General features: G+C 56.4%; 55 protein-coding genes, 4 tRNA genes and 1 riboswitch (1 of these 60 only partly in view). Of the genes, 8 read left to right on the top strand and 51 right to left on the bottom strand.

Annotated features, from left to right (window positions below; genetic code table 11):
• The 5 genes from TAMC210_RS09695 to TAMC210_RS09675 all read right to left on the bottom strand — a co-directional run.
• Positions 1–508, bottom strand: partial view of an ASKHA domain-containing protein gene (locus TAMC210_RS09695; protein ID WP_173298596.1) — the beginning only. It extends 1,427 nt beyond the left edge of the window; 508 of the gene's 1,935 nt are visible here — the first part of the coding sequence; the start codon lies at positions 506–508; its stop codon lies off the left edge, out of view.
• A 32-nt stretch (positions 509–540) separates the two neighbouring features.
• A complete protein-coding gene (gene acsC / locus TAMC210_RS09690; protein WP_173298595.1) occupies positions 541–1,878 on the bottom strand; it encodes an acetyl-CoA decarbonylase/synthase complex subunit gamma in 1,338 nt (445 codons plus the stop codon).
• Positions 1,879–1,968: 90 nt separating this feature from the next.
• Positions 1,969–4,161, bottom strand: coding sequence for an acetyl-CoA decarbonylase/synthase complex subunit alpha/beta (gene acsB, locus TAMC210_RS09685; RefSeq protein ID WP_173298594.1), 2,193 nt, complete (start codon positions 4,159–4,161; stop codon positions 1,969–1,971).
• Between the two features lie 16 nt (positions 4,162–4,177).
• Positions 4,178–6,205, bottom strand: coding sequence for an anaerobic carbon-monoxide dehydrogenase catalytic subunit (cooS, locus tag TAMC210_RS09680; protein ID WP_173298593.1), 2,028 nt, complete (start codon positions 6,203–6,205; stop codon positions 4,178–4,180).
• Positions 6,206–6,306: 101 nt separating this feature from the next.
• Positions 6,307–7,065: an AAA family ATPase gene (locus TAMC210_RS09675; protein WP_173298592.1), complete on the bottom strand. Its 759-nt coding sequence runs from the start codon at positions 7,063–7,065 to the stop codon at positions 6,307–6,309.
• A gap of 471 nt (positions 7,066–7,536) precedes the next feature.
• Between TAMC210_RS09675 and TAMC210_RS09670 the strand changes: the two genes are divergently transcribed.
• Together TAMC210_RS09670 and TAMC210_RS13945 are read left to right on the top strand one after the other, a co-directional pair.
• Complete coding sequence (locus TAMC210_RS09670; protein ID WP_373996448.1) at positions 7,537–7,887, top strand: hypothetical protein; 351 nt, start codon at positions 7,537–7,539, stop codon at positions 7,885–7,887.
• A gap of 106 nt (positions 7,888–7,993) precedes the next feature.
• Positions 7,994–8,293: a tyrosine-type recombinase/integrase gene (locus tag TAMC210_RS13945; RefSeq protein WP_173298728.1), complete on the top strand. Its 300-nt coding sequence runs from the start codon at positions 7,994–7,996 to the stop codon at positions 8,291–8,293.
• Between the two features lie 33 nt (positions 8,294–8,326).
• Here TAMC210_RS13945 and TAMC210_RS09660 read toward each other — a convergent pair.
• The 4 genes from TAMC210_RS09660 to TAMC210_RS09645 form a co-directional block, all read right to left on the bottom strand.
• Positions 8,327–8,402, bottom strand: a tRNA-Thr gene (locus TAMC210_RS09660).
• Positions 8,403–8,410: 8 nt separating this feature from the next.
• Positions 8,411–8,487 (bottom strand) — tRNA-Pro (locus tag TAMC210_RS09655).
• Positions 8,488–8,777: 290 nt separating this feature from the next.
• On the bottom strand, positions 8,778–9,695 hold the full coding sequence (locus TAMC210_RS09650; RefSeq protein ID WP_173298591.1) for a TIGR00269 family protein: 918 nt from the start codon (positions 9,693–9,695) through the stop codon (positions 8,778–8,780).
• A 3-nt stretch (positions 9,696–9,698) separates the two neighbouring features.
• A complete protein-coding gene (locus TAMC210_RS09645) occupies positions 9,699–9,896 on the bottom strand; it encodes a MoaD/ThiS family protein (protein ID WP_217267340.1) in 198 nt (65 codons plus the stop codon).
• A gap of 203 nt (positions 9,897–10,099) precedes the next feature.
• On the opposite strand from TAMC210_RS09645, the gene TAMC210_RS13940 reads away from it, so the two are divergent.
• Positions 10,100–10,210, top strand: coding sequence for an RCKP-type rubredoxin-like domain-containing protein (locus TAMC210_RS13940; protein ID WP_373996447.1), 111 nt, complete (start codon positions 10,100–10,102; stop codon positions 10,208–10,210).
• A gap of 39 nt (positions 10,211–10,249) precedes the next feature.
• Here the strand turns inward: TAMC210_RS13940 and TAMC210_RS09640 are convergent, their stop codons facing one another.
• The 8 genes from TAMC210_RS09640 to TAMC210_RS09605 all read right to left on the bottom strand — a co-directional run bounded on the left by TAMC210_RS09640 (position 10,250) and on the right by TAMC210_RS09605 (position 19,311).
• On the bottom strand, positions 10,250–11,389 hold the full coding sequence (locus tag TAMC210_RS09640) for a M20 metallopeptidase family protein (RefSeq protein WP_217267339.1): 1,140 nt from the start codon (positions 11,387–11,389) through the stop codon (positions 10,250–10,252).
• 44 nt (positions 11,390–11,433) lie between these two features.
• Positions 11,434–12,258: a HesA/MoeB/ThiF family protein gene (locus TAMC210_RS09635; RefSeq protein WP_173298589.1), complete on the bottom strand. Its 825-nt coding sequence runs from the start codon at positions 12,256–12,258 to the stop codon at positions 11,434–11,436.
• A gap of 24 nt (positions 12,259–12,282) precedes the next feature.
• Positions 12,283–13,152, bottom strand: a complete 870-nt coding sequence (locus tag TAMC210_RS09630) for a UbiA-like polyprenyltransferase (RefSeq protein ID WP_173298588.1) — start codon at positions 13,150–13,152, stop codon at positions 12,283–12,285.
• Positions 13,097–14,572: a menaquinone biosynthesis decarboxylase gene (locus TAMC210_RS09625; RefSeq protein WP_173298587.1), complete on the bottom strand. Its 1,476-nt coding sequence runs from the start codon at positions 14,570–14,572 to the stop codon at positions 13,097–13,099. Before TAMC210_RS09625 ends, TAMC210_RS09630 begins: the two co-directional genes overlap by 56 nt.
• Positions 14,573–14,578: 6 nt before the next feature.
• The gene (gene ubiE, locus TAMC210_RS09620; RefSeq protein WP_254388613.1) at positions 14,579–15,292 is read right to left on the bottom strand and encodes a bifunctional demethylmenaquinone methyltransferase/2-methoxy-6-polyprenyl-1,4-benzoquinol methylase UbiE; all 714 of its coding nucleotides are present in this window, start codon (positions 15,290–15,292) and stop codon (positions 14,579–14,581) included.
• Positions 15,293–15,301: 9 nt separating this feature from the next.
• Positions 15,302–15,727, bottom strand: coding sequence for a QueT transporter family protein (locus tag TAMC210_RS09615; RefSeq protein ID WP_256366491.1), 426 nt, complete (start codon positions 15,725–15,727; stop codon positions 15,302–15,304).
• Positions 15,728–15,873: 146 nt separating this feature from the next.
• The gene (locus TAMC210_RS09610) at positions 15,874–17,142 is read right to left on the bottom strand and encodes a sensor domain-containing diguanylate cyclase (protein WP_173298585.1); all 1,269 of its coding nucleotides are present in this window, start codon (positions 17,140–17,142) and stop codon (positions 15,874–15,876) included.
• Positions 17,143–17,262: 120 nt separating this feature from the next.
• A complete protein-coding gene (locus TAMC210_RS09605; RefSeq protein ID WP_173298584.1) occupies positions 17,263–19,311 on the bottom strand; it encodes a methyl-accepting chemotaxis protein in 2,049 nt (682 codons plus the stop codon).
• Positions 19,312–19,495: 184 nt separating this feature from the next.
• Positions 19,496–19,581, bottom strand: a riboswitch (cyclic di-GMP riboswitch).
• Between the two features lie 391 nt (positions 19,582–19,972).
• On the opposite strand from TAMC210_RS09605, the gene TAMC210_RS09600 reads away from it, so the two are divergent.
• Positions 19,973–21,301, top strand: coding sequence for a transposase (locus TAMC210_RS09600; protein ID WP_173297661.1), 1,329 nt, complete (start codon positions 19,973–19,975; stop codon positions 21,299–21,301).
• Between the two features lie 247 nt (positions 21,302–21,548).
• Positions 21,549–21,636: transfer RNA gene (locus TAMC210_RS09595), tRNA-Leu, on the top strand.
• Positions 21,637–21,716: 80 nt separating this feature from the next.
• Here the strand turns inward: TAMC210_RS09595 and TAMC210_RS09590 are convergent.
• The 13 genes from TAMC210_RS09590 to TAMC210_RS09530 form a co-directional block, all read right to left on the bottom strand.
• Positions 21,717–23,657 (bottom strand): cell division FtsA domain-containing protein, encoded by a 1,941-nt coding sequence (locus tag TAMC210_RS09590; RefSeq protein ID WP_173298583.1) that lies wholly within the window; start codon positions 23,655–23,657, stop codon positions 21,717–21,719.
• Between the two features lie 198 nt (positions 23,658–23,855).
• Positions 23,856–25,166 carry a glutamate-1-semialdehyde 2,1-aminomutase gene (hemL, locus tag TAMC210_RS09585; RefSeq protein ID WP_277997707.1) on the bottom strand — a complete coding sequence of 437 codons (1,311 nt, stop codon included), beginning with the start codon at positions 25,164–25,166 and terminating at the stop codon, positions 23,856–23,858.
• A gap of 84 nt (positions 25,167–25,250) precedes the next feature.
• A complete protein-coding gene (locus TAMC210_RS09580) occupies positions 25,251–25,730 on the bottom strand; it encodes an Lrp/AsnC family transcriptional regulator (protein ID WP_173298582.1) in 480 nt (159 codons plus the stop codon).
• Positions 25,711–26,190 carry an AsnC family transcriptional regulator gene (locus tag TAMC210_RS09575; protein ID WP_173298581.1) on the bottom strand — a complete coding sequence of 160 codons (480 nt, stop codon included), beginning with the start codon at positions 26,188–26,190 and terminating at the stop codon, positions 25,711–25,713. The genes TAMC210_RS09580 and TAMC210_RS09575 overlap by 20 nt, the downstream gene beginning before the upstream one ends.
• Positions 26,183–27,184: a putative heme d1 biosynthesis radical SAM protein NirJ2 gene (nirJ2, locus tag TAMC210_RS09570; protein ID WP_173298580.1), complete on the bottom strand. Its 1,002-nt coding sequence runs from the start codon at positions 27,182–27,184 to the stop codon at positions 26,183–26,185. Before nirJ2 ends, TAMC210_RS09575 begins: the two co-directional genes overlap by 8 nt.
• Entirely contained in the window at positions 27,178–28,164 is a 987-nt protein-coding gene (gene hemB / locus TAMC210_RS09565) for a porphobilinogen synthase (protein WP_173298579.1), read from the bottom strand. The genes nirJ2 and hemB overlap by 7 nt, the downstream gene beginning before the upstream one ends.
• 5 nt (positions 28,165–28,169) lie before the next feature.
• Positions 28,170–29,342, bottom strand: a complete 1,173-nt coding sequence (locus TAMC210_RS09560) for a radical SAM/SPASM domain-containing protein (protein ID WP_173298578.1) — start codon at positions 29,340–29,342, stop codon at positions 28,170–28,172.
• Positions 29,343–29,352: 10 nt separating this feature from the next.
• Entirely contained in the window at positions 29,353–30,900 is a 1,548-nt protein-coding gene (gene cobA / locus TAMC210_RS09555; RefSeq protein WP_173298577.1) for a uroporphyrinogen-III C-methyltransferase, read from the bottom strand.
• Positions 30,887–31,825 carry a hydroxymethylbilane synthase gene (gene hemC, locus TAMC210_RS09550; protein ID WP_173298576.1) on the bottom strand — a complete coding sequence of 313 codons (939 nt, stop codon included), beginning with the start codon at positions 31,823–31,825 and terminating at the stop codon, positions 30,887–30,889. The genes cobA and hemC overlap by 14 nt, the downstream gene beginning before the upstream one ends.
• Positions 31,810–33,162 carry a glutamyl-tRNA reductase gene (gene hemA / locus TAMC210_RS09545; RefSeq protein ID WP_173298575.1) on the bottom strand — a complete coding sequence of 451 codons (1,353 nt, stop codon included), beginning with the start codon at positions 33,160–33,162 and terminating at the stop codon, positions 31,810–31,812. Before hemA ends, hemC begins: the two co-directional genes overlap by 16 nt.
• A complete protein-coding gene (locus tag TAMC210_RS09540) occupies positions 33,138–33,782 on the bottom strand; it encodes a precorrin-2 dehydrogenase/sirohydrochlorin ferrochelatase family protein (RefSeq protein ID WP_256366486.1) in 645 nt (214 codons plus the stop codon). The genes hemA and TAMC210_RS09540 overlap by 25 nt, the downstream gene beginning before the upstream one ends.
• A 2-nt stretch (positions 33,783–33,784) precedes the next feature.
• Positions 33,785–34,753 carry a polyprenyl synthetase family protein gene (locus tag TAMC210_RS09535; protein ID WP_173298573.1) on the bottom strand — a complete coding sequence of 323 codons (969 nt, stop codon included), beginning with the start codon at positions 34,751–34,753 and terminating at the stop codon, positions 33,785–33,787.
• Between the two features lie 54 nt (positions 34,754–34,807).
• Positions 34,808–37,327: an O-antigen ligase family protein gene (locus tag TAMC210_RS09530; RefSeq protein ID WP_173298572.1), complete on the bottom strand. Its 2,520-nt coding sequence runs from the start codon at positions 37,325–37,327 to the stop codon at positions 34,808–34,810.
• Positions 37,328–37,432: 105 nt separating this feature from the next.
• Here TAMC210_RS09530 and TAMC210_RS09525 point away from each other — a divergent pair, with 105 nt between their 5' ends.
• The gene (locus TAMC210_RS09525; RefSeq protein ID WP_173298571.1) at positions 37,433–37,639 is read left to right on the top strand and encodes a DUF3006 domain-containing protein; all 207 of its coding nucleotides are present in this window, start codon (positions 37,433–37,435) and stop codon (positions 37,637–37,639) included.
• Here TAMC210_RS09525 and TAMC210_RS09520 read toward each other — a convergent pair.
• The 13 genes from TAMC210_RS09520 to TAMC210_RS09465 form a co-directional block, all read right to left on the bottom strand.
• Positions 37,623–38,441, bottom strand: a complete 819-nt coding sequence (locus TAMC210_RS09520; RefSeq protein WP_173298570.1) for a M55 family metallopeptidase — start codon at positions 38,439–38,441, stop codon at positions 37,623–37,625. The two genes, TAMC210_RS09525 and TAMC210_RS09520, sit on opposite strands and share 17 nt — an antisense overlap.
• Positions 38,442–38,530: 89 nt before the next feature.
• Entirely contained in the window at positions 38,531–39,247 is a 717-nt protein-coding gene (locus TAMC210_RS09515) for a LysM peptidoglycan-binding domain-containing protein (RefSeq protein WP_173298569.1), read from the bottom strand.
• A gap of 178 nt (positions 39,248–39,425) precedes the next feature.
• Positions 39,426–39,797, bottom strand: a complete 372-nt coding sequence (locus TAMC210_RS09510; protein ID WP_173298568.1) for a methylglyoxal synthase — start codon at positions 39,795–39,797, stop codon at positions 39,426–39,428.
• Positions 39,798–39,802: 5 nt separating this feature from the next.
• Positions 39,803–40,393, bottom strand: coding sequence for a YkgJ family cysteine cluster protein (locus TAMC210_RS09505; RefSeq protein WP_173298567.1), 591 nt, complete (start codon positions 40,391–40,393; stop codon positions 39,803–39,805).
• Positions 40,394–40,395: 2 nt separating this feature from the next.
• Positions 40,396–41,613, bottom strand: coding sequence for a [FeFe] hydrogenase H-cluster maturation GTPase HydF (gene hydF / locus TAMC210_RS09500; protein ID WP_173298566.1), 1,218 nt, complete (start codon positions 41,611–41,613; stop codon positions 40,396–40,398).
• Between the two features lie 102 nt (positions 41,614–41,715).
• Complete coding sequence (locus tag TAMC210_RS09495; RefSeq protein WP_173298565.1) at positions 41,716–41,934, bottom strand: Sec-independent protein translocase subunit TatA/TatB; 219 nt, start codon at positions 41,932–41,934, stop codon at positions 41,716–41,718.
• A 26-nt stretch (positions 41,935–41,960) separates the two neighbouring features.
• Positions 41,961–42,701 (bottom strand): twin-arginine translocase subunit TatC, encoded by a 741-nt coding sequence (tatC, locus tag TAMC210_RS09490; protein ID WP_173298564.1) that lies wholly within the window; start codon positions 42,699–42,701, stop codon positions 41,961–41,963.
• An 84-nt stretch (positions 42,702–42,785) separates the two neighbouring features.
• On the bottom strand, positions 42,786–43,475 hold the full coding sequence (locus TAMC210_RS09485; RefSeq protein WP_173298563.1) for a hypothetical protein: 690 nt from the start codon (positions 43,473–43,475) through the stop codon (positions 42,786–42,788).
• A gap of 174 nt (positions 43,476–43,649) precedes the next feature.
• On the bottom strand, positions 43,650–44,027 hold the full coding sequence (gene speD, locus TAMC210_RS09480) for an adenosylmethionine decarboxylase (protein ID WP_173298562.1): 378 nt from the start codon (positions 44,025–44,027) through the stop codon (positions 43,650–43,652).
• 237 nt (positions 44,028–44,264) lie between these two features.
• Positions 44,265–45,158, bottom strand: coding sequence for a polysaccharide deacetylase family protein (locus tag TAMC210_RS09475; protein ID WP_173298561.1), 894 nt, complete (start codon positions 45,156–45,158; stop codon positions 44,265–44,267).
• Between the two features lie 264 nt (positions 45,159–45,422).
• Positions 45,423–46,751 (bottom strand): transposase, encoded by a 1,329-nt coding sequence (locus TAMC210_RS09470; protein ID WP_173297661.1) that lies wholly within the window; start codon positions 46,749–46,751, stop codon positions 45,423–45,425.
• 166 nt (positions 46,752–46,917) lie between these two features.
• Positions 46,918–47,052: a hypothetical protein gene (locus tag TAMC210_RS13660; protein WP_256366485.1), complete on the bottom strand. Its 135-nt coding sequence runs from the start codon at positions 47,050–47,052 to the stop codon at positions 46,918–46,920.
• Positions 47,053–47,090: 38 nt separating this feature from the next.
• Positions 47,091–47,168, bottom strand: a tRNA-Pro gene (locus TAMC210_RS09465).
• Between the two features lie 135 nt (positions 47,169–47,303).
• Between TAMC210_RS09465 and TAMC210_RS09460 the strand changes: the two genes are divergently transcribed.
• Complete coding sequence (locus TAMC210_RS09460) at positions 47,304–47,645, top strand: hypothetical protein (RefSeq protein WP_173298560.1); 342 nt, start codon at positions 47,304–47,306, stop codon at positions 47,643–47,645.
• A 439-nt stretch (positions 47,646–48,084) separates the two neighbouring features.
• The gene (locus tag TAMC210_RS09455) at positions 48,085–49,479 is read left to right on the top strand and encodes an S-layer homology domain-containing protein (protein WP_173298559.1); all 1,395 of its coding nucleotides are present in this window, start codon (positions 48,085–48,087) and stop codon (positions 49,477–49,479) included.
• 198 nt (positions 49,480–49,677) lie between these two features.
• Here the strand turns inward: TAMC210_RS09455 and TAMC210_RS09450 are convergent, their stop codons facing one another.
• From TAMC210_RS09450 to TAMC210_RS09415, 8 genes are all read right to left on the bottom strand, one after another.
• A complete protein-coding gene (locus tag TAMC210_RS09450; protein ID WP_173298558.1) occupies positions 49,678–49,941 on the bottom strand; it encodes a TIGR04076 family protein in 264 nt (87 codons plus the stop codon).
• A gap of 44 nt (positions 49,942–49,985) precedes the next feature.
• On the bottom strand, positions 49,986–50,279 hold the full coding sequence (locus tag TAMC210_RS09445) for a ferredoxin family protein (RefSeq protein WP_173298557.1): 294 nt from the start codon (positions 50,277–50,279) through the stop codon (positions 49,986–49,988).
• On the bottom strand, positions 50,280–51,569 hold the full coding sequence (locus tag TAMC210_RS09440) for an FAD-dependent oxidoreductase (protein WP_173298556.1): 1,290 nt from the start codon (positions 51,567–51,569) through the stop codon (positions 50,280–50,282). It abuts the gene before it with no gap.
• A gap of 33 nt (positions 51,570–51,602) precedes the next feature.
• A complete protein-coding gene (locus TAMC210_RS09435) occupies positions 51,603–52,532 on the bottom strand; it encodes an electron transfer flavoprotein subunit alpha/FixB family protein (RefSeq protein WP_173298555.1) in 930 nt (309 codons plus the stop codon).
• Position 52,533: 1 nt separating this feature from the next.
• Complete coding sequence (locus TAMC210_RS09430; RefSeq protein WP_173298554.1) at positions 52,534–53,310, bottom strand: electron transfer flavoprotein subunit beta/FixA family protein; 777 nt, start codon at positions 53,308–53,310, stop codon at positions 52,534–52,536.
• A 104-nt stretch (positions 53,311–53,414) separates the two neighbouring features.
• Positions 53,415–54,554 carry an acyl-CoA dehydrogenase family protein gene (locus TAMC210_RS09425; protein ID WP_173298553.1) on the bottom strand — a complete coding sequence of 380 codons (1,140 nt, stop codon included), beginning with the start codon at positions 54,552–54,554 and terminating at the stop codon, positions 53,415–53,417.
• A 34-nt stretch (positions 54,555–54,588) separates the two neighbouring features.
• The gene (locus TAMC210_RS09420; RefSeq protein WP_173298724.1) at positions 54,589–55,728 is read right to left on the bottom strand and encodes an acyl-CoA dehydrogenase family protein; all 1,140 of its coding nucleotides are present in this window, start codon (positions 55,726–55,728) and stop codon (positions 54,589–54,591) included.
• 28 nt (positions 55,729–55,756) lie between these two features.
• Complete coding sequence (locus TAMC210_RS09415) at positions 55,757–57,325, bottom strand: acyl CoA:acetate/3-ketoacid CoA transferase (protein WP_173298552.1); 1,569 nt, start codon at positions 57,323–57,325, stop codon at positions 55,757–55,759.
• Positions 57,326–57,453: the final 128 nt, after the last annotated feature.

Here is a 57,453-nt window from a genome sequence, read left to right as displayed (position 1 = left end):
CACGCAGGCTTGGGAGACCGATAGTAGAATATTCTTCCGGCCTATGCCGGCGCAGGGCACCCCGCAGGCGGTGCCAGTCGCTGGCGTTTTCGGTGAGGGTAGGCGGGTCAAGCTGCAGGTTTACCGCTTCGCACAGGGGCTGGAAGGGGCGCCCCCCTAAAAGCTCCTCTGCCGCCCCCGCTTCAGAAGCCGGCGCCTCGTCCTGCAGGAGAACCCGGTGCTTGGCCAGGCGGGCTTCAGGGGGTATTTCAACGGTGACATGGCCCCACACCTTAGTTTGGCAGGCCAGGGTGTAGCCTTCCCCCCGCAAAGTTTCCGGCAGAGGGTCCCGCTCACAGGTTACCTGCCCATCCTTTACCTGTACTATACAGCGCTTACAGGTACCCTGGCCGCCGCAGGTGCTCTTCAGAGCTATTCCTGCCCGGGACGCCGCCTCCAAAATACTGGTTCCGGCCGGGACCGTAGCCCGTACATTATCCGGTGAAAAGGTCACCGTGTATTGCTGCAAGCTATCTCGGCCTCCTTGAAGGAACGGCTATTTTAGGCAAACTGGCTGCGGGCAAAGGAGGGAATGCCCGAAGCCTCCCGCGGTCCCACGAGCACCGTCCAGCCGGTGAGTTCCTCCAGCTTCCCCTTCAGCACCGCCACAGTGCCCGGTATTACTACCGTCCGGTGTCGGACCCTATTTTCGATGCCCAACTTCTTCATGACCCCGGCTATCTTTTCCGCCTCGAACTTGCCGTCGGCGTAGGCGGTCAAGACAGAAAGCCCGTTGGTGTCCACCGGGATGATGAAGCTGGGTATCCGGCTGGCCTCCACCTCGCCTTCCACGGAGTAGTAGGTGAGGGAGAAGTTGGTGGTGATGTAGACCGGAGAATTCTCGTTGACCTCGCCGATCTCGTAAATCTTTTCCTCTACCCGGATAGGTACCTGGGGATCGGTGTACAGGTTCTGCCTCCAAGAGAGCAACGGCAGTAGATGGGCCTTGGCGGCCGTCTTGAGCACGACCAGGCTGGCATACTTGGCAATGTAATCTACGGCCTCCAGCACCTCCATGAGAGGATCTTCCGCCGTGGTGAAGGCCATAAGAGGATAGCCGAAGGTGCGGAAGCGCTTCTTGATGGCCTGCCGCCGGATTTGGGTGAAATCGGCAATGGCGCGGGAAACCTCACGAGCGCCGGGATCCAGCACCAGTTGTTTGTACCCCACGGCCGTAATCTTATCTACCACGTCCGCCAGCTCCTGCAGGTTGCCGCCCTTGACCGCCAGGGGACATTCATGCTCTTTGGCGAGGCCGGTCATGGCCTCGTAATTGGCGGCGTTGGCGGCATAGATCAGGGGTTTACGGTCAGCAACGGCCGGTAAGGCCGCCTTCATGACCGCCGGGTCCTCCGCGACCAGCACCAGGTTCAAGGGGCTGTTAGCTGCAACCAGGCTTACGGCTCTCGCAAAGGCATCCGCCCCGGAAGCCTGGTGCGCTACGGCAATGGCCTCCACCTGGTAGCGCTGGCCTACGCGCTCAAAGACCAGGTCATTTATGCTCCTGATTTTGTGTAAGATCTCCTCTTCTGGCAGGGCGTCGCTGACCTCAACGGCTATAACGGGCTCATGGTAGAACCGCTTGTCATGGCGGAACAGTTCGGTTTCGTCCCCCATCTCTACCGCCCTTTCACCAGTGCCCAGAATTATTTTGGCAATAGGCGGGGCGGAAGCCGATTCCAGGGCCTCCCGGGCAGCGGGGGTAACGTAAGGGCAGGAGTCCAGGGTGGCCTTGCCGGCTGCCAGGTTCATGGCAAAGGCCAGACAAGTAGGTGTGCCGCATTCGCCGCAGTTTTTCTTGGGGAGCTGCTTGTAAATCTCCAGTCCAGTAAGACCCATGGCTTATAACCCCTTTCTAACCACCGAGAAGTGAGATTACAGCTTCGCCGGGGCCGGAAGCCGCCCCCGGTCGGCGCTTAACGGTTCAAACTACAGGAGGGGGTCCATAGTGAGGGCCGGGTGACCCTTTTCCTCCAGGAAGGGCAGTATTTCTTCCACTGTGGTGCCCACCGTTTCGTCGGCGATCTGGTCGATGAACTTTTCCCCCAGGCCTTCCTCGACGCTTCGCCGGACGAGGTCTTCCCGCAAGTATTCTTTTAGGGATTTGGGCATCCAGACTATACGGGCGATGCCGCCGTCAGCCTTGATGAACTTCTTGCTTACAATGTAGCTCCGGCCGATGCCCATGAAGCCGGGAGTCTGCACCCCGCCGCCGATCATACCCGCCAGGGTGGAGAAGGTCATGCCGGAAGGAGTCATGCCCGTATGGTCGCGGGTAGTGATCATAATGCCGTTGAGTTCGGGCACCACCGCCATGATGGCTTCGAAACACCCGCAGGAAGTCATGGGATTCTCCATGAGGGTGTAAAGACATACCTGCTCCAGGGTATGGTTGGAGGCACTGTAGAGGTAGTCGTTGACGCTCTTCCAGATACCCTTTATGGGGTCTATTTCCCCTCCTTTGGGAATGGGCTGATTGGGTCCGGCGCTGTTGATTTCGTACGACGCTTTGGCATCGAGCCAGGTCACCGCCCCGCACAGGCCCACTCGCTCGGGAGTCACTATGCATACGTGGTTAGGGGCAAAGGACTGGCAGAGGACGCAAGAGTAGAAGGTGTCCACGGCCTCGTCGGTCAGTCCCCGCATGCGGTCGTCGCGCTTCTTATATTTTTCTTTAGCCTTCTCCATTTCCTGCCGGACTCTGTCCTCTTCGGTGATTATGGTGACCTGTACCCGGTCTACGATGGCCGGGAATTCTTCCTTCATTTTGGCGATGAGGAGCTCACCCATGTGTTTGAACCGGAAGCCCTTGGCTACGGCGTCCTTGCTTATGCGCAGCCAGTTGATGTTCCGCTGGCCGGTATGCCAGAGGCCCTCGCCGTAATTAATGAAGTCGTGGATGCGCCGCTCCAGGACGCCTTCGAAGTCTTCCTGCATTTTGCGGCCGTAGATGTCCACGAGGAGGCCGAAGGGAAGGACGCTGCCCTCGGGGATATCGGGAAGATCGGGCCCGATGACCTCGATGCGGCCGTCGGTAATGTCGGCCTCTCCTACACTCCTGGCCAGTTCGAAAGCCGGGCTGCGGTTCCCGCCCATTTCCACATACATATCGTGCTTGCGGATGCTCTCCCCTTCAAAGGCCGGGCCAAAGTTGATGGGCAGCTCGAGCTTGATCTTGGTGAGCTTAATTCCTCTGACCTCCATGGCGATCTGGACCATTTTACTATAATCCTCGACGCTGAAGAACCAGTCGGGAATTTGCTCATCTTCGGCCAGGGGCTGGTCGGTGATGACGGGGAAGCCGGTGAAGATGGCTCCAAAGGCGGCCGCCGTCTTGACCATGTCCCGCTCACCCAGGTAAAGGACAAAGGCCCGGATGCGGCGGCGCTGATAGTCGCGCTGGGCGTCGCGGTCACCAGGCGTAACCCCGCCAAACATCATGCCGGCCCGCAAGGCATAGTTGGCCGCATGGACTATCTGGGTAAAGTTGCCCAGGGGGAAGGCAATATAGTCGATGCCCAGTTTGACATTCTGTTCCAGGAGCTGTTCGACAGCTTCATCGCAGATAAAGAGCATGAAGCCCATGCCCATTAGCTCCTGGACCATCTTCGCCAGGGCCTTGGGGTCTCTGGCCCGACCTAAAATAATAGCCTCACCGGGAATGGTCCAGTCCACCATTTTGACCCCGTAACGCCTCACTACAGGGTCACTGATGAAGCCGGTCCCGGGCTCGGGAGCCAGGGGTTCCTCGGGCTTATACTTGAGGTAGCGGAGGGCTTCGATGATCTCGGCCGCATACCAGGTGGCCTCGCCCGCCAGCCTGGCGTTTTCAAAGGTAAGCTCGGATTTTATTTGGGCCCTCTTACGGTTTAATATGGGAGGCAGGTCTCCCAACTTGGTAACCTTTTCTCCGCTAAAGCATCGGATTACCGGCAAATAATAGGCGGTGTCGGGATATCCTACCGGGTGATCGGGGCCGTAGTCCCGTATGGCCTTGTTCAGGAGGATTTCGGCATAACTTACGGCCGTAATCGCTCCGTGGTAAACCTCCCGGAAGAGTTTGGTGGGAATCTTGCCGTCCGGCAAAGCGCCCTCATATATCTTGTCGAAGTCTACGGCCATGGTTCCTCTCCCCCTTCTAATAACCCTGGCATAACCGGGTGCCGAAGCGCTCGGCTACTTCGCGGTGCACACCCAGTTTCCAAGTGCGGTATTCCAAGGCATTCAGTATCTTACGAGCTGCCACCTGGGGGTCCATTTCAAAGATGAAGTAGCCCCCGTAAACGTCGCCGGCGATCTGGGTCAGAATGCTGTATATCAGGTCGCTTCCTTCCACGGGCGGCATGCACCCGACGTGGGTGGGAAGCCCGAGGGCTACGCACCACGTACCGATGCTCGTAGCCTTCCCGCTCATGGCTTCGGGGGCCGAAGCAGCGAAGGGTACTTTAGGAGTGTCCACCCCGAGGTCGTTGGCCATGGCCATGAGGAGATCCGAGGCCCGGGTATTATCTACACAGGAACCCAGGTGGAACACCGGGGGCAGGCCGACACTTACTTGGGCTTTTTCCCTCAAGCGGGCTAAGAAACTCTTAAGCCCGTCACCGCACAGTTGGTCAACCATAGCCGGATCCATGAGTCCCAGTTTGGCTGCCGATTGGGCAGAACAGCCCGTAGCTATTACGAAGACATTGTTCTTGAGTAGTTCTTTCATAATGGCTATGTGGGAGGCATCCTGATAGACTTTAAGATTGTTGCACCCGGCCATGAGGACCACCCCGGCCAGTTCGCCCTCCAGGATGGCCTCGTTTAAGACCCGTACGGGATTTTCGGGATTAACGGCGCCGAAGAGCTTGAAGAGAGCTTCCAGGCTCCAGCCGGCCACTACGGTATTCTTAAGGGGCGGGATGAAGACTTCCCGGCCGCTCTCCTTTCGTTCTTGGAAGGCCTGAATGGCCAGGCGCAGTACTTCCTTGGCCTGGGAAAAAGCGCTGTGAGTCTGGTAGTCCAGGTGATAGGCTCCCGGAATTTTGGCGATATCCGAGGTAGTTATCAGGCGCGTATGGAAACATTCGGCCACCCGCTGCAGGCCGGGCATGATGCACTGGACATCCACGCACATGGCGTCTACGGCTCCGGTGCAGATAGCCAGCTCCTGGGAACCATAGGAGGTCACCAGGGGTATTCCCTGCCGCATGAGCACCTCATTGCCCGTGCAACAAATGCCCACCAGGTTGATACCCCGGGCACCGGCCGCAACTGCCTCTCCCTCCATCTCCCGGGCGGCCCGGACGATTATCTCGCTAAGTAAGGGATTATGACCATGGAGAACGAAATTTACTTTATCCGGATCCAGTACCCCCATGTTGGCCTGGCTTACTACGGGCTCCGGCGTACCGAACAAGATATCCGAAAGGTCGGTGGCGATGTGCATACCGGCATAGTCGGCCAGCCCCACGCGCACTGCGCTGAACACTAGGTTGACCGGATCGTCATCATTCCCTACGTGGGCCTGGCTGACCAGGTCCGAAATGGTGGCATGGATACCGTGGGGCATGACGTTATGGGTACGGAATTTTTCCACACGGCCGGGGGTTACCGTGGTGGTAACCCACACACTATCCCCCATCCCCTTAAGGCGGCTGAAATCTTCCAGGGCCTTGAGGGCCAGCTCCCTGGCGAGTTCCACTTCCGTCTTTCCTTCCGTCTGCACACCTACCCTCCGGCAGACCTGGTATAGCTTCTCCGGATCCTTTATTTCGTAATCCGGCGAGTGGCCTTCGGCCATCTCCAGGAGGGTGTGGGCTATGTGGTTGCCGTGTTCGCAGTGGGCCGCGGCACTGGTTAAAATCATCAAGCCGACACTTCGGGCCACTATGGTCCACGGCGAGGCACCGCATATACCCCGGCTCCCGGGACCGCTGTCGCCCTTGATTCTGCACGGCCCCATCATACAAAAACGGCAACATATTCCCTCATAGCCAAATTTACACTGGGGCTGTTGGGCTACAAAGCGATCGAAGGCGGTAACTACTTGCGGGAGCTGCCGGGTGTGCTCCAGCACCGAAAGCACCGCAGAGTCAATGCTCCGCTCCCGGCGCTTGGGTTCCGTAACCCGCGGGGCGCCGGAAGGACGGCAGGTGTGACTGGGGTCGCTAAACCTGGGCATTATGCCTTGTACCTCCTTGGTAAAAAGTTCCGTACCGGGACCACCGGTATATTCCTCCGCTCCCAGCCTTTAAACTGGTAGAAGCGGGCATGACTAACTCCTCACTCCTTGCTGGCTAATAAGTAGTTGCCTATTCGGGCTACAGCCTCCTGGAAAACCACGGGCTCCTCGGCCTCCCTTCCCAGGCTCAAATCCAGGATTTCTTCCTGAAAAGGTAGGGTTCCAATTAGTTCTTCCGCCGAAAAATGCTCCCGGAGGAACTGTTCCTGGCGGCCGTCCCGCACTTTATTGGCCACAAATTTGACCAGGGGAACACCCAGTTCCAGGGCCAGTTTTTCTACCACGCGCGCCGTGCGCGTACTCACCACGGAGGGTTCCACTACCACCAGCATAACGTCTACACCCCGCGCCGTCCCCCGTGTAAGGTGCTCAATGCCGGCACTCATGTCCAAAACCACTATCTCATTTTCCCTCAAGAGGAGGGAGTTGACCAGTGCATTGAGCACGGCATTTTCCCGGCAGTAGCAAGTTGAACCGCCCTGCTTCACCCCTCCCATTTTCAAAAAGGAAATGTTGCCGTAGGTGAGGGTATAATCCTGTAAAAGCTTATCCACATCGGGGTTCAGAGAGAAAAAGGTCCCGCTGCCGCCGGTAAGTTCGGCAATAACTTCGCGCATCTCCACTACAGGTTTAAGGGAACCGAGGCATTCCTCGGGCAGCCCTAGGACCAATCCTAAGCTGGTGTCCGGGTCGGCATCCACCGCAAAGACCCGGTAACCCTTGCAGGCAAAGAACCTGGTTAACGCGGCGGCTAGAGTGGTTTTTCCTACCCCACCTTTGCCAGAGATTGCTAGCTTCACCCTAAAGCCCCCATGTTCAAAAATCAGTACCCTGGTGTTCAGGGCCACCAACATTAGTGAAATTCTGCACAAATCCCGTTTTTCCTGCTAATGACCAGCTTCTTTTCTTGCTTTTTTTGTTTAACAATTATCCGTGTTAAATAAAAAGGGAAAGACAAAATATTTAACTCCCGCGTTCTAGCAAGAAAGAGGCTCATATGGCCTTTACCTCAATTATAATATATTTCGTCCAAAAGGCTAGAGAAATCTATCTAATTGTCCAAAAAATGATAGTGATAACAAGATACAGCCTGCTAAGTATGGATAATCATCGAATGCGAGGGCTACCATCATGTAGCCTATGAATTTCACCGAGACATCCTGGATCTATTTTCTCATGAATCGATTCAAGAAGGCCACCGTGATTGTGTAACCATTTGCCAGGTAGATCCATATTCTATTATCAAAGACTAAAAAGAAGGAGTGATTCCATTGTCTGAAGCTGATTTGAACGCAATTTTTGACAAGATTAGAGAGAGTTCGCCCGAAAGGGATCCAGCATTGGAAGGACTGGAGTCCATCCTCAATGAGTTGCAACGCAACGATGATAAAAAAATCGGCATTGAGTTCGAGTGCGGCGATTGCTGCAAAAAAGTCATAAACGGGTCCAAATTGTTCTTTATCAAGAATTTTGCCGTCCTACTTCCGGCCCGTGGCGATTGCCTTTTCTTGAAGGTATTCAGCGGCGGCAAAATCGTTGATAAACAGCTCTTGAGGGCCATCATAATCCCCGCAAGCCGTATTTGTGCTGTTGAGATTAACCCCGTACAAATAGACTCCTAACCTGAGAAGCCGCGCCTAGCATTACGCCATAACAAAGGCTGTTGACGCGTTATTAGGTCAACAGCCTTTGTTATAGTAGTCCCTTACGGCCAATGAAACTCGTTTTATTCAAAGGAACGTCCACCGGGCCATAAAAAAAACAGCCAAAGCAGCAGGCATGCCGGAAATGCGCCCCCATGATCTCTGGCATACATGCGCTTCTATCATGCTCGCACACGGCATCCCTCTCCCCACCGTTCAGGAAGTCCTCCGCCACAAAGACGCCTATACCACCGCCCGCATGTACTCCCATGCTCTCCCCCGCTGGCACCGGAAAACAGTAGAGAGGCTGGAGAAGGCTATTTCCGCAGATGGGCGACAACTGGGCGGCAACTCAACACTTGGCGATGATCAGGAAAAAATTTAGGAGCCGCAAACCCTTGCGACCCCTAGTTTTTACTGGAGCCGGCGACCGGACTCGAACCGGTGACCTGCTGATTACAAGTCAGCTGCTCTACCTGCTGAGCTACGCCGGCATTGAATATGGTCGGGATGACAGGATTTGAACCTGCGACCCCCTGCTCCCAAAGCAGGTGCTCTACCAAGCTGAGCTACATCCCGTAAGGCTTTTCCGATGTCTTTATTTTAGCACGGAGTTGCTCCCCAGACAAGATTCGGGAAGCCTGAGAGCTATCCCCCCTTTTAGCTAGGCGTGATTTAGCTCCCTCTCGCGCTAATAGCCTGGCAAAGCAAGGGTAGTGCTCAACTTTCGGAATTCGGCGGAGTTCCCCGCTCATTCGGCGTTTACTACCTCTGGCCTTCTGTTTACCTGCTCCTGTTCCTGCTTTAAAACACGCCCGGACGAGTAATCCTTAGAGACATGCCACCGTTAAGGAACACCTTCTGCAAACTCATTTCTGTTGAGCCGCGCTGCGCTTTTGGGCCCTTTCCAGAAGGCGGCAAACGGAACATACTTCTTCGGTCGTCACCTGGCCGCAACGGGAGCACTCCCTCAGTTCTACCTCCCCGTCGTATTCCCGAAACAGGCCCTTATGCTTTAAGAATCCCTTCAAAAAGGAGAGTTTGGTCCCCGGCGATGCTGCTTCGATGTGATTGAGGGCTTCTTTATAGGTAATGCTGGTAGCCCCTTCGGCATAGGGGCAGTCTTCGGCGAGGTAAGGGATATTCCGGATCAGGGCGTAGGCGAGGCACTCCCGCTCGGTTAGGGTGTACAGGGGCTTGACTTTTTTCACCAATTTCGGGTGGGTAGCCGGCAGATTGGGCTGCTGGCGGGCCAAATAACCCGTCTGCCAGTGGAGGAGGTTACCCAGCAAAGAGGCAGCTTCGTCATCCAGGTTGTGGCCCGTGGCCACAACCGGAAAACTGCCCTCCAGAGCGCATTTATTAAATAGATAGCGCTTAATGCGGCCGCACACGGCGCAGGGAGTCCGGCGGGTTTTCCGGGCTATTTCGGGAATGCTCAAGCCCCAGACTTCTTTCACCGATATGGTCCCAAGGGACGTCCCGTTCTTGGCAGCGAACTCCCGGCATTTGTCCCCCGAACGCTGGGAATAGCCCTCAATCCCCAGGTCTATATAAAGGGCGGTGACCTGGTAGCCCAGCCGTATTAAGGCATCCCACAGGCTGAGGCTGTCTTTACCACCGGAGACCACCAAAAGCACACGGTCACCGGGGGAGAACATTTTGTAGGCGCGAATGTTATGCTGGACCCTTTTAAGAAAGTAGTCCTGGAAACAGTCATTGCAGTAGGCGGCATTGTGGTGCCTTACTTCTACTGTAGCCTTGGCCTGACAACCTTTACAGCGCATTTCTTATCCCCCCGATATGGCCGGGAAGATTTCGATGACGTCTTCATCTTCAATAAATGCGTCCCGGGTAAGGATGCTGCCCCCGCGCACTACCAGGTGCGCTTCTAGGTTGATATTCAGCTCGCGAGCAATATCGGCCAGCTTCTTTCCCCCGGGAACCTCCAGTTCCCGCCTCCCGGCCTGGTGAATTATGACCTTCACGTGCCAACCTCCTTCCGGCGCTAATGGCGGCAGTTACTATTATAATACTCTTTTCTCCGGGCTGCAAAAATAGGCCTGCCTAGGCCGCCGAGCTAAACCCCTCTCTTAAGAGCGTGGACATTCAGGAGAGAAAACCGTTGACGGAGCACCATGCTAGCTTTAAAATAATAATAACTACTTTTTCTTTACCGGGAGGCGACGTTATGGCCCTTTGGAAATGCAACAGTTGCGGCTATGAAAAGGAAGCACGCTGCAAACCGCGTAAATGCCCCGAATGTGGACAGAAAGACACCTTTGCTAAAAAAGAGAGTTGAGCGCCCCTTTTTCCGAAACCTTCCTGCGGGAAGGTTTTTTTATGGGCTCAGCTTAAGGGTTTCCGCAGCCAGGGCCGCCAGCAAGGCGGCACCCGTGGGCAGCACCCCTTCGTGGATGTCAAAAGAGGGGTGATGCCAGTTGTAGGCCTCGCCTGGAGACGGTCGGGCACCCAAAAAGAGGTATAATGCCGGAACCTTTTGGGCATACCAGGCGAAGTCCTCCCCGCCCATGGAAGGCGCCGGGAGGCTGGACAGTCCATCTATCCCTAAGGCCCGCAGATCTAGGGAGCGCAGGATCTCGAGGAGCCGGTCGTTGTTATACAGTACCGGGTAGGCCGCCAGATATTCGAGCTCATAAGTGGCTCCGTGGGCCGAAGTAACACCCGTTACCACCTGCTCAAACCGTTCCTTGATATCCGCCCGCAGGGCGGAATCCAGGGTCCTCACGGTGCCGCTGAGCTCCACTTCGCCGGCGATGATGTTCTCCTTTTCGCCGCCCTTTATGGTGCCCACGGTCAAGACGACGGGCTGGAGGGGGTCGGAAGAGCGGGAGATAATCGTTTGCAAGGCCAGGACCACTTCGCAGGCCACCACTATGGCATCAATGCCCAGGTGGGGTGAGGAGCCATGGCCGCCCCGCCCCCTGATCCTTACAGTGAAGTTATCCACCGCTGCCATGACCGGCCCTTCTTTAACGGCCACCGTTCCCGGCGGAAACTGGCTGTGCACGTGCAAACCGTAAATGGCCTTGACCGGGGGATCTTCTAACACCCCTTCTTCGATCATTAATTTGGCTCCCCCGGGCGGCTTTTCTTCTCCGGGCTGGAAGATGAATTTAACGGCACCGGGCAACCTATCCCGCTCCTGGGCCAGGATGGCCGCTGCTCCCAGCACCATGGCCATGTGGGCATCGTGGCCGCAGGCATGCATGACGCCCGGATTAAGGGAGGCAAATTCCCTTCCCGTGGCTTCCTGCAGGGGAAGGGCATCCATATCTGCTCGTAAAGCGACGGCTGCATCGCTTCTCGAGCCTCGCAGCAGCCCTACCACTCCGGTACCGGCTACGCCCGTTCTCACCTCCAGTCCCAGGGATTCTAAGATATGGCTTATCTTGCGTGCCGTTTCCCTTTCCTGGAAACTAAGCTCGGGGTGCCGGTGAAAGTACCTGCGCCAGGACACTATTTGGGATGCTATATTTTGAGCGGCTTGGTAATAAGGATGTTTCACGGTAGTTCGCCTCGGCAACTTTGTCCTTCGCAGACGAAGGTGTAATCTTCTAACTCCCGAATGCGGGGGTTGTCACCGCATACAGGGCAACCCGGATTACGCTCGGCCGTCACTTCGCGGAAGTGCATCTCCAGGGCGTTGTACAGCATCAGACGGCCGGTAAGAGTCTGCCCTACACCCAGCAAGAGCTTTATAACTTCGGTGGCCTGGATGACGCCGATAACCCCCGGGATCACCCCCATGACCCCCGCTTCCTGGCAGGAGGGCACGGCCCCGCGAGGCGGCGGTTCGGGGAAAATACAGCGATAGCAGGGTCCCTCCCCGGGCTTGATGGTCATGACCAGGCCGTCCCACTGGAGTACCCCACCTTCCACGAGGGGCTTGCCGGCCATTACACAGGCATCGTTGAGCAGATACCTCGTGGGAAAATTGTCTACCCCGCCCACCACCACTTCGTAATCCTGGATAATGGGTAGGATATTGTCTTTGGTCAAGCGCAGGGGGTAGGTGTTGACAGTAATGTGGGGATTTAAGGCCAGAAGCGTCTCGCGCGCCGATTCGGCTTTGGATTTTCCCAGCCTATCGGTGGAATGGAGGATCTGTCGCTGGAGGTTGGAGAGCTCCACGGCATCACTGTCCACAATGCCGATAGTACCCACCCCGGCAGCGGCCAAGTAGTAGGCCACCGGGGACCCGAGGCCTCCGGCTCCTACCACCAGAACCCTGCTTTCCTTGAGCCTTTTCTGCCCCCGTCCCCCTAAGTTGGACAGGATAATCTGCCGGCTGTAGCGCTCAATTTCGGCATTGGTCAGTTCCGTCAAGTTATTCACCACCTTGGCAAGGGGTTATAAGAGCACCGCCAGTACCGTAAAGGCAAACATAAGCATGCTGAGATAGCCGTTCATCTGCAAAAAGGCTACATTAATACGGGAAAGATCCTCAGGTGATACCAGGCGGTGTTCGTGAACCAGGATCAGCGCCGCTACTATCACTCCGGCAAAGTAAACGGTTCCCAGTTGGAGAAAAAAGCCCAAAAGAGTCAGGCAGAGCACCGCAAGCCCGTGGAAGGCCCGGGCTATCCACAAGGCTTTGTCCTTACCGAAGCGTGCCGGAATCGAATGGATACCGTACCGCCGGTCAAAGTCGTAGTCCTGGCAGGCATAGATAATGTCAAAGCCGGCCACCCAGAGACCCATCCCCATGCCCAGTACAAGGGCAGGGATATCCAGGCTTGCGCGCACCGCTACCCACGCTCCCATAGGAGCCAGGCTGTCTGCCAGGCCTAGTACTAGATGGCACCCCCAGGTCCAACGTTTGGTATAAGAATAAATTACCAGTACAAATACGGCCAGGGGGAGCAGCCGGACGCAAAGCTCGTTGAGTTGGAAGGCGGCCAGGACCAGAAGCCCCAGGGAGAGGAACGTATAAATCCAGACTTCAAAGACGGAAAGGATGCCGCGAGGCAGGGCCCGATCGGCGGTGCGGGGATTTAAAGCGTCGATGTGCCGGTCTATGAGGCGGTTTAAAGACATGGCTGCGGTTCGGGCACCGATCATGGCCATGGTAATCCAGAAGAGCTGGTGTCCCGTTGGCAGTCCTTCGGCGGCCAGAAAAGCCCCGAGGTAGGCAAAGGGCAGGGCAAATATGGTATGCTCGAACTTAATCATCTCCAAAAAGATATTCAGTTTCCGATAGAAGACCCCGGGAAAGCCCATACTCCTCCCACCTCCTTACGACCAATTCCCGGGTTTGACGGTCGGAGCGCGCCTCGAGAGGCCAGGGGCGAGGATGCCCTTCTTCGGGAAGTTTGCGCGTGGCGTCGATACCCATCTTTCCGCCATACCCCGGCTGGGGGGAGGCGTGATCCAGGACATCAAGGGGACCCTCTACAATAACCGTGTCACGCCGCGGGTCCACATTGCCCAAAACCTTCCAGCGCACTTCGTCCAGGTCGTGGACGTTAACATCGGCATCCACCACTATCAAAAACTTAGTAAACATCATCTGGCCCATGCCCCATAGGGCGTGTATCACTTTTCGCCCCTGGCCGGGATAACGTTTGGCAATGGAAACAATGGCACAATTGTGGAAAACACCTTCTACGGGAAAGTTGATATCCCTGACCTCCGGAAGGATAAGGCGGATCAGAGGCAGGAAAAGCCTTTCCGTCACTTTACCCAAGAAAGCATCTTCCATAGGAGGCCGGCCTACTACCGTAGCCGGATAAAGGGCGTCCCTCCGGCGGGTCATGCAGGTGAGGTGAAAAACGGGGTAATAGTCGGCGGGAGAATAGTAGCCGGTATGGTCGCCAAAGGGCCCCTCTAGCCGCCTTTCTCCGAGGTCGACGTAACCCTCCAGAATTATTTCCGCATGAGCGGGCACCTCCAGGTTTACCGTCAGAGCCGGGACCATTTCGACTGGCTCGCGCCTCAAGAAACCCGCCAGGATTACCTCGTCTATCCCGGGCGGAACTGGCGCCGTGGCGGCATAAATGAGGGCGGGATCACCTCCCAGGGCCACCGCTACTTCCAGCCTCTCCCCCGCCCGGGAGAAATGTTCGGCGGCATCCTTATGGAGGTGCCAGTGCATGCCGGTAGTTCGATCATCGAAGACCTGCATCCGGTACATGCCCAGGTTGCGCCTCCCGGTTTGCGGGTCCCGGGTGAACACAAGGGGCAAAGTGATGAACCGGCCCCCATCATGGGGCCAAAGCTTGAGGACAGGAAGCTCCGCCAGGGATGGTGGGTCCACTACCACTTCCTGACAGGGAGCGCTCTTAACCCGCCGGGGCAGAAACCGCGATACCTCCATCAATTTGGGTAAATACTGCAGGCGTGACAACCAGTTGGTATCCTCAGGTATTCTTAAGAGCTCCGCCAGCCGCGCCGCGGGCTCATCCAAACTTTCAATCTCCAAAGCAGTCTTGACCAGCTCTTCACTGCCGAAAAGATTGGTAACCACCGGCATGGCATGGCCCTTTACCCTTTCGAAAAAGAGGGCCGGACCGCCGGCCTTCACTACCCGGTCGCTTATGGCTGCTATTTCCAGCACCGGATCCACCTCTACAGTTACCCGGTGCAGCAATCCTTTCTTGGTGAGGGTATCCAGATATTCCCGCAGGTCCTTATAGGCCAAGAAGGTTCATTCCTCTCCCTTAATGCCGACATGGACGGCCACTATTCCGCCGGTGAGCTCAATGCATTGAGCTTCTTCCAGCCCTATGCGATTGAAGAGGGCAAGTATTTCGCGCTGGTGGGGAAAGCCCTGTAAGGATCGAGGTAAATAGCTGTACGGATCCTTAAGTCCCACCCCCAAACGGCCCAGGATAGGAACTACACGGTTGAAGTAAAAATAATAAAGCTGCTTAAACAGGGGCCACGAGGGTTTGGCCAGCTCCAGGGACACCACCCGTCCTCCAGGGCGTACTACCCGCTTCATTTCCAGTAGGGTTTTTTCTATATCGGGAACATTTCTTAGGGCAAAGGCGATGGTGGCACCGTCGAAGGTATCGCTGGCAAAGGGAAGGGATACGGCATTGCCCTCTACCAGTTCCACCAGATTTCCATAGGGGCTGCGGGCCAGATTGCCCCTGGCCACTTCGAGCATTGCTGGACAAAAATCCAACCCCACCACTTTGCCCCGGGGAAATACCGCCCGCGCCAGGGCTAGACTCAACATGCCCGTCCCGCAGCAAACGTCCAGGACCCTATCCCCCGGTTTTAAAGCCGCTTTTCCTACGGCCACTTGTCGCCAGTATTTATCCAGGTTAAAGCTTAAAAGGGTGTTCATCAAGTCATAACGCCGGGCAATATGGCTAAAAAGGTCCCGGACATATACTTCCTTTTCCGTAGCCACCCGGATCACCTATTCCTGCCGGTATAACTTGCGCAGCCGGCGCAACAGGGGGATGCCCAGACCCAATACCGCCACGGCTTCCCCGGCCGAAACACTGACAATGCAAAGGAATAGATTTACTTGCAGCAAAAACGATAAATAAGCTCCTACGATGAGCCCGTTAAGGACTATGGGCGGTACATAGGCGAGAGGAGAACCGCGCAAGCGATAAGTAAGCCAGGCGGCCACGAGGGTAGTAAGGCTGCCCAAGAAAATGTCGATAGGCCCCATTCCCCCAAAGATGTTGCTGATTAAACAGCCCAGGAAAAGCCCCCATATGGCTTCGGGAAATATTATAGGCAGCAGGGTGAGGGCCTCGGCAACTCGCACTTGCACCATGCCGAAACTGATGGGAGCCAACACGATGGTGATAACAGCGTAGACCGCCGCAATGATGGCCCCCCGCGCGGCCCGGTTAGCATATAAGGCCAGTAGCTACTCCCCTCCTCTGCGGAAGGTTAACGCCATAACCAAATTATATCCCATCGCGCCCGTTATTTCCACAGGGTTGAGGAAGCCTTCAGGGTTTCACCTCCGCGGGTTCATCCCATAACTTCGGCGCGATTGCGGCCCCTGGCCTTGGCCTGATACAGCGCTTCATCGGCGCGCCGGATAATCTCTTCTACCGGTTCTCCTCGCCTGGCCTCCACTACACCCACGCTCACCGTCACTTTAAGGGGCTTGCCGCAGGGAGATGCGAAGATATGCTCTGCGACCTCCTGCCGTATGCGCTCGGCTACGGCGGTGGCCCGGGCGGCATCGGTATTGCCCATGGCCAAAATGAATTCTTCCCCACCGTACCTCCCTACAATATCTTCGCCGGACCGCACGGTGCCAAGAATCAAGTTACCCAGCTCCCTTAGGACGGCGTCACCGATCTGGTGCCCGTGGGTATCGTTGACCTGCTTAAAGTGGTCGATGTCGATCATCATCAGGCTGAAGGGCTCCCGGGCAACACGGCTCTCCCGCAACTTGGCCTCGATTAACAATAGAGCGGCCCCCCGGTTAAAAAGACCCGTCAGGGAGTCCAGGGAAGCCTCACGCTTTAGGCGCATGTTCTCCTTCTGGAGGCTGTAGTAGAGGTTAGCGAGGGGTTCCCGAATGCACCTCTCGACAATCCCGCAGAAGAGCAGGTAATAGCTCGCCACTTTTACCAGGTGTCCGGCAAAATTTGCTAAGTCATAAACATCGACGTACAGGGTGAAGCAAAATTCACTGACAATAGTAGCAACAATAGCATAAGAAAGGTACCTTACCAAAACGGGAGGTATTTGGGGGCTATGCTTGCGCAGTACCAAAAGGGTCAGAACCAGAACGCCGATTACCCCGTACTCGGCCCCTATTTTAAAAGTAGTGAGGCCCGAACCCTCTACGTAACAGATGGGGAAAACCTTCCACCAGAATATGGCCAGCAGCACGAGGCCGAAAAAGGCCCCATAGGTCCACCACAGGAGGGTTCGGGCTCTAATCGTATGGACGAAGGGGGCTGTAAGGAGGGTAACGGCTTCCAGCCACCTGGCACTTATCCATAGCTGGGTGGCCGGGTTGGCCCCGGTTTGGGCGAAGATCCCCATGCCCCGGTAGGCGATGGTGTGGGTGATGTCAAGAAGCCCCACAAAGGCGTAACCCACGCCGATAGCGCTGGGAAAAGAGTCGTGTTCTCGGTCCCTGACCAGCCAAGAAATGGCAAAGATCAGGAAAGCTACCACCACGCTAAATATTTCCACCAGGGCGTGGTAGAGGAGGTAGTTGGCCCGCGCTATCAGATAAAGGACGCCGAACGTGAGGATCGCCGCAGCCGGCCGGACCAATTTACTCGTCCCTTGGAAGCACGAAATACCTATTCCCCCCTGACGCGCGGCAAATTGAACTAACTCCGCGCAGGCGCCCCCCTGGTTTGACCTCCCCGCTCCGCGGGAATTCCGAGCCCTTTAGACCTGGAAACGCTCCACCTGCCCTTCCAGCCGCCTGGCCACCTCTAAGACCTGCTGGGCATTGGAGGCTATTTCCTGGGTAGAGGCCGAAAGCTCTTCTGCCGACGCAGATATCTCTTCAGCAGACGCCGATGTTTCTTCAGCCACGGCGCTTATGCTCTGGACCCGCTCCAGCGCCACATCCTTGGCCTGTACTGTAGCCTCCACTTCCCTATAGGTTGCTTCTACCAAAGGCCCTATGGCCGTTACCGCCGCCAGTATATCGTCAAAGGCCTTGATGGTGTTCTCTACGTTATTCAGCTGGCTGGCCACCTCGGAGGTTACCTTTTCGGAGGTGGAGACCACTTCGCCGGTGCGTAAAGTTATGCTGCCCAGGAGCTCCCTTATCTTGTCCGAAGAGGCCCGGGATTGCTCGGCCAGCTTGCGCACTTCCTCGGCCACCACGGCAAAGCCCCGGCCAGCTTCTCCTGCCCTGGCCGCCTCAATGGCCGCGTTCAAGGCCAGTAGATTGGTCTGTTCGGCTATTCCGTTGATTACTTCTAAAATCTCCTCCACCTGGCCGACGGAGTCCCGGAGAACCTCCAGCTTTTCGACGACCACCTTGAAGGCTTCCCGCACTCCCTCGATGGAACCTACGAGGTTATCCAGCTCCTTTTTGCCGGCGCCGGCCCGCGCCGAGGTGTCCTCGCTGTTGGCCTTAACCCGCCCGAGCGCCGTCCTAACCCTTTCCAGGTTGGTAGTTATGTTCTCCATAAGGCCCAATATCTCCTGGAGATGCCCGGCCTGTTCCCCGGCTCCGGCGGCCACCTGCTGAATGGCCTTGGCAACTTCGTCCGAGGATGACGCCATCTCTTCTGAGGCAGCGCTTAAGGAGGCAGAATTGCCGGACAGGGTCTGGGCCTCCGTTTTGAGGTCCCTAATCAAATTGACCAAATTACTCTGCATGCCGGCGAGGGCATTGGCAATCTGCCCGACCTCATCTTTTCTCTTCAAGTGTCGACTTGCCTTGTCTTTTTCACCAAATCTAAAGTCGTATTCCGCAAACTTCGTGACCACTTGCGCCAAATCCGCGATAGGAGTGGAAATGCTTCTGGCCATCACATAGGTCAGTACCACAGCAAGGACGGTAACCAAAAGGGATACGAGTAGTACCGACTGTCGCAGGCTGGCCGCCCGCTCCAGCACCTCATCCCTGGGCGCAGTGACTGCTATGGACCAGCCGGCGGTCTTGAGGGGTGCGTAGGCGATGATCATCTCCTGACCCTGTAGGGTATAAGTGGACACTCCTTCTTCGCCTTGCACCATCTTGGCTACCACATCCGCCAGAGAGGCCAGGGAGGCATCAGACTGGGCTTCTTCTAGGATATTCTCCTGGTCCAGGGCCTTCTGGGTATCCTTGTGGGCTATGATCTTCCCCGTGCTGTCTACGGCAAAGGCGTACCCCGTACGGCCGTAGGTGACGCTTCCCACCAGTTCGCTAAATTTGGCCCCATCTACTATACCGGCCACAGCGCCCACTATTTCGCCTGTAGCATAATGGCGGATGGGAGCGGCATAGCCGAAAATCACCGTCTGATCAACCTTGCTCACCATGCTGGTGGAAACATTGGTGTTACCCTCCATGGCCCGGCGGAAGTACTCCCTGTCGGCGAGGTTAGCTGTGCTGCCGTTCTGGTAAACTGCGTTACCATCCCTGTCCAAGACGGCCAAACGCTTAAAGCCAAGGGAACCCGCCTTCTCTAATTCCTCATTCAGCAACTGAACCTTCTCTGCAAGGGTAGCTTCCCGATCGCCCGACCTGCCGCGGATTACATTCTTATTGGCCAGACTTTCCACTACATACAACCGAGCCTGGATGCGGCTATCCTGGGTTTCGGCAACCTGGCGCGCCACCTTCAGCATGGCCTCCCTTGCCTCCGCCTCCAGGGCGGCGGCTGCCCGGGTCTCACTTACCCACGACAATACCAGACACCCAATGGCGACGATTAACCCGAACACTAGAGTCATCTTGAGTAATAAACTTCCCCTGACACTGAGATTGCTCATCCTTTAGCCCTGCAACCCTTCACACCGGATTCCGGCCTTCGGGGCAGGCCTCCCCTCCTTTCATGTGCTCAAGAGTATCTGTACTAAAACAAAACATCACCCCACCCGGCCAAACAAAAGGCCCCCCTCCTGGGGCGGCCCTAGAGCTGTACCATACGATATATTGCAACTAACCCTGTCGTCTCCCGGCAGCCCGGCTGCCCTAGCCCATAAGGCCTTAGGCCCGCAGCTTTGCGCCCCCGCCTTTCGACGGCTTTGCCCTTAGCGGGATCCTGTTTCCCCTATTCACCTTGACGAGCGGCGTACGCCTTCCCCTCGGGGCCGCCATACGGCTCCTGCCCCCTTTGTGCCATAATTCGACATCTGCTGCCAGAATCCTCCTCTAGGGTGGAAAAATCATACAGAGTAAAGGCAATTATTATACCCACGTTTTGCCCCCCCCGCCAGGACTGAGCCATTTGCGCTGACGCGGAAATAAGAAAGGTGAAGGTATGAAGGGATTGGGGAAAAAATTTTACCCCGGGAAAGGCATGAATTTGGTTGGGGTTGAGGGGGATTGGGTTTAAGGAATTAAAAAATTGACCCCAAAAAAGAGGATGACCCTCCTTCAGAGCGAATCTGTTAAGTAAGACCAAACCAACCAAACAAAGGAGGGTCATCCATGGCTATTATACCACAACAGAGGCTTTTTGGGTGGAGGGAAATCGAAAATTTAGGGGAGCTCGAACGACTTAGGCTAGTACTTGAATACATGCCGGACGAAGAATTGATGGTGGAACTGGAGAAGGAACGGGCGAATGGGCGGGATGACTATCCCATAAGGGCCGTATGGAACTCTGTACTGGCAGGGATAGTATACCAACATCCTTCGATAGAAAGTTTAAGGCGGGAACTTTGGCGTAATGCCCAATTACGAGAGCTATGCGGATTTGACCTAACGAAGGGAGAAAAAGCCGTACCGCCGTCATGGGTATACAGCCGGTTTTTGGGGAAACTGCTTAAGAAAGAAGAGAAGGTCGAAGAAATATTTTACCGGCTGGTAGAGGAGCTAAGGGAGGAACTACCGGGTTTTGGAGAAGTAGCGGCCATAGACGGCAAAGCCTTGGCGAGCTTAAGTCGTGGGAGGAAGAAGGAAAAAGTGGGGGAGCTTAGACCTGACGGTCGGCGGGAACAAGATGCAGACTGGGGGTGTAAGGTTTACCGGGGTAAGAGGGAAGACGGCAGCCAGTGGGAAAAAGTAGTGAAATGGTTTGGATTTCGGCTGCACCTAATAGTAGATGCCCTATACGAACTGCCTCTAGGGTTTAAAGTTACCAAGGCGTCGGCGAGCGAAGTAAAAGAGGCGCCCAAGCTTCTGGAGAGGGTAAAAGAGAAGGCACCGGGGACCTTTGAAAGGATTAAATATCTTACAGCAGACAAGGCCTACGACTCCACAGAACTAATCATCGAGCTATGGGAAGAGTATCAAATAAAGCCGGTCATAGACATAAGGAACCAATGGAAAGACGGGGAAGAAACTAAACTAATAGCGGGGCAGGAGAGCGTAGTATACGACTATAAGGGGAAAGTATACTGTTACTGTCCGGAGACGGGGATAAAGAGGGAGATGGCCTATGGAGGATTTGAGAAGGACCGGGAAACATTAAAATACCGCTGTCCGGCCAGGCATTATGGGTTAAGATGCAAGGGAATAGATAAATGTCCGGTTAAGAGCAGTATTCGGATACCCCTTAAGGAAGACCGGAGGGTGTTCACGCCGCTAGCACGTTCCAGCTACCGCTGGGAGGAACTTTACAAGAAGCGTACAGCGGTGGAGCGAGTAAACAGCCGATTAGACCAGAGTTTTGGTTTTGAGCAACACTTTATTCGAGGATTAAAGAAGATGAGTTTAACATGCGCTCTAGCGTTAGCGGTGATGCTGGCCATGGCGCTAGGGAGGATACGAGAAAAGAAAGGAGAAAACCTACGCAGTTTAGTAAAGGCAGCCTAAATTAAGTGGTAGATACTACCATAAAGGGTGGTAGAAGAAGTAATATACCCTTTTTGGGGTTATTTTACCAACGCTTGCCATCTCCTTAAGGCTTTTTATATTCCTGAGGCGCCTACCCTATTAATTATAGGGTTGCTTCTGTAAGATTATGTCAAGGCCTTCTAAAAAATCGGCCACAACGCAGATGCCTCGGACTTTATCCCCCTTGACAGATACGGGAATAGGATGATAGAATAAACTTGCGCATGCGGCAGTGGCGGAACTGGCAGACGCGCTAGATTCAGGGTCTAGTGGTCACTGCGACCGTGGGGGTTCAAATCCCTTCTGCCGCACCAAAGAAGAAAGGCCCGAAAGGGCCTTTCTTCTTTTGGACTAATTTGGAGCAGGCTTATTCGGGTCGCGGCCCCTGGCCTGCTTAAATCCATTCCAGGATTATCTCATCGCCGTCCTCTAAAGGCGAAGTGAACTCGGCCGGGCGGTTGTTTATCTCCATGCGGAGGGTTTTCTTCCCCGCTGGCGGAGTGGACCCTATATCTAGATAAGTAAACAAGTCGGCAAAAATGGCCTGGCTGGTCCCTAGCGGGAGTTCAACCTCCTTACCGTTCAACTTAATCTTTATCGTGCGGTAGGTGGCCTTGGCGCCCGTTTCCAGCACATCGCCTGTTTTTACTCTGGCCTCCCGCTGGACCCGCTGGCCGTTCAAAAATACCGGCCGGTCATCGCTTTCCCCTAAATGGCGCAACACGTCCGCCACGGTTTCCAGGGAGTTATATTCTATCTTGGCCTGATCGGGAACTTCCGCATCCCGGGAAACCGCGTTCCCGTTCATTAGGATAACCGGCTCGAGGATAATTCTGCGTCCATTGAAGGTTATCTCCTTAACCGAAGTCTCCGGAACTAAGTCCCCCACTTTAGCCCGGGCATCGGCGCCGTTCTCTCCCGGGATAAACTGCAGTACATCACCACCTTTGACCTGGTGGTCCAGGGAGACAGGCTGCCCGTTGAGGATAATCCGTCCCGGTCTACCCGGCTCTCCCCTAATAAAATGCAGGCGGCCGTTCACCTCTACTCCTATGCCCCGCCCGGGGCGGCCGTAGAGGCGGCGTACCGGTATGCCCGCGGCCAGCAAGGCCTGGGCGACGGTGAGCCTACGGTGACCCAGGAGCTGGACCGGTCGACCGTTAACCTGTACTTGGGACAGGGTAAGACCCTCCCGCCGCAGGGCGGTGAGGGCAATCCCCAGGGGTGTAATGGCCTGGGGACCCCTAAAGCCGGGCGAACCGCTGATGTCGGTTACCACTTCCCGGCTCCTAACGGCTACCCTATCCTCCGGCAGTTCTAGTTGACGGGCTAAAGCACGGGGAAGGCCCGGGGTCAGGCTGCCCCCTCCAATTAGCAAGACGGCCTGGGGCGCTTTCCCGTTAAGAAGCAAAATTTGCTCCGCAATCTGACGGGTGAGTTCGATGACCGCCGGCGTCAGGAGGTCGACAACCTCGTGAGAAGGCAATTCTCTCCTGTTTCCCACGATGTCCGTAAAGGTGACCCGTTCCCTTTCGTTCAGCTGTCTTTTTACTCCCTCGGCTGTATTAAAATCTAACAGCAGCTTGTCGGCCAGGTACTCGGTAATTTCATCCCCGGCCGCCGGCACCATGGCGTAACCGGAAATACTTCCCTCCCGCGCGAGGGCAATGTCCGAAGTGCCGGCACCCACGTCGACGAGGGCAATGTTCAGCCCCCGCATAGCAGGAGGCACGGCCAAGGCCGCCGCGGCAATGGGCTCTAAAGTAAGGGACGTCATCTCCAACCCCGCCCGCAGGAGGGCGGAAACCAGGGAATCCACCACCACCCGGGGCAGAAAGGTAGCAATGACTTCCACTCCTATTCGGTGACCCCGCTGGCCTACCAGATGGCCTATGGGACTGTTGTCCAGAGTATAATTAATTACACTGTATCCGACGCAGTGATAATCACCGGCGGCGTCCTTACGGTTCAGAATAAGCTGCTCTGCCTCTTGAACGGCGTCGGCCTCCAGGGCCAGAACTACCTCACCGCTTATTTCTTCTCCAACGTCAACCTCCCTTTCCGCCGCGGCTTGCTGCGTAATGAGGGCGCGGCCTGCGGCCGCCACGGCTACCTTCGTCAAGGGAGAACGGATTTTCCGTTCGAGTTTTTCCTTTACTTGTTGTATAACATCGGCCACCAGCGGAACATTGTGGATCTGGCCGTCTACCATGGCCCGCTCTTTGTGTTCTTGGATAACTGCGGCGCGGAGGCGCAGTTTCGACTTTTCCCGGGCCAGGATGACGCCGGCTACTTTCCGGGTTCCGACATCAAGGGCAAAGATTGTCTCCTCCAAGGCTGCCGCACCTCCTGAAACCGACACTTTTTGAGAATTCTCCCTTGAAGGGGAGATTCCTGCTAAAGGAACTGGAGGTGCGCCGCCAGGCCCGTTTTCCTAGGTTTACCGGCACCTTAAGCGCTAAAAAGGGATGCCGCGACCTTCTCAACGGGAAACAGATTGCAGAGGTAACCCGGCCCCGCAGAAGCTCCTCCATTATCCCGCCCGGTGCAGGGCTTTAAAGGCGCCCTTGGCTGCTTCAATGGTTTTTTCCAGGTCCTCCCTGGTATGGGCCAGGGATACGAAAGCGGCCTCAAACTGGGAGGGGGGCAAGTATATACCTTGTTCCAACATAGAGCGAAAATACCGGGCAAAGGAGCCGGTATCCGAGGAAAGGGCGGTTTCGTAATCGTACACCTCTCCGGAAGTAAAGAAAACGGTAAACATGCTCCCCACGCGATTGATGGTCGCTACCACTCCTGCTTCCTCTAAGGCCTCCCGAAAGCCTTCTTCCAAAAATCTGGCCTTGTTTTCCAAAGCTTCGTACGCTCCCCCGCGTCCCAAAATCTTAAGGGTCGCCAGCCCGGCGGCTACCGCCAGGGGGTTGCCTGAAAGGGTGCCGGCCTGATAGACGGGCCCGGCCGGAGCCACCCGCTCCATTATTTCCTTGGGACCTCCATAGGCTCCAACCGGCAGCCCGCCGCCAATTACTTTACCTAGGCAGGTAAGGTCTGGACGCACGCCGTAAAGCTCCTGCGCACCGCCGTAAGCCACGCGGAAGCCGGTCATGACCTCGTCAAAAATAAGCAGGGCCCCGTACTTCTTAGTCAGCTCACGCAGACCGGCCAGGAAACCTGGTCTGGGGGGGACGCAACCCATATTCCCGGCCACCGGTTCTACTATCACCGCTGCGATTTCTTCCCCCACGTGGCGGAAAATCTCCTTGACGCTGTCCAGATCGTTGTAGCGAGCCACCAGGGAATTTTCCGCCGTACCCTTTGGTACGCCGGGGCTGGTAGGTACCCCGAAGGTAAGGGCGCCGGAGCCCGCCTTGATGAGGAGATAATCGGCGTGGCCGTGGTAGCACCCGGCGAACTTTATAATTTTCTCCCTTCCGGTGAAAGCCCGGGCCAGCCTTATAGCACTCATAACGGCCTCGGTGCCCGAATTCACCAGGCGCACCATCTCGACGGAGGGAACGGCTTCCGTGATTGCGCGGGCCAGCTCCGTTTCTAATTCCGTAGGGGCACCAAAACTCGTGCCCATTTCCTTGAGGGTTTTCTCCAGGGCCGCCGTGACTTCCGGGTGCCGGTGGCCCAGGATCAGGGGACCCCATGATCCTACAAAATCGATATATTCGTGACCGTCAATGTCGTAGATCTTCGAACCTGCCCCGCGACTTATAAAGGGCGGGTCCATGCCTACTGCCTTAAAGGCCCGTACCGGACTGTTCACGCCTCCGGGCATTACCTTCACGGCCTCGGCGTAGGCCCGGCTGGAACGCGGCCACTCCTTATACACTGTCATTTACCCCCTTCTCCGGAATGCTTCCGAAGCCCTTCCCTGCCCCACCGGCGGGAAGACCTTAATCTTATTTTCCTGGGAAGCACCCTAGTCCGAGAAATAACGCATACTTTCCTTTTTGAGCTCGGCCGTGCTGAAAAGGATCCGGTAATTGTAGTTGTCAATAGCCGCCGCCAGTCTGCGGGCCAGGGCCTCGCACTCTTTCCGGGTAGCCCCGTGGACCATGGCGAAGAGGTTGTAAGGCCACCCCGGAGCGGTTCTCCGCTGGTAGCAGTGGGTCACTTCCGGAAAGGAGGCCAGCCGGCTCCCGGCAGCTTGAATTTGTTCCGAAGGAACCTGCCACACGATCATGGCATTGGCCTCAATGCCCGCTTCCCGGTGGCGGAGGGCGGCGCCGAAGCGCCGTATAATCCCTTCCCTTTGCCAGCGCCGGAGATAATCAAGGACTTCATCTTCACTGATCCCCAACTCCCGCGCCGCCCTTTCAAAGGGACGGGGTTCTAAGGGAATGTCGCCCTGGAAAAAGCGCACGATATTCTTCTCCAGTTCAGAGAACGGCCCTTCCATTGTCCGCCCCGACCTCCAGGTTAAAATTAACCCTTATTTTAAAGGAGCGCTCGGCCGGAAGTTCCAGAAGTTCCGTCAACCCCGTTCGCCTTTTTATTTCCTCCATGGTCCTCTCCAGGTCTTGACGGCTGGGCCCGATTAAGGTAAACCACATGCTATATTCATGTTCCCGGAGATAATTGTGGGTAACGCCGGGAAAAGAATTGACCACTTCGGCCACCTCTACCAAGCGCTCAGGCGGCACCTTAAGAGCACAAAGGGTGCTCACATATCCCAGCCGCCGCAGGTCAAAGACGGCTCCGATCCGGCGGACGATACCCGCCTTTTTTAGTTTTTTCAGCCGTTTTATTACTTCGCCTTCGCTCAAGTTCAGGCGGCGACCTATCTCCAGGTAGGGTCGACCGGTAAGGGGAAAATCCTGCTGGATTAGGTTCAGAAGTTGGCGGTCCAGGTTATCCAACGCGTTCCTCCTTTCCCCAGTAGTAGCGGCACCAGGGATCGGCGGCCATGTAGTCGCCGGAAAAACAGTAGGCCCGGGCCCGGCAGCCGCCGCAAAGGGTGCGGTAGCGACAGCGGCCGCAAACGCCCCCGTAGTCTTGCCCCCGGAGCTTTTTAAGCACCTCACTTTCTTGCCATAACCTATCCAGGGGAATCTCCCGCACGTTGCCGATTTCTAAATTTAAGTAGGCACAGGGCTGGAGGTGGCCCCGGGGTCCCACAAGGCAGTAAGCTATGCCGGCCAAGCATCCCCGGCTGTAGGGCAGGCTCAACCCCATTTCCCGGGCCAGGCGCATAAACTGGGGAGCACACGTGGGTTTGAGCTCAATGTTTACCTGTTGTTGTTTCCACAGTACAGTCCTGATGGTTTCCTCGTATTCCTCGGCCCTTAAGGCCTCTTCCTCCAGGGAGGCTGCCCGGCCGGTGGGCACTAAAAAGAAGAAATGGTGACCCTTGGCTCCCAGGGATACGGCGAGGTCCGTCAACTCCTCCAATTCCTCGCGGTTCCAATCGAAAACCGTGGTATGGACTTGAAAAGGCAGGCCCGCCGACCGGCAGGCCTCCATGCCGTCCAAAGCTGCCTGCCAGGCCCCCGTCTTGTGGCGCAACTTATCGTGCTTTTCGGGTTTACAGCTGTCCAGGGAAATCCCCACAGCACGGGCTCCGGCCCGGCGCAATTCCCGGGCCAGGTCTGGGGTCAAAAGGGTCCCGTTGGTTCCCAGGACTACCCTGAGACCTTGGGAAGTGGCATAGGTCACCAGCTCTAGGAGATCCGGGCGCAGGAGGGGTTCCCCACCGCTGAAGATGAAAATGCGAAAACCGGCCCGTACCGCCCCGTCGATTAGCTCCTTGGCTTCGTCGGTGTTCAATTCTTCTGCCGCCCTGGCCCCGGCATCGCGGTAACAGTGATCGCAATAAAGGTTGCACTGATTTGTTGTATTCCAGGAGATTAACATGTCTTTAACCACCCGGCCACGTCCTTGGCAAAGTAAGTAATGATGAGGTCGGCCCCGGCCCTCTTGATAGAAGTCAATACTTCCATGACTACTTCCCTCTCCGAAATCCATCCATGGAGGGCAGCCGCCTTGATCATGGCATACTCCCCACTGACGTTGTAGGCAGCCAGCGGACAGTTAAAGTGATTCCTGACCTGCCGGATTACATCCAGGTAGGAGAGGGCGGGCTTAACCATGATGATGTCCGCTCCCTCCTCCAGGTCCTGGGCGACCTCCCGCAAGGCCTCCCGGCCGTTGGCCGGATCCATTTGGTAGCTGCGCCGGTCGCCGAATTGGGGAGCCGAACCCGCCGCCTCCCGGAAAGGACCGTAGAAGGCAGAGGCGTACTTGGCCGCATAGGACAAAATGGGCGTTTCGGTAAAACCGTGGGCGTCCAACTTTTTGCGGATGGCGGCCACCCGGCCGTCCATCATGTCGGAGGGGGCCACCATATCCGCTCCGGCCTCCACGTGGGAAAGGGCCGTCCTGGCCAGGAGTTCCAGGGTGGGATCGTTTAAAATCACCCCGCCGTCCACCAGGCCGCAGTGGCCGTGGCTGGTGTATTCACAGAGGCATACATCGGTTATGACCAGCAGACCGGGAAATTCCTTCTTGAGGGCCCTGACGGCCTGCTGGACTATCCCTTCCGGGACATAGGCCGGCGTCGCCACCTCGTCCTTTTCCCCCGGCTCCGGGACCCCGAAGAGGAGGACGGCGGGGATGCCCAGGCCGACTACCTCCTCTGCTTCTTTAAGGAGATTGTCTATCGAAAGCTGGTAAATTCCCGGCATGGAGGGGACCGGATTCTTTACGTCCCGCCCGGCGGTAACAAAGAGGGGATAAATAAGATCCTTAACTTCTATCTCCGTTTCCCGCACCATAGACCGCAAAACGGGGTTATAACGTAAGCGCCGCAGGCGAACCACAGGAAAACCCGCCAAAGGAATCAACTCCTTATCTCTTCTTCGGTAAGATAACAGGCCGGGTCGGCCTCCCAGAAGTCTCCCGTTACCGCTTCCGCCCTGGCCCGGCAGTTTCCGTTACAGATGTCCAACCAGGCGCACTGCCGGCAGCGGCCTTTAAGCAATCCCTTTCTGTCCCGCAGGCCCGCCAAAATGGGGTGCTTGGCCTCCGACCATATGCGGCTGAAGGGCTCCCGGCGTATATCCCCCACCGTATGGTTCGTGGTAAATTGATCCGGGTGTACCTTCCCCGCCCAGTCCACGGCACCTATGGCTATGCCGCTGCGGTTGCCCCCGTTCAAGCGCAACAGTTCCAGGGCTCCGGCGGCCCCTTCGGGATCTTCCCTGCGAAGGCGAAGGTAGAGGTAAGGCCCGTCGGCATGGTTGTCTACCGTTAGAACTTCTATTTTCCTGCCTTTACGGCCCCAGGAGCAAACCTTCTCTATAAGCATATCTATAACTTCTCTTGTTGCTTCGGGAGGGGGTGCCTGCTCCACCAGCTTGCTGCCCCGCCCGCTGTACACCAGGTGATAAAAGCATATTCGAGGAATTCGCTCTTCTTCAACTAAATACAGAATCTCCGGCAGTTCCTTCAGGTTGTCCCGGGTGATGGTGAACCGCAACCCCACCCGGAGATCGAGGGCCAGGCAATGGCGGATGCCCTCAAGGGCCGCGGCAAAGGCCCCCTTCTGCCCTCTGAAGGTGTCGTGGGCCTCCTCCACACCGTCCAGGCTAACGCCTACGTAGCTTACTCCCAGGGACTTCAAGTGGCGCGCCGTGCTCCTGTCGATAAGGGTTCCGTTGGTGGACAACACCACCCGGAGATTGCGATTCGCAGCGTGAGCTATAAGGTCGAATGTATCCCGCCGCAGCAGGGGTTCCCCCCCCGAAAGGAGTAGCACTGGAACGTGGAAAGCGCTGAGGTCGTCTATCATGGCGCGCGCCTCGGCGGTGGTGAGTTCTTCGGGTGAAGGCCCTGGGGTGGCGGCAGCGTAGCAGTGGCGGCACCGGAGGTTGCACGCCCGGGTGCAGTTCCACACTACCACCGGGCCGGCGTCCAGACGCGTACCTGCCCGGGCCCCTTTGGTGGAAGGGTTATAGCGCAGGCTGTCGCCGAAGTAACTGTCGCCGCAAAGAAGTCTCGACAAACTCAGCAAGTTGCTTACGTCACCTGCCTTCCCTGTTCTGTTCATAACGGGGCGCGAAATAAGCCAGAAGGGCGGCTACAAGGCCCTCCTCGGTATATACTTCGGCTTCAATGCTGACCTTTAGCCCGGCCCGCCGCACCTCTGCACTGGTGATAGGTCCTATGGAGGCAATGGCCGTACGGCCTAACAAGGAGTCGGCCTCGGGACCAATTATTTCGAGGAAGTTTCGCACCGTAGAGGCGCTGGTAAAGGTAACGGCAGAAATTTTACCTGCTTCCAAGAGGTGGCGGAGGCCTTCGCCCTTTAGAGGGGACTTTACGGTCCGGTAGGCGGCTATTTCAGCAACCTCCGCCCCCCATCTTCTCAAATCCTCGGCCAGTGCCGGGCGGGCGATATCGGCCCGGGGCAGCAATACCCGCTTACCCCGAACCTTGGGTCCCAGATCCCTGGCAATTGCCTCGGCTACGTACTCCCCCGGCAGGTGGTCGGCCGTGATTCCCCGCCGGGCAAGAGCCTCGGCCGTCGCCGGGCCGATGGCGGCTATTTTCACCCCCGCCAACCTTCTGGCATCTTTACCCCGGGCCACGAGGCGTTCCCAGAAATACTGTACCCCATTGGCGCTGGTAAAAACAATCCAGTCAAAGTTCTCGGCGTCATCCACAGCCCGGTCCAGGGGGCCCCAGTCGTCCGGGGGTGCAATGGCGATGGTGGGAAACCGGATGACCTCAGCTCCCAGAGCACCCAGGCGCCTGACCATAGCCTCACCCTGCGGGTGAGGGCGGGTTACCACGATACGGCGGCCGGCGAGGGGTTTATGCTCCCACCAGGCAAGCTTATCCCTTAACTTTACCACTTCGCCCACAATGATAACGGCCGGATTAGAAAAGGAGGCCTGCTGGGCCCTGGCTTCTATATTTAGTAGGGTTCCTACCAGGGTCTCCTGCTCCGCCCGGCTGCCCCAGCGGACCAGGGCTACGGGAGTATCGGGCGCCCGGCCGTGAAGGAGAAGCTGGGACACGATCTGGGATAGATTGGCCATCCCCATAAGGAATACCAAGGTATCGGCGCTGCGGGCCAGCTCCTTCCAGTTGATGTGGCTTTCCCCCTTGGCGGGATCTTCGTTGCCCGTAATGAAGGCCACGGTAGAGGCCAGTCCCCGGTGGGTTACGGGGATCCCGGCATAAGCAGGAACTGCGGTGGCGGCGGTGACTCCGGGCACTACCTCAAAGGGAATACCGGCTTCCCGCAGGGCCAGGGCCTCCTCGCCTCCTCGCCCGAATACGAAGGGATCCCCTCCCTTAAGCCTAACTACCTTCCAGCCCCTGCCGGCTAGCTCTACGAGCAGCCGGCTGATGTCTTCCTGGCCCGGGGAATAACGTCCGGGGGTCTTGCCCACGTATATCTTCTGGCAATGGTCTGGTGCAAAGTGGAGTAGTTCCGGATTTACCAGGCGGTCGTATACCACGGCATCGGCTTCTGCCAGGCATTCCCTGGCCCGCAAGGTTAAAAGGCCGACATCCCCGGGGCCGGCCCCCACCAGGTAGACTTTACCTTCACCCCTGCCCATGGTCACTCCGAACTCCCCTCAGAATGGAATCTGCTCCCCGTTTTAATAGCTTTCCTGCCAGCCGTTTCCCGACCTCTTCCGGCCGGCCTAGAAAGCCTGTTTCAACCTCCCGGAGGAGCTCCCTGCCGTCTGGGCTGGCTACCATCCCGTGCAAGAGAAGGTGGTCTCCTTCTGCCTTCCCCAGGGCGCCGATGGGAACCTGACAGCCACCCTCCAATTCCTGCAGGAAGGCCCGTTCGGCCCGGATGCAGGCCAGAGAGGGAGTATGGTTTACCGCCTCGATTAAGGACCGGACTTCCCTGTCCTCGGCCCGTATTTCGAGGCCTATGGCCCCTTGGCCTACGGCCGGCAGACAAATACTGTGAGGCAGATACTCGGTAATGAGGTGATCCCGCCGGAGGCGCTTTAATCCAGCGGCCGCCAGGACAATGCCGTCCAGCCCATCCCTGTCCATCTTGGCCAGCCGCGTCGGCACGTTACCGCGCAGATCCACTATTTCCAGGTCGGGCCGCCAGTGCCAAAGTTGAGCCTTGCGCCGAAGGCTGCTGGTTCCCACCCGCCCTTTAATGGGCAAACTGGCCAGGGTGTAGCCCTTAGATGACAGGAACACATCGGAAGGGTCTTCCCGCAGCCCGACGGCCCCGATTATCAGCCCCGGCGGCAGCACCGTGGGTACATCCTTCATACTGTGCACGGCTACATCAATGATACCCTTCTGGAGGGCCTCCTCCAGCTCTTTGGTGAAAAGGCCCTTATCACCGATGCGCGCTAAGGCCACGTCCCGTATCTTGTCACCCTTAGTCTGGAGGGTAAGCAGTTCGCACTCTAGCCACGGGTGGTGTTCCTTTAAGGCATGTATGACCCACCGGGCCTGCCACTGGGCCAGTTCGCTTCGGCGGGAGCCGATGATCAACTTTCGGCCCACTCGGAGCCCCTCCTTCCACCTCCGGCTTCTTGGGACGTGGCCCTTTCGGGAGAGGCAGTATCATCCTCTTCCACCTGCAGTGCGAACAGGTTTTGTACCACTTCCACATAGAGGTGACCCTGGGGGGTTACGGCGGCCGACTTTAGGTTTACCACTACTTCGTGTAAAAGGCGGTTTACTATAGAGTTGGCCAGGGAGCCGATGATTTTCTGTTCGTGGGGAGAAGGGGAACCCAGGCGGTTGAAGGCCCGCCGTAGCTCGGCCTCCTTAATAGCCTCTGCCTTTGCCTTCAGGGCAACAATGGTGGGTATGGCGAACCGGGAGCCCAGCCACCGGAAAAAACTGTCCACCTCTTCCGCTATGATGACCTCTGCCCGCTGGGCCGCCTTCTTGCGTTCTTCGAGGCTATTGGTAATGACCTGTTCCAGGTCATCGATGTCAAAAAGCCTGACTCCGGGTAGCTCGCCCACGGCCGGATCGATATCCCGGGGAACGGCAATGTCGATGAGCATTAAGGGATTATGCTCGTGTCCCTTCCGGGCCCTTTCCACCTGCTCGGTACGGATAATATAATGACTGGCCGCCGTACAACTAATAACGATATCGGCCTGGGGGAGGATTTCCTCCAGGTCGTCCAGGCGCACGGCCCGCCCGCCGATGATCTCCGCCAGGCCCGCAGCCCGCTCGTAAGAGCGATTGGATACCAGAACGGTGGTAACCCCATTGTCGCGTAAATACCGGGCAGCCAGAGTGCTCATCTTGCCGGCACCTATGACCAGCACCGTTCGGCCGGTTAAATCCCCTCCGAAGACCTGGCGTGCCAGCTCAACCGCCGCATAGCTCACGGATACGGTGTTATGACCAATACGGGTTTCGGTCTGTACCCGTTTACCCGCCGCAATGGCCTGCTGGAACAGGGTGTTGAGTACGACGTTGGTCACTCCTGTACTGCGGGCCGCCTCATAGGCCTCGGCCACCTGGCCCAGCACCTGGGCCTCCCCTAGGATCATGGAGTCCAGGCCGGCAGCCACCCTGAAGAGATGCCGCACCGCTTCGTGGGAGGAGTAGAGGTAAAGGTAGTCTTGCAGGGCAGGAACCTGCAGGCCGCACCGCCGGCCGAGAAATCTTTTCACGGTTTCTACGCCTTTTCCCCAATCCGGCGTGGTAAAATAGACTTCCGTCCGGTTGCAGGTGCTTAGAATTACGTTACCCTCTATGCCCTGCTGGCTCCTTAAATCGGAAAGGGCCGAGGGCAGGACGTGACGGGAAAAAGCCAGCTTCTCCCTGATCTCTACGGGTGCCGTACGGTGATTTAATCCCATTGTTCCGATATACATTCCGCCACCCGCTCCCTCGCTGCTTTACGGTCTCCCCGGGCTACCAGCTCCCAGAGAACCCGGTCGGCCACCAACCGGCGGAAAGCTCCAGCCCGCTTCTTCTGGTCATCGGGAAGAATTTTCTTAAGCCAAGGACGCAGCTCTCCCAAAAAGGTAAGAAGGCTGTTGTATTCCCGGCCGATATCCTCTTCCAGGCGCCTTTTCAGAAAGGCCGCCAGGGCCGGACTGTTACCGCCGGTGGACACGGCTATCTGTAGCTGCCCCCTGCGGACCACGGCGGGCACCAGGAAGGAACTTTCCTCCGGACTGTCGGCCACGTTCACCCATATACCGGCCCGGCGACAGTGGTCGGCAATGCGGGAGTTGAGCCGGCGGTCACCGGAGGCAACAAAGACGAGGACCATTCCCCGCAGGTCCCTGGGCCGATAGCGCCGGGGCCGCCATTGAAGACGGCCCTCCCTGGCCAGTTGGGCCAGCCCTGGTGTAACCCTGGGACTGACCACCGTTACCCTCGCCTCAGCCTGCAACAGCCCCCTCACCTTCCGCTCTCCCACTGGTCCGCCCCCCACCACCAGGCAGGGGCAGCCCCTTAACCGCAGGAACAAGGGATAATAACCCATCCTTAGAACCCACGCGCCTTTACAAAATAGGTCAGTTCTTCTAAAATATCCCGCGGCCGGCCGGGCGGAAGCAGAAGTAGCTGCTTCCTGGCCTTCTGGAGGTAACTTTCGGCCACATTTAAAGTGTAGGCTGTGCCTCCGCAACCTTTGATAAGTTCAACGACCTCGGCAATTTCCGCGTCGCCCTTGGCCGGCTTGGCTAATAAGAGCGCCAGGCGGCGGTGGTGGGGACTCGCCCGGAGGGCATAAATGGCGGGTAAAGTAATAACACCCTGACGCAGGTCGCTCCCCCGGGGTTTTCCTAGTATCTGGGGATCAGCTACGATGTCCAGCACGTCATCGGTAAGTTGAAAGGCCATTCCCAGATAACGCCCATAGCGGCGCAGGGCCAGAATGCTATCATTACACCCCCCGGCCACCAGGGCCCCCAATTCGCAGCTGGCGGAAATCAGCAGGGCGGTTTTACGCCGGATCCGCCTGAGATAATCGCGTACCGTGATATCCACGATAAACACGTTTTCCAGCTGCTCCAGCTCCCCCCGCACCATTTTAACACTAACTTGGGCCAGTAGGGAGGGTATGCGGGGATCATCGTAATTGGCCACCAGCCGAAGCGCCCGAGCAAACAGGTAATCCCCGGCGTGGAGGGAAACCCTTTCTCCCCACCTGGCCCACACGGTCGGTCGACCTCTCCGTAAGGGAGAAGCATCGATGACATCGTCGTGTATCAGGGTGGCCATGTGGATCATTTCCATAGCCACCGCCAGGGGCAGGAGGTCCTTCAACCGTCCGCCGCAGCATTTGCCGCTCAGGAGCACAAAAACGGGCCGCAAGCGCTTGCCGCCGGCCTGGACCATCTGCCTGGTCACCTGGGTCAACAAGGGATCGGGGGCTTCACTCTGTCGCAGGAGTTCGTCCTCCAGCGCTTGAAGCTCTTCTTGGATCTCGGCGATGGCGCTTAAGTTGAGCATACTCTTATTATACCACCTGCAAAAGGTCATTTTTTCAAGGGGCGAAAGGGCAGATTAAGACAGCGGAGCTAGCGATTTTAGCTGGTTGAACCGTTCTCCCAGGGCCGGGTCCTTCTGTTCCAGCTCCCTTAAGATTTCTTTCGCCCGGCCCTTTTCACCTTGCCGATCGGCCAGCAAGGCCTGCCACACCCGGGCCTCGGACCCGAGGTCCTTGTCTTTAAGCACTACTTCCAGATTAGCCGCGGCCTCTTCCCAGCGGCTAAGAAAATACTGGGCCTTCGCCACTTCCAAAAGCAAGGTCGGAGTAAGGGTTAAGCCCCCCCTTTCGACAAGGTGCAATTCGCGTAGATCTCCCAGCGACGCCAAGCGCCCTTCGACTTCGGCTTTGAGGCCGGCAGCGGCAGCGAAGAGCTCCCGGGCCTCGGCGGGCTGATTATATTGGAGATACCTCATCCCGCCGGTTACATAGATCTTGGCCAGGGATTCCCACGTTGCTGCCATCCAGGGAGCCATATCCCGGGCTTCTTCCAGGGCCGCCACAGCCTCCGGTATTTTCCCTTGGGCCCAGTAGACCTCGCCCAGCCGCACCTTAAGAAGGTAGTTATAAGGTTCGTAGGAGAGGGCCTCTGAGATAACCTTTTCCGCCTCACTCGGGCAGTCCTGCCTCAAATAAAGGGCAGCCAAATCGGCGACGTAAGAGGCGGTAAAAGGGTCATAGCCGTGGGCTTCTTTCAGCTTGGCCGTAGCGAGGCTTATATTGCCCTGGCGCAAGGCGGCGACACCTTCCCTGGCACTGGCGTTACCCGCCAGGAAGGAGCCGCTGAAGAGTACTATGACTAAGGCTGTTATAACCACCGCAGCGGCATACTTTATCTGGCGGGAAGCCCACTCGGGATCCGCTGCCCGTCGCGGAACTCCCTGTACATCCCCTCCCCTTTCCAGGCTCCGGCTCAAGCCCCAGCAAGACCAGAGTAAAATGGACACGGCGCCCAGGGCCAGGTCGAAGTCCAGGGCTGCGTGGAGGCCTAGGCTCAGGGCAGCTGCCAGTAAGGAGACGGTAAGCAGGCGATCCCGTCCGCTGCTCCGGCGGTAAAGGCCATAGACGCTAAGGAAAAAGGATACCCAAAGGGTAGCGAGGACGATAACCCCTACTACGCCCGTTTCTACCGCCAGTTGGGCGTAATAATTATGAACTTGGGTGGAGTGGTACGCATACCGCTGGTACTGGCGATAAGCGGCCTCCCACCCTCCACCGCCGTACCCTAAAAGGGGCCGCTCCCTTAACATGCTTAAAGCATCGCGAGTCCACTCGACGCGCTCGCGGCTGCTCCGGGTCTCCAGATTAATATCCTGGATCCGCCGCGCTATGGGAGCGGGAAGTATCCTCTCCCAGCCGAGGGCAGGTTCGGCCGCCCCTACGGCCTCCCCGGCCTTAAGGGAGGTGTAAGCATACCCCCCTCCCAGGGCCAGAATAATCAGGGCTGCAGCTACCGCGGCCCTCATGCGGGCCGAAGGAACTATTTTCCCCGCGACAGCTAAAATCACCTGAAGGGCCAGAGCAGCTCCCAAACCCAGGAAGAACCACGTCCAGGATCCTGCATAATCCTTCGCCAAGGCCAGGGGGATAAAGCGATAATTGGCGACCAGGGCGGCCAGCCCGGTGGCCAGAAGATGGGCGAAAGTGCTCAGGCGCCACCCGGCCGGCGCCAGGAGGAAGTAAAGGGCAAGGACCACGGGTAGTACGAGGAAGGCTCCTCGAGAGCCTGTCCCCAAGAAAACCACCAACAATAAATAGTTGCCGACCGCATAAGCCAGGCGCAGGCGGTTGTCGGCGCGGCCCCATAAATAAAACCCCAGAAAGAGGTTACCCATCATGTAGGCGGCTAAGGCATTGGGATACTGCAGGGTGGAATAAAAGCGGCCGCCCAGGAAGCCGTCTTTTATAAAAATAACCTCGGTGGCCGTCAGTAGCCCGGCCAGGGCTACCCCCAGCCCGCTGGAGTAGAGGCTGTGGAGGATTAACGACCTGGGTCCCGGACCTGTGCCCAACTGAACAATCATCCAGAACACAAAAAAGTAGAGAACCACCTTGCTGATCTCTGCCAGGGCCAGGCCCCGGCTGGCAGGGTAAAACACTCCGCTGGCAACATAGACCAGCACCAGGCCGAAAGCGGCATACTCCAGGGGATGGCGCAGAAATGTTAAATCACGACGGGAGAACTTCCAAAACCACGTTAAAACGAACAGGAGGGTGGCCAGGATTAACGACCAGCGTTGCTCCACCGGGAAGAAAAGGCCGCGGAAAAAGGGGGGATAAAAAAGCAGCAGCAGCAGGCCCGCCAGGGCCGCCCAAAACAATCCCCTGGCGCCTTCTTCCTCCACCCTACCCCTGGTGCGTGCCCGCCTCCCCGCCTCAAGCCCGGGGGACGCCGGTTTGGAGTTAGGAGCTACGGTTCTACCGGCCTCCTTTAGCTTCTGCTTCCGCCGCTTTCCCGTGGGAAGCTTGATAACTCTATTCTCGCCACTTCTGGTGCCCACCCGTATACCTCCCCCGCTGGCTTCTGGCGTAATCATTCATTCGCCACCTTCTCCTTTTTTTCCTGCCTTCCCTCCTCTGGATTTTTCCAGCTGGGAGGGGTTATAATCTAACCCAGAAGCTCACAGCAGGGAGGGGAGATAATGGTAAAAAAACAGCCCCCTTTAGTTATCGAGCGGTTAGAAGGCGAATTGGCCTTCATTAAATACCACGACTGCACCTTTAACCTGCCCCGGGCACTGCTTCCTCGGGCCGCCCGGGAAGGCGACGTGGTAAAAATCGCCGTGGTCCTGCAGACTCCGGCTAGAACTACGGCTTCTAAAGGCAAGGACCTCAAGGGGAATGCTTAGCCAGCCCCGCCATGGCCCGGAAAGCCCGGTAAACATTAAGATAATCGTTATGCTCATAGACCACCACCCGGGGGCTACGCCGCCTGCTTCCCGGGACTAAGCGGGCCATCTCCGCCTGGCCCGTTTCTTTGAACTCGACCTCCAAAACCGCCGGCCGCGGGGGCTTTAAGGGTTTGTAACTGGTTACGTTCTTCACCGCCCTGCCGGCAGCGGCCTTTATTTTTTCCCTGGCCACAGCCGGTGCCAGGCACCGGGCGGCCTGGGATCCCCTGGCTTCTTTAACAATAACTATTTCCAGGTTCCCCAGGAGTTTCTTGGCTTCAACGGCCACAATGTTATCTCCGGACAGAAAGGCTACTGGCACGCCGTAATAGCCAGCTACCAGGGCATTTAGTCCGGTCTCCCCCATTTCCTGCCCGTTAATCCGGCAGCTGAGGATGGTTTCGTTGCAGGTGTGGGCCAAAATGCCGGGACTGCCTGCCCGGGCATGATATCCCAGAAAGAAGGCAGCCTGGAAAGTGCGGTCTATTCCTTCCATCATTCCCAGGCCCTTGGCGGAACCCGATATGAGTTGTACCCTGGGCAGTAGCGCCTCGCCCCAAAGGTTTCGCATGTGGTTGTGGGCGTCGTTGACGAGGATTGCGGTGGCACCGGCGGCCAGGGCTCCGCTGGCTGCCGCATTGACTTCGGCTGCCAGGAGCCGGCAGGAGCGCCGGTACTCTTCCCCTCCTTGCACCTCCACCTGGCTCCAGGACACCACTCCGCTCAGCCCTTCCATATCCACAGATATGTAGATGCGCAAGTTGCGCACCCCCTTAAAAATACAGGGGAGCTTCTTATCTCCCCCGTGTTGCTTCTTACATAATTTTTATGCCGCAGCCGTCTACCCCATTACCAAACCACCGGCAGGATTCCCCCGACAAACACGGGCCCCAGCCGGAAGGGCGATCTTACGCCGACCACAAGGAACGGGAGGGCGGTTAGCCGCACCGGATTGTCACGGAGGCGGTGGTGGCAGTACATCATGCCCGGTCCGCCCATAAACAAATCGTCGGTGATAAAATCGTCGGTTTCCTTGTACCTCACCCAAACCGCATACCTGTCTATACCACACTTGTGGGGTTCCGGGAGATCCCAGACCAGCAGGCTTACTACCTTGTGGTCCCAGTCGGCCATGCCCATGCCCTTGGCATAGGGGGCGTGTTCGGTACCGTATAAAACAAAGGCCTGACACCGCCGGGGTATGCCGGGGAACAAGGGTATGCATATCCGCTGGCCGGGAAAGATTACATTGGGATCCGTTATCTGCGGATTGGCGGCTACAATTCTCTCTACACTCACCCCAAAGCGCCGGGCTATTTCAAATAGAGTGTCACCCGGCCGCACAACATAGATAAATCCGTGGGGACAGGCCTTCCTATCCTTAAGCGGCACACATAATATCTGGCCCGGGAATATGAGGTCCGGATCGGCAATGTGGGGATTGGCCTCTATTAAGTCGTCCAGGGAAATGCCGAACCGTGCGGCAATATTAAACATAGTGTCCCCGCTCTGGACGATATAGGTAATGCCCCCGGGGCAATGCGGCACATGTTGGGCCTCCGTCATTTTGCCTACGCCTCCTTAAAAAGTTAAGGCCGTTTCAGGTCATAAAGGTTACTCTATGATATGCAAGCAGTCCGTTAGCGGTGCAGGGACCAAGAAAGCCTGCCCGAGGGCCTCAACTAGAGGCCGGGGCAGGCTTCAAGGGTTAAGGTTGGTTCTAAGGCCGGACAGGAAAGGTATCTCAGAGGGTTTGGCGCAAATGATGCAAAATCATGGAGGCCGTTGCCAGGTTGGTAGCTGCCGGCACATTATGTACGTCACAAATGCGCAAGAGGGCATTAATGTCCGGCTCGTGGGGCTGGGGCGTTAAGGGATCGCGCAAGAATATCACCAGATCCACTCGCCGCCGGGCCACCAGGGATCCGATGTGCTGGTCGCCCCCCAGGGGGCCGGACAACACACGGTGTACCCTCAAACCGGTACGCTCTTCTATTCTGGCACCGGTGGTACCCGTGGCTATCAGGCGGTGTCGAGCAAAGAAATCGTGGTTTTGCTTCACAAAGTCCACCAGTTCATCTTTCTTTCGATCATGGGCGATGAGGGCAATGCGCAAGACCTCTACCTCCCCCTCAAGGCTTTCCACAATGCAGGAGAACAAAGATTCCTTAAATAAATCCGCGGAACGGGCAACTTCCCGGTTTGCCAGAAATAGACCAGCTCATCTTCGCCACCATTGATGACGGCCGAGCGCAGCTCCCCGGCCCGCCGGGTGGCCGGGCAGCAATAAAAGGTGCGACAGACCAGGGGGCGGTAACGGTAGAGGCGGCACGAGTTGTCTGTCGGCGACAGGAAAATGCAGTAACCCTCCCCGTCCGTCCGCAGCGTTATATCCAGGGCGGGGCCCATTTTCTGTACCGTACAATAGTTGGCAATTAAGTCCCGCAGGTTTACCAGCTTACCCGTCAGGGCTTGGAGCCCGTCGCGCAGCACCAAGACGTCACGCAGAGTCAACGGCAAGCGCCCGCCGCAGCAATGGGGGCAGCTCTGGCAGTCACCCCTGCCGGACCGGTAGGACCTGTAAATATCAAGCTCTTCAACCCTGCCCATTGCCCGGATATAGTCATCTACGGTAGCCAGGGGCGAGGTAATGACTAAGTCGTACCCTCCTTTACCGTTAACCCGCCAGGGCCGCACTTCAATCGTTTCCACCCTTATGCTTCCTCCCATTCCTTCTTGGCAGCGGGAAAGGGCTCCAGGGCCCGGTCCAGGGTCCCGTGGGCAAGGGCCAGCAGTACTCCATAATTAACCATGGGCACCCCGGCCGCCCGGGCCACCTGCAGGCGGTAGAGCATTTCCCGGCGATTGATCATGCAACCCCCGCAGTGAACGACCAGTCTATAACTTGCCAGGTCCTCGGGAAAACTCCCCCCGGAAACCCAGGTGAAATCCAAGGCACCGCCCGCATAGCGTTGTAGCCAACCCGGTATCTGAACTCTACCGATATCGTTGGGTTGAGGATGGTGGGTACAGGCCTCGGCTATCAATACCCGGTCCCCCGGCTTTAAACCCTTAATCCCTTTGGCTCCCTTAACGAGTTCTACCAGGTTCCCCTTGTAGCGGGCCATCAGGATGGAAAAGGATGTCAACCAGACATCAGGGGGCGTCTCGGCGGCCACCTTGGCAAAAACCTGGGAATCGGTAATCACTATTTTGGGCCGGGGTATCAGGTCTAAGGCCTCCTTAAGGCCCCCTTCTTTCACCACCAGGCCCATGGCATCGTTATCCAGGAGATCCCGCAGTACCTGCACCTGGGGCAGTATCAGCCTCCCTTTGGGGGCAGCGGAATCTATGGGGACCACCAAGATGGCCGTTTCGCCCGGCCCCACCAGGTCGCCCACTAGGTGGGGAGCTTCAAAAGAGGACGGAGCGACCTTTATAAGTTCCCGCTTTAACTCTTCAATGCCCTGGCGGGTTTTCGCGCTGACCGGAAGTATCCGCTGGCCCAGGGCCTCTTCCATGCGGGCAAGGTGTTCTCCACCTCCGAGATCGATTTTATTCAAGACCGCCACCACTGGCAGCCCTTGCTCGGTTAAACGGCGTTTGAGCTCCAATTCATAAACCCCCACCCCTTCCGCGGGATCCAGCACCAGAACGGCCAGGTCCGTTTTGCGCAGCACCTCCATAGTTTTCTTAATGCGCAGCTCTCCCAGCTCTCCTGCGTCATCGATCCCGGCAGTGTCAATGAGCACCACTGGTCCCAAGGGCAAAATTTCCATGGCTTTAAAGACCGGGTCGGTAGTGGTGCCGGGAACGCTGGAAACTAACGCCAGCTCTTGACCGGTAAGGGCGTTGATCAAGCTGGATTTTCCCGCGTTGCGCCGACCAAAAAGGGCAATGTGCAACCTATTGCCGCGGGGTGTATCCTGCACCCTCGCCCACCCCTTTCCTTCCAGCAAAAAGGGGAAGCCAACGCCTCCCCGGTAGTTAGGTCATAGGATTAATTGTCCCCTGCAGGCCGGGCCGCCTCAAAGTTACTTTTCCTGCTGCTTAACCTCCCGGGCCTCCGCCTTCGGTTCTTCTACCTTGGCGGCCTCTTCAATTTCGCTGGTGATGGAAGTCGTAGCCTTTCTAAACTCGCGAATTCCCTTGCCCAGGGCGCGGCCCACCTCGGGCAGCTTGCCGGGCCCGAAAATAATCAGTGCCAAAGCAAGGATGAGAATGAGCTCCGGAACTCCCAGACTACCAAACATCAGCAACTTCACCTCCTTATATGGAGTTATATTCCTTCGCTTTCGGCCTTTTCCTGCCTCCGGCGCACTAGAAAAGATAGCCATATACTGCTCTCATAGAGTCCCACCATGGGAAGTCCCATGAGGAGCTGGGATACGACATCCGGAGTAGGTGTTAAAAGGGCCGCCAGGAGAAAAATAATGAGCAAGGCCAGCTTCCGGTTGCGCGCCAGGAACTGGGGAGATATCAGCCCTAGCCGGGTCAGCAACACCACGACCAGGGGCAGCTGAAAAACCAAACCGAAGGGCAGAACAAAGGTAACCAGAAATCCGATATACCTGGAGATGGTAATCAACGGTTGAAAACCTTCGCTGGCCGTCACCAACAAGAAACGGAGCGCTGCCGGCAGAACTACAAAGTAGCCGAAAGCTATGCCCCCAAAGAAGAGGAGCAAAGAAAAGGGCATGATAATGAAGACTAAGCGCCTTTCATGCCGGTGTAAAGCAGGCAAAATGAAACTCCATATCTGCCAGAGAATAACCGGCAAGGCCAGGAATACGGCGGCTAAGATGGAAGCCTTGATGGAGGTGAAAAAGGCCTCCCAGGGCGTAATGTAAACTAAGGACACGCCCAAATCCTTCACCGGCTGAGTCAGCAGTGCCAGGAGCTGGTTACGGAAGCCGAAATAGGTGATAATGGTGGATATCCCTAAGGCCACCAGGCAGACTAGGAGCACCCGGCGCAATTCCTCCAAGTGCTCGGTAAGGGTCATGGATTTGTCCTCCATAAGTTCACCTCCTGCTCCTGGCCTTTTTGCCCATTATACATCCAATAAAGTTTTCTCGCAATTTGAATTGCCATCCAGCAACCTCTAAGGCGCCAACCGCCAAACCGTCGCGGGCTTGCAAAGGTCTAAGAATATTCCCCTCCAGACCTTCCGGCCGGAAATATCCGGCACTTTTTCTAAGGCCTCCTCCGCTTTAGCCACGTGGTGGGACGTCAACAATGGCCGGCCGCAATTCTGAATACCCCAAAGAAGGCCGAAGGCATGGCCGACATCGTACCACCCCTCCACCTCGTCGGCTGGAGCTCCCGCCAAAGTGGTCCCCAGCCTGGTGGCCAGGCCCCCCAAGAGACCGCATACTTCTACGGCGGCCACGTCGGGATCCTCCTTCTTCACCACCGAGTGGATAAACCTCAGGTTTATGCGGCAAATCACCTCGGTCAGGTGAGGCAGGAACTCCAGGTTGCCGTCCCGGCAGAGGAGGGCAAAAAACTTTGTATACAGGTAATCTCCCCAAAGGGCGGGACGGGCAGGCTCAGTGCCGGCCCTGGCATGGATGAAGGTACCAAGGAAGATCAGCTTTAGGGCAGCGGCCATAGAAAAAAGGCGCCGGCCTTCATATCCGTAATAGCGGCCGCTCAGGACGACGAGGGACGGCAAAAAGTTTTGGTCCCATGTGTTTAACGGTGGACGGACATAGTTTTTTACTTCTTCGTCCACGTACTCTTCAATTAGTGCTAAATCGTCGGCAATAAGCTCGTACACACCTAAAGCCATGGGATAAGCTCCTTACAAAACTACTGGAGTCATAATTCGCTTTAAGTTGAGGCTTTCCTGCCGGGTTCTTAAAGATTAACCCTGTACTAATGCCGCAGGCCTTGCCAGCTTCTTCCTTGCCAGCAAGGCCTGTTAGCCGTGCTTTGCAGTAGGTACTAAAATAAATATCCCCTCCTAAAGATTGACGACCGCAGGGCGGCGGGGTTCTATTATGCCACGCTGAATCTCAGTGGCATGGACTTCCTCCGCCTTAAACTGGTCGGTCAGGTACCTGCAGGCCTCCCACGGATTTACCCTCTCCCCGCAGGTGAAAACATCCACGGCAGCATACCCTAGCTCCGGCCAAGTATGAATGGCTAAATGGGATTCGGAAATGACCACCACGCCGCTGACGCCTTGGGGGCTAAATTTATGGAAGCAGACTTCACGAATCTCGGCCCCTGCTTCGAGGGCTGCTTTGACCATGATTTCTTCGACTTTCTTAATGTCGTTTAGAAGTTCAAAGCTGCAACCATAAATCTCGGCCAGCACATGACGGCCCAATGCGCGCAATTACCATTCCTCCTTTATTTTTAAAGTGGGTATTCAATCAAATCCAATTGTAACCGGACACCCCCCCCTTGTCAACTAAAATTCGAGGCCCATGTCGGATTAAAAAGACAGCCTTGGGAGGCCATAATACCACAGCGCATATCCCTGCGGCCAAGCTCTGGCATCGGCAGTGGAACGCTGGACCCCCGCAAGGCCTCCCGTCAACGCCAGGGTGCTAAAACCCAACAGACACACCCTTCAATTAACAGCGCCTCCCTTGGACAAGATCTCCTTAAAGCTCTTAATAGATCCTGAAGACACGCCATAGCGCGGTATTCTATCAAGGGGCGTATCCGGGATAAGGGGTTGCTGTTGCAAAGTGAAGAGAAAACGATAACCTAATTCCTTAGCTATTTGAACAGCAGTTTGGTTTGTTAACCCATAGGGCCAAGCTAGGGCAGTAACCCTTTGGTCAGTTTGCAGTTCTAGAATATCTTTGCTCACTCGAAGATCTTTGGTAATCCTATATATGTAGTCTTCTTCGCTTTCTCCATTCTGGCGTTGGATTGCCGGATGACCGTCTTCCCGGTAATAGTGCAGGTCATAGGTATGGGAGCCGATGTCTATTAGGCCACTTTCTTTAATCATCGTTCTCAATTCATGGAAAGTTAAATGTTCATTCCATATAATCTGTCGTTCTAAGCCCGGGGTCATACCTACGATAGGAAATATGGTAGCCCTAAAACCGTATTTCTTCAAGACGGGATAAGCCAGCGTGTAAAAGCTTTGGTATCCATCGTCAAAGGTTAGCATAACGCTCTTTTCCGGAAAGCTCTGGCCGTTATAGTAAGTCAAAAGTTCCTCAAGTCCTAATGTTTGATAATTGTTAGCATATAGGTATGCCATCTGTTCCGCGAATTCTTTTACTGTTAAGGACGATCCGGCGGCTTTCGAAGCATCTGCCACAATATTATGATAGACAAGAACTATCGTTCGAGTATTTCCTTTTCTTAAGTTTCCTCGTGGCCCCTGAAATTCTTGGTCCCCAGGACTTTCGACGGCATAAGCTCCTTTCTGGTGCTGTGTGCTACTACACCCCGTAAAACCCACCAACAGTAATCCCACGACGAGGAAGAAGGCTAAAGTCCTCAATCGCTTCACCTCCAACTGCCAATATTCTAATTCTAATACAGCAAGGGGTCAATCTCAAGAGAATTCACCGGAAGAGGCATCTGCGTTGTGGCCGATTTTTTAGAAGGCCTTGACATAATCTTACAGAAGCAACCCTATAATTAATAGGGTAGGCGCCTCAGGAATATAAAAAGCCTTAAGGAGATGGCAAGCGTTGGTAAAATAACCCCAAAAAGGGTATATTACTTCTTCTACCACCCTTTATGGTAGTATCTACCACTTAATTTAGGCTGCCTTTACTAAACTGCGTAGGTTTTCTCCTTTCTTTTCTCGTATCCTCCCTAGCGCCATGGCCAGCATCACCGCTAACGCTAGAGCGCATGTTAAACTCATCTTCTTTAATCCTCGAATAAAGTGTTGCTCAAAACCAAAACTCTGGTCTAATCGGCTGTTTACTCGCTCCACCGCTGTACGCTTCTTGTAAAGTTCCTCCCAGCGGTAGCTGGAACGTGCTAGCGGCGTGAACACCCTCCGGTCTTCCTTAAGGGGTATCCGAATACTGCTCTTAACCGGACATTTATCTATTCCCTTGCATCTTAACCCATAATGCCTGGCCGGACAGCGGTATTTTAATGTTTCCCGGTCCTTCTCAAATCCTCCATAGGCCATCTCCCTCTTTATCCCCGTCTCCGGACAGTAACAGTATACTTTCCCCTTATAGTCGTATACTACGCTCTCCTGCCCCGCTATTAGTTTAGTTTCTTCCCCGTCTTTCCATTGGTTCCTTATGTCTATGACCGGCTTTATTTGATACTCTTCCCATAGCTCGATGATTAGTTCTGTGGAGTCGTAGGCCTTGTCTGCTGTAAGATATTTAATCCTTTCAAAGGTCCCCGGTGCCTTCTCTTTTACCCTCTCCAGAAGCTTGGGCGCCTCTTTTACTTCGCTCGCCGACGCCTTGGTAACTTTAAACCCTAGAGGCAGTTCGTATAGGGCATCTACTATTAGGTGCAGCCGAAATCCAAACCATTTCACTACTTTTTCCCACTGGCTGCCGTCTTCCCTCTTACCCCGGTAAACCTTACACCCCCAGTCTGCATCTTGTTCCCGCCGACCGTCAGGTCTAAGCTCCCCCACTTTTTCCTTCTTCCTCCCACGACTTAAGCTCGCCAAGGCTTTGCCGTCTATGGCCGCTACTTCTCCAAAACCCGGTAGTTCCTCCCTTAGCTCCTCTACCAGCCGGTAAAATATTTCTTCGACCTTCTCTTCTTTCTTAAGCAGTTTCCCCAAAAACCGGCTGTATACCCATGACGGCGGTACGGCTTTTTCTCCCTTCGTTAGGTCAAATCCGCATAGCTCTCGTAATTGGGCATTACGCCAAAGTTCCCGCCTTAAACTTTCTATCGAAGGATGTTGGTATACTATCCCTGCCAGTACAGAGTTCCATACGGCCCTTATGGGATAGTCATCCCGCCCATTCGCCCGTTCCTTCTCCAGTTCCACCATCAATTCTTCGTCCGGCATGTATTCAAGTACTAGCCTAAGTCGTTCGAGCTCCCCTAAATTTTCGATTTCCCTCCACCCAAAAAGCCTCTGTTGTGGTATAATAGCCATGGATGACCCTCCTTTGTTTGGTTGGTTTGGTCTTACTTAACAGATTCGCTCTGAAGGAGGGTCATCCTCTTTTTTGGGGTCAATTTTTTAATTCCTTAAACCCAATCCCCCTCAACCCCAACCAAATTCATGCCTTTCCCGGGGTAAAATTTTTTCCCCAATCCCTTCATACCTTCACCTTTCTTATTTCCGCGTCAGCGCAGATGGCTCCGGAAGGGTAACCAGCAGCCAAACCGGGGCCTAACAGTAGAGCCATCAGTTCCCGGCGGCGGCAGTACTGGCCGCCACGCGTCCAGGCCATAAAAAATGCGGCCCCGTAACCTAGGAGCCGCACTTTCTTGGTCGGAGCGACTGGACTCGAACCAGCGACCTCTACCACCCCAAGGTAGCGCTCTAGCCAAACTGAGCTACGCCCCGACATTCCCTTGGCACTACCAAGTATATCACCCCTTTTCGGGGGTGTCAAGATCCCGCGATCACTCACTTAAAATATAACCGAAGGGGGAACGGCTCACTCACGGCGAAATCTTACCGAGGGGATGTGTATTGAGGATGTCATTAAATAGTCGCCGTGAGTATTTAAACAACATGCACCAGCGTTACTCTCAGGCCGCTTCCCGAACCGAAAAATCCCAGATTATCGACGAGGTAGTCAAGATGCTCGGCTATAACCGTAAGTATGCTATCTATGTCTTAAATAATCCTATTCCTGCCAAAAAGCCAGCTAAAAAGCGTTCTAAGCCATTAAAGTATTTGAAGGCACTCCCGGCCATCCAGCTCGTTTGGGAGGCCCTGGATTATCCTTGTGCCGAACGCCTCCATCCAGTACTCCTTTCTACGGCTGAGCTCCTGGCCAGCCACGGAACAATGACCCATATACAGGATACCCTCTGAAGCTGAAGGGAGATGATGGAGAATAGTACCCCCTTCAACTATCGCTCTTTAGGTTAGGTCTTTATTTGAGTGAGCCTTCTTCCTTCGGTAAGGTTTTTATGTGAGTTGACACGGATCCCGCCCTCGATGTGTTACCGGACTGGGATATTGTCAGCAGCTACTATTAGGATTGCCTATTTTCTATCTGACTTACAGGACAATGCCTGCATGAAGCACGTCAATATCATCCCCCGGGGCACAGCGGCAAAAATTATTTTATCTCCAAGGGAGGAGAAATATGGCAAGTTGTAGAATTAAGGAGCAACCACAATAATAAGCTAAAAGGTGCTTCCCGAGGAAAGAGGCAAATTCCGGGTCTTTCCCACGCCTGTGGACTTTAACCAGCGCCTCGGCTTGGGGAACCTTTAGGAAGCACCGAAGGAAAGAAGGAGGTAAAAGAGTGAAAAAGTGGTTGCGGGCGCTCCTCCTTGGGGTAGCTTTCACCCTCGTCCTGGTACCGGCTGCCCTGGCGGGCACGGCCACTGTGGAGGAGCTGCAGCAAGTCTTCCCTGAGATGCCGGCAGGAGATTCCGTCCTCACTCGCGGTGTCTTTGCCGCCCTGCTGGCCGAAGCCGCCGGTATCCAGGTAGATGAGGCTACAGTCGATAACCAGGGTGAGGCCTGGTATCTTCCGGCCGTAAGGGTTTTACAAGAAAAGGGCGTGATTAGGGGTTACCCGGACGGAAGCCTGCACACCGATAGGCCGGTTACCCTCCTCGAAGCGGCCGCGATGTCGTCCCGGGTACTGGGACTGCCGGACGCCACCGTCCCGCCCGAGGTCAAAGTGGCTCTAGAAGAAGAAAGCTGGGGGTATACTCCCTATGCCTGGCTCACCAAGGTCGGCCTGCTGGGCTCCGGTGAAGACCCGGCAGCCTATCTCACCGTGGACCAGGGCCTTGCCTTCCTGACCAGGGTCTTCGGGACGGATCCGAAGGCCGAAGAGATTGTCCGAGCCGCCCAGGAGGCCCAGACTAAAATTAAGGATCTGAGGTTCACCAGCAGCATAACCATGGGCTTCCGTCCCCGGCCGGAAGCCGCCGGAAGTGTCCCCACCATCACCATGGAGGGCAACACGGTAAGCGAGTTCATCTATCCCTTAACCCTGCACCAGAGGATGGACGTGACCGTTAATCTCCCCGTAGAGGCCATGCCCGGCGGAGACCTGCCGGAAGGCGGGAAGATGCGTATGAACATAGAGCAGTACCTGGTGGACGGCAACCTCTACCAAAAAGTAGAGATGCCGGGTGCGGCGGAACCCCTATGGATGAAAATCCCCGGCGAAGTCATGCCCCATCTGGAGTCCCTGTTGGAACAGAGCGGGAACTATGCGGGATTACCCCCGGAACTGCAGGAAGCTTTTCACTTACGCTACCTGGGTGAAGATGCGGTAGAGGGACGAAAAGTTCACCGTATAGCCTATTACGGCCGCCTCGACGATTGGCAGGCCCTAATGAAGGCCTTCCCTACAGGCCTGGCCCCCGAACTTCAACAGGCCCTCAAGGAAGCCGGTGAGGTGATAAAGTCCCTTTCCTTCTGGGGCGAGGAAGCCATTGGAGTAGAAGATAACCTCTCTTATGGTGCGGAAATGACGGGATTAGTGGTTTTGGCCGATGAGCTCCAGGGCCAGGCCCTACCCCTGGAAAGCCTCACCTTCACCATGAGGAGCAGGGATTACCAGTACGACACCGGCCTTACCATCCAGCTACCGCCCGAAGCTTTAGCCGCAGAGGAACTACCGTCGGTGTTTCCCGAACCTGAGGCAGGCGCGCCCGGCGAGGACACGGCACAGCAATGAGTAGGAGGAGCAACTACAGCTTTAAGCCGGCGTGTTGGCGCCAGCTTTAAGGCTTTCCCCCGGCCCCGAGGGGGATACAGAGGGCCACGTACCCTTTGGTCGTGGCCCTCTTCTGATGGTGTTTTAGGCCGGCTTAACGGTAGTTTATTCCGGCGCCGTGGCGAAGGGCTTTGAGGCTTAAAGGAATTTCACCCCACCCTATTCCTCCTCCCGGTAGAGACGGAAGACCACCGTGATATCGGGGTCGGGGCAGGCCCACAGGGTCGGCTCATCCCCTTCCGCCCAGTAAAAGCGTCCACCGTTAAGGAGCACCGCAGCCGGCGCCAGCAGAGCTCCCAGGGCCCACGGGCACAGGGCAGGCGTTTTTTCCTGGGTGAACACGAACCTCTCGCCCACCCGGTGACCCGCCGAACACTGGCCGCTACCCCGCACTTCCGTTATTTCGGCGATCACCCTGGCCATTTTCCCACCTCCCCTGGGATTTGCCCCAACCGCTGTGAGGGTAATCAGCCGAACCGATAGGTAATACCGAAGGTTCCGCGGGGGTAATCCCAGCGGATAATACCTTTATTCTTACACATTACCCTGCAAGTGCCGCACTCCAGGCAGCCGGCATGATCAAAAGTCACTTCCCCATTAGGGTCCAGCCGGTAAAGGCCTGCCGGGCAGACCACTAAGCAAGGCTTGGACGTACACCTGATGCATAACTCCTTGTCCAGCTTAATGTGGGGTTCTTTCTCATCTACATTAAACTTATTGAGGCCCAAAAGTTCAGGCGTATCCATAATCCGTATGCCCATTTACAGCCTTAACCCCCTAAGCCCGTCCTTGATCACGTCCCAAAGCGAAATGCCGCTTTCCTTAATGGTTTCCATTAGCTGGGCCTTAATGCCGCGCTGGACTCCCCCCTCTACTGTAAACAGCTTGCGGAAAATGCCTACGGCCAGGTCAGGATATTGCCGGTAAAGCCTGGGGTTATCCAAGAAGTCTACATACCCCCTGGCCGCCCTCATGGCCGGCAAGACTTGGAGGTTTTCCAGCTCCCGCATGTAGGCCGGTCCGATTAGTTCCGGCTTATCCTCACCCAGCACTGCCCGGGCTGCTGCCACCCCGCTCAAGATGGCCAGGTCCATGCCGCGAATGGTGTAACCCAGATTCATCACCAGGCCGGCGGCATCTCCGATAACTAGGAAGCCATGCCTGTAGAGCTTTGCAGGTACGCCACGGTATCCTGCCTCGCTCACCAAGTGGGCACTGTATTCCACGGTTTTCCCGCCTTGGATCAGAGGAAGCACTGCAGGGTGCAACTTGAGCTCTTGCAAGAGGCGGTGTACCGGCTTTCCCTGCCGGGCCACTTCCTCGGGGGACACCACGCACCCTAGGGAGATGCTTTCCTTATTAGTGTATAGGAAGCCCCCTCCCTTGGCCCCTTGGGTACACCCGAGGATGAGAAGGGCAGCTCCTTCTCCTTCCCTCAGCCCAAAGCGTTCCTCTATCACCTTCGCCGGCAGCTCTATAATCTCCTTGACGCCCACGGCTACATTGTGAGGCTGGATCTCGCTCACCAGGCCGGCCTTTTGGGCCAGGAGGGAGTTTACCCCGTCGGCCGCAATGACGACCTCTCCGTAAACTTCATCTTCCCCGGCCCTTATTCCTATAACTCGGCCATCCTTCTCTATAATATTGTCCACTTTGATCCCGCAGGCCAGCACTGCCCCTGCCTCTTCGGCTCTGCCGGCCAGCCAGGCATCAAGGACGGCCCGCAGGACGGTGTACGAGTGAGGTACGTCTCCTTCCTTATTGAAGGACGGATCATGATACTCCAGGAGGCAAGAACGCTCGCCAGCGAGGATCATCAGCTGCTCGTGGGTAACCCTTCTTTCCACCTGTGCTTCCCATGCCAATTCATCTCCCAGCACCCGCAAGGCGTGGGTATAAAGCCTTCCGCCGCTGACGTTCTTGCCCCCGGCAATATCCCCCCGCTCGACGAGGAGGACTGCCTTTCCCTCTCGAGCCAAGGAATAGGCGCAAACACTTCCCGCCGGGCCGGCGCCCACTACTATGACATCAAACCGGTCTTCCCCGCTCAAGGCCCACCTCTCCTCCGGAAAACTTACGTGTTGCTACTGTTTTATTTTTTTCACTGCTGCCGTTAAAAGGGGTAAGATCTCATAGAGGTCGCCCACTATACCGTAGTCCGCGGCCTGGAAGATAGGGGCGTTTTCGTTGATATCTACTGCGGCAATAATCTTGGCATCACGTACTCCCACTATGTGCTGGACCTGCCCTGATATTCCGAAGGACAGGTAGAGGCGCGGCTTTACCGTTGCCCCGGATATTCCTATATACAGGTCGGCCGGCAGCCATTTGCGCTCCTCGGCCACTCCCCTCGAACAGCCGAGCTCGGCGCCCAGGGTTTGGGCGAGTTCTTCGGCGAGCTTGAGGTCCTCCTGTTTGGCGAAGCCCATCCCCACACCTACTATTTTTTCGGCTATGGCTAAATCCGCACCCTGCTTCTCAATAGGGGTCCTCTCGAGCAGGACTACCCTCGGGTCGGCCTCCACCTCCACCGAAGTTATCTCACCCTTCCTCGTTTCGTCGGCTCGGCCCTCGAACTTGCCTCCGGGAACGGTAATTACCGCTGGGCCTCTCACGGCTTCCACCTGGAGGACGGCCCCGCCGTACATTAAACGTTCGGTAACGAGCTCCCCCTCTTCTCCATAACGGAGGGAGGAAACATCGCTTACCATAGCCCAGTCCAGGTACCCCGCAACTCTCGCAGCGAGTTCCCGGCCCCTGACCGTTGCTCCTACCAGGAAAACTTCGGCACCTTCCTTTTTCAACAACGTGGCCATGGCCTTGGCGTAACTTTCCGGGATATCGTTCGACCCCTTAAGCACTAGAACCTTGCCCGCACCGTGGTATATATAACCCTGGGCCTGACCTTCCTCGAGGGCAATGGCGCAGACTCTTTTCCCTGCCGAGGCACCAAAGCTGATAAGCTCATGGGCTAAAGCCGGCTTATCTGCAAATACGAAGTAGGTCCCCTGCATACTAGATAACACCTTCTTTCTGGAGGCAGGTGATCAGTTGTTGAACTTTTGCAGTCGCGTCGCCATCTTTAATAACTACGTTCTTACGGTTCATAACGTAACCCTTGGTACCCACTACCGCCACCCGGCCGGCCATATCTTCGCCCTTGAGCCCCAGTCCCTCCGGTGTAAATTCGGTCGTGGGCTTCTTACCCGCTGCGAGCACGGCCTTCAGGCTGGGAACCGGTGCCTCGTTGATCTCAGGTAACACACTGACTACCGCCGGCAGTTCTACTTTAACTTTCTCTATATAGTCCTCCAGCTTGCGGATAGCCAGGAGCGCGTCACCCTCAAAGTCCAGGGAGATTACCGAAGTGACAACCGGCAGGTCCAGCACGGCGCCCAACCGTGGCCCCACCTGCCGGGCGTAGGTGTCGCTGGCCCCTTCACCACAAATAACCAGCCGGTAGTCACCTATGGCCCGTACGGCAGCCGCCAGTACCCGAGCTGTAACCGCGCCGTCGGCCTGGGCGGCCGCGCCGCTGTTTACCCAGTACGCGGCCTCCAATCCCCTGGCAAGGGCGTCCTTGAGGGACTGGCGGGTTTCAGGGCCGCCAAAGGTTAGCCCCACCGGCTGGCACCCCAACTTGGCCGCGGCCCGCACCCCAGCCTCAATGGCATTCTTGTCGTATTCGCTTATTTTCCTCTGCGCCCTGGACACATCGACGGTTAGATCGGGATTAATCTTGATGTCTTTTTCATCTATTACCCATTTGTAACAGACAATTACTTTTCCCATGACCGTCCCTCCAAGTATCTTGTACGAAGCTTAATTCGCCGGCTCATAGTAATCCTCCTGCCCGCAGTCGAGTCCCTCAAGAGACCAATGGTGCTCGCGCAACCTTAAGCTAGTATGCTCTCTGCCACGGTAAATTCGGGGTATTCCCCTGCACTATCGGTAATAATCGCACCCTTTACGTCGCGCAACAGCCGCTCGACCGCCAGGTCCCGGCTGTACCCGTAGCCACCGTGAATCTGGACAGCGTCTGTGCACGATTTCTGGCCGATCCTGGCGGCCAGCATATGAACCATGGCGGCTTCCGCTTCAAAGGGTTCTCCTTTATCCACGAGATCTGCGGTGCTGTAGACGGCCAGCCTCGCCAGCTGGAGATTAGCGGCCATTTCCGCTATCATATTTTGTATCGCCGGGAACCGGGCAATGGGTCTTCCGAACTGCATTCGCTCCTTGGCGTACTTAACGGACTGTTGGAAGGCTGCCTCCACTATACCCGCTATTTGGGCGGCCGCCGATATTCTGGCTGCGGCCAGGGCCTCCTTCAACACCGCCAACCCATTACCCTGGGCTCCGAGGAGGGAGGAGGCGGGAACCTCCACGTCATGGAAAACCAACTCCGTCGTCGGCCATCCCCGCAAACCCATTTTGTCAATATCCCTACCGATGGATAAACCCCGCGCGCCCGCTTCAACGACGAAGGCGCTCATTTCCTGGGGACCTGCCTCCGGCCCGGTAAGGGCGAACACTACATAAATTCCTGCCCGGCCGCCGTTGCCTACAAAGTATTTCCGGCCTCTTAGTACATAACCGCCCTCCTTGGGAATAGCCACTACCTTTTGCTCTCCCCACCCGGGTGCGGCTCCGGGCTCGTACAGGGCAAAGGCACCCAGAATGTCCCCCCGGCACATGGCCGGCAGGTATCGTTCCTTTTGCTCCCCAGAGCCCCAGCGGTATATGGAATAGGCGGCCAGGGCACAATGGCTTATGAGAATGGCGCCGACGGAGGCGCTGGCGCGGGAAATCTCCTGTAAGGCTAAGACATAACTTAGGAAGCCTGCTCCAATGCCCCCGTACTCGGCGGGGAAAACTAAGCCGAAGAAATCATGCTCCGCCAGTTTCTTTATGATATCGGCGGGGAAGGCGGCCTCACGGTCGACGCGAATCGCTTCAGGCTCCACGTATCTTTCGGCGAACTCCCGAGCGCTTTGCTGGATAAGAAGTTGTTCTTCCGTCAGCGGGTAACGCATATTCCGACCCCCTTCAATGTGGCTGGTACCCAGGTCACGACCTCAGCAAGTTATTGGCAATCACTATGCGCTGGATCTGGTTGGTGCCCTCGTATATCTGGGTTATTTTGGCATCCCGCATGAGCTTTTCTACCCGCGAGTCTTTGGAATAACCGACGGCCCCCATGATTTCTACCGCTTCGGCAGTTACTTCCATGGCCACATCCGAGGCATAAGCCTTGGCCATGGCCGATTCCTTGGAATAGGGTACTCCCGCCTCCTTTAAGGCCAGGGCCCGCCGGACCATGAGCCTGGCCGCCTCTACCTTCATGGCCATGTCGGCTATCCTGAACTGGACGGCCTGGTTGGCGCTCAAAGGCTTGGTACCATCCATACGGCTTTTGACATAGTCTATGCACTCTTCTAGAGCCGCACGGGCTACTCCCACGGCGATGGCACCTACAATAGGCCGCGCCATGTCCAGGGTCTGCATGGCGATCTTAAAGCCTTCACCTTCTTTACCCAGCAGGTGGTCGGCGGGAACCCTTACGTTGTTAAACCTTACCTCTACCGTATTCGAGGCGCGGATACCCATCTTGTCTTCCTCATGGCCGATGGAGATGCCTTCCCGCTCCCTCTCCACGATGAAGGCGCTTAAGCCCCTCGCCTTCATGGTTGGATTTGTGGAGGCAAAAACTATAAAGATGTCTGCCATGGCACCGGTGGTGATAAAGCACTTGGTTCCGTTAATTACGTACTCGTCCCCTTCTCGCCTGGCGGAGGTAGACACGGCGCCGGCGTCCGAGCCGGCTCCCGGCTCAGTCAGGGCAAAGGCCCCCAAGCCCCCCGCAAGCAGTCGGCCGAAGAAGAGTTTCTTTTGCTCCTCAGTACCCGCGATGAGCACCGGATACGAACTCAAGCCGTTGCCGCCTAAAGTAGTGGCAATGCCCGCGCACCCGTAGGCAAACTCCTCCATGATCAGGGAAATGGTTACGGAATCCAGCTCGGGCCCGCCGTAGGCCCGGGGAGCGGTCATGCAATGCAGCCCTATTTCGCGGGCCGCCTCTACTACCGGCCACGGGAACTCGCCCGTCCGGTCGTACTGGGCGGCCACCGGCAGTATTTTTTCCCGGGTAAACTTGCGGGCCAGCTCCAGGTATTTCTGTTGTTCTGGAGTTAAGAGCGCGTCAACCATGGTGTTCACCGGCCTCTCTCCTTAGTTTCTATGATTTAGTTTCTATGATCTGGCGGAGCAAACCCCACTGAGGTAGGAAAATCTCAGGAGGCATAATCTTCAAATCCGGAGATATGCGGGGCTTAAAGTCCATGTGGGCCAGTATGTCCTTTTCCAAGTCCACCCCTGGCGCCACTTCCAAAAGGGTAATTCTCCCTTCCTCCAGGCCGAATACAGCCCGTTCGGTAACATAAACTACTTGTTGATTGGCCTTTTGAGCATACCGGCCGCTGAAGGTTATTTGATCTACCTTTTCTAGGAACTTCTTGTTCCTGCCCTCCTGTAAAATAGCCAGCTTCCCGTCCTCGACCTTGACCTTCAATCCCCCGGCGGTGAAGGTGCCGCAGAAAACCACCTTTTTGGAACTCTGACTGATGTTAATAAAGCCGCCGCATCCCATGACCCTGCTGCCGAACTTGCTCACGTTGACATTGCCGTCCTGGTCTACCTGCGCCAGGCCCAGAAAGGCCACGTCAATACCGCCCCCGTCGTAGAAATCAAACTGGGAGTGCTGCTCAATCACGGCTTCGGCATTGTAAGCGTGGCCGAAGTGGGGCTGGCTCGCCGGGACTCCACCTACGCTTCCTGCCTCGGTAGTGAGGACTATAAGGTCGACGGCCCTTTCTTCGGCTGCCACCGCCGCGACCCCGGTGGGTATCCCCACGCCGAGGTTTACTATAGCGCCACGGCTCAATTCCATAGCGGCACGGCGGCCTATTATTTTCCGCTCGTCCAGGGGAAGGGGCGGTACGGAGGCCAGGGGGACTTTAATTTCTCCGGCAAAGGCGGGGTTATAATAGGTGCCTTCAGTTTGGAAGTGATATTCCGGTTTACTGGAAATCACAATATAGTCCACCAGTATACCGGGTACCTTCACCTTCTTGGGGTGCAGCGTGCCAGCCTTCGCCAGGTATTCGACCTGGGCGATGACTATACCGCCGCTGTTTTTGGCCGCCTGAGCCAGGGGTAGGGCTTCGAGCAGCATGCCTTCTTTATCCATAGTAAGATTGCCGTTTTCGTCGGCCACCGTCCCCCTGATCAGGGCCACATCAACGGGAAAGGTCTTATAGAAAAGGTATTCCTCCCCCTCCAGCTCGATGAGCTTCACGATGTCTTCGGTGGTCTTAGCGTTCATTTTGGCCCCCTCTACGCGGGGGTCGACAAAGGTGCCCAAACCTACTTTAGTAATCAGTCCCGGTCGCTTGGCGGCTATTTCCCGCCATAGTTGGACTATTACGCCCTGGGGCAAATTGTAGGCCTCAATCTTGTTTTCCTCCACCAAGCGAACCATATTTGCTGCGGAACCCATGTGCCCAGCAATCCATCTTTTGACCAGGCCCTCGTGGCCCAGCCGCGTAACACCCCGGTCCTTCCAATCTCCAGTAGCAGAACCGTGGACCAGCGTGAGGCCGCGGGGGTGGCCGGAAACCAAGAAGCGCCTTTCTATGGCCTGGGCCACCTCTTCGGGCCATCCTGCCAAGCCCATGGCGCTGGCGCCTACTGTAGCGCCGTCTTTGATGAGTCCGGCAACTTCGTCAGCAGTTTTTACTTTGCTCAAAGTCCGTCTCCTCCCCTTATGAATTGCGTCTCCTGGCCCGAACCACTTAAAGGCCCGGCATGGGGGGCCAAAGCAGGAAATCGTCTTCGCCCAGGTAGATATATCCAGCGTTTTACCCCTAAGAAAGA

Source organism: Thermanaeromonas sp. C210, assembly GCF_013167955.1.
In the GTDB taxonomy this organism is placed as follows: Bacteria; Bacillota; DSM-521; order Neomoorellales; family Neomoorellaceae; genus UBA12545.
Note: the sequence above shows the minus strand (reverse complement) of the source record. Positions and strands in the feature narration are given on the sequence as shown.

Coding starts and splice junctions, on each gene's coding strand:
- acsC (WP_173298595.1), bottom strand. CDS start 1,878: ATGGGTCTTACTGGACTGGAGATTTACAAGCAGCTCCCCAAGAAAAAC.
- acsB (WP_173298594.1), bottom strand. CDS start 4,161: ATGGCCGTAGACTTCGACAAGATATATGAGGGCGCTTTGCCGGACGGC.
- cooS (WP_173298593.1), bottom strand. CDS start 6,205: ATGCCCAGGTTTAGCGACCCCAGTCACACCTGCCGTCCTTCCGGCGCC.
- TAMC210_RS09650 (WP_173298591.1), bottom strand. CDS start 9,695: ATGCGCTGTAAAGGTTGTCAGGCCAAGGCTACAGTAGAAGTAAGGCAC.
- TAMC210_RS13940 (WP_373996447.1), top strand. CDS start 10,100: ATGGCCCTTTGGAAATGCAACAGTTGCGGCTATGAAAAGGAAGCACGC.
- TAMC210_RS09630 (WP_173298588.1), bottom strand. CDS start 13,152: ATGGGCTTTCCCGGGGTCTTCTATCGGAAACTGAATATCTTTTTGGAG.
- TAMC210_RS09605 (WP_173298584.1), bottom strand. CDS start 19,311: ATGAGCAATCTCAGTGTCAGGGGAAGTTTATTACTCAAGATGACTCTA.
- TAMC210_RS09600 (WP_173297661.1), top strand. CDS start 19,973: ATGGCTATTATACCACAACAGAGGCTTTTTGGGTGGAGGGAAATCGAA.
- hemL (WP_277997707.1), bottom strand. CDS start 25,166: ATGACAGTGTATAAGGAGTGGCCGCGTTCCAGCCGGGCCTACGCCGAG.
- TAMC210_RS09580 (WP_173298582.1), bottom strand. CDS start 25,730: ATGGAAGGGCCGTTCTCTGAACTGGAGAAGAATATCGTGCGCTTTTTC.
- nirJ2 (WP_173298580.1), bottom strand. CDS start 27,184: ATGTTAATCTCCTGGAATACAACAAATCAGTGCAACCTTTATTGCGAT.
- cobA (WP_173298577.1), bottom strand. CDS start 30,900: ATGGGCAGGGGTGAAGGTAAAGTCTACCTGGTGGGGGCCGGCCCCGGG.
- hemA (WP_173298575.1), bottom strand. CDS start 33,162: ATGTATATCGGAACAATGGGATTAAATCACCGTACGGCACCCGTAGAG.
- TAMC210_RS09540 (WP_256366486.1), bottom strand. CDS start 33,782: ATGGGTTATTATCCCTTGTTCCTGCGGTTAAGGGGCTGCCCCTGCCTG.
- TAMC210_RS09535 (WP_173298573.1), bottom strand. CDS start 34,753: ATGCTCAACTTAAGCGCCATCGCCGAGATCCAAGAAGAGCTTCAAGCG.
- TAMC210_RS09530 (WP_173298572.1), bottom strand. CDS start 37,327: ATGATTACGCCAGAAGCCAGCGGGGGAGGTATACGGGTGGGCACCAGA.
- TAMC210_RS09525 (WP_173298571.1), top strand. CDS start 37,433: ATGGTAAAAAAACAGCCCCCTTTAGTTATCGAGCGGTTAGAAGGCGAA.
- TAMC210_RS09515 (WP_173298569.1), bottom strand. CDS start 39,247: ATGACGGAGGCCCAACATGTGCCGCATTGCCCCGGGGGCATTACCTAT.
- TAMC210_RS09495 (WP_173298565.1), bottom strand. CDS start 41,934: ATGTTTGGTAGTCTGGGAGTTCCGGAGCTCATTCTCATCCTTGCTTTG.
- tatC (WP_173298564.1), bottom strand. CDS start 42,701: ATGGAGGACAAATCCATGACCCTTACCGAGCACTTGGAGGAATTGCGC.
- TAMC210_RS09485 (WP_173298563.1), bottom strand. CDS start 43,475: ATGGCTTTAGGTGTGTACGAGCTTATTGCCGACGATTTAGCACTAATT.
- TAMC210_RS09470 (WP_173297661.1), bottom strand. CDS start 46,751: ATGGCTATTATACCACAACAGAGGCTTTTTGGGTGGAGGGAAATCGAA.
- TAMC210_RS13660 (WP_256366485.1), bottom strand. CDS start 47,052: ATGGCCTGGACGCGTGGCGGCCAGTACTGCCGCCGCCGGGAACTGATG.
- TAMC210_RS09460 (WP_173298560.1), top strand. CDS start 47,304: ATGTCATTAAATAGTCGCCGTGAGTATTTAAACAACATGCACCAGCGT.
- TAMC210_RS09450 (WP_173298558.1), bottom strand. CDS start 49,941: ATGGCCAGGGTGATCGCCGAAATAACGGAAGTGCGGGGTAGCGGCCAG.
- TAMC210_RS09445 (WP_173298557.1), bottom strand. CDS start 50,279: ATGGGCATACGGATTATGGATACGCCTGAACTTTTGGGCCTCAATAAG.
- TAMC210_RS09435 (WP_173298555.1), bottom strand. CDS start 52,532: ATGCAGGGGACCTACTTCGTATTTGCAGATAAGCCGGCTTTAGCCCAT.
- TAMC210_RS09430 (WP_173298554.1), bottom strand. CDS start 53,310: ATGGGAAAAGTAATTGTCTGTTACAAATGGGTAATAGATGAAAAAGAC.
- TAMC210_RS09425 (WP_173298553.1), bottom strand. CDS start 54,554: ATGCGTTACCCGCTGACGGAAGAACAACTTCTTATCCAGCAAAGCGCT.
- TAMC210_RS09420 (WP_173298724.1), bottom strand. CDS start 55,728: ATGGTTGACGCGCTCTTAACTCCAGAACAACAGAAATACCTGGAGCTG.